Below are 57671 nucleotides of genomic sequence, written 5' to 3' on the forward strand. Positions count from 1 at the left end.
GCAATGTAATTTTGGTATTATATTGAGGTAGGAACTACCTTGTTAGCTTGGGTAAACTTGTACTGTTGGGTATATTGACCAAGAAGCTCCCACTTCTATAAGTGGCGAGTAGTTCACGAAAGATCTTTGTAAAGAATAACCTAGAAGGTATTCAAGAGATATTTGGAGTAGATAATATAGATCATAATATAAACACTATAGAATCTTTAGAAAAGGATATATCTTATGTATTTACTTCTGATATAGAGAATGCAAATTCAATGAAATTAAGTATAGCAATAGAAATGATACAGGATATTCAGTAATGAATGAAGGTATTAATAACTTATAAATAGTTTTAGTAAGGAATACTAAAAAGTTATATAAGATATAGATTAGGGGTTAAAAAAGCCCCTTTTTGTATATGAAAAATAGGCTTAAAGCATTGATATTACTAAGAAAGAAAGAAGGGGTATACTCCCTATGAGTACTAAAAAGAAGAAAATAAGTTTTAGATTAAGCAGTCCAAAGGATATAAGAAGGACTTTAGCAAAGGTTACTAATATGATTGCTAATGATGAAATAGATGTTAAAAAGGCTAATGCAATAATTTACTCATGTAATTCTATTTTAAACAGTATTAGAACTGATGAATTAGAAAAGCAAGTTCAAGAGTTGGAGGAATTGGTTAATGATAAGTAGGAATAGGTTAAATAAGATTAAAAAGGCTCTAATAAAGGATTTAGATAAGTTAGTAATTATAAAATTTTCAGATGGTAGCGAGTTAAAAGTTACTGGAGCTACTATCAATGAAGCATTTGCTAATTATGATAAAGGAACAGAATTTACAAGAGCAATAAAAGATAAAGAAATAGTTAGTTGTTCAGATCATGGAAAGTTAATTCATGTTATACAACAGTTAATAGAAGGTTAGTTAAAGAGGTCACAGAATGAGTAATGAGGAATTAGTACAACTATATCAAAATGGAGATAAAAAGGCATTAGAAAAGCTTATGCAAGCAAATACAGGTATAATACATAAAATAGCAAATAAATATAATGGCATAAATAGAGAGTTAGAATTTGACGATTTATTTCAAAGTGGAGTTTTAGGACTTATTGCAGCTGCTAAGAAATATAAATTTGATATAGAGAATAAAGCTAAATTTATTACTTATGCAGTTCACTATATAAATAGATATATTAATAGTTGTGTAAATGGAAAGACAAGTAAGGATATAGAAAATAATAAATTTTATCATCAATGTACTAGCTTAAATAAACCAACTGGAGAAGATGAAGAAATAGAGGTTGGTGATAGTGTAGCATATGTAGATTATGGATTTGAGAATATAGAAGAAAAGCTATTTTTAAATAAGTTAAGAGAAGATCTTGAGGAAGTAATGCAGCAGAAAAATACTTTAATGCAAAGAGAAATATTAAAGTTTAAATATGGTTGGAACACTACACCAATGAAATTAGATGATATAGCAGATATATTTGGCATTACTAGGGATAAGGTGAGAAATATAGAGAGTAATGCATTAAGGAAGTTAAGAAATAGCTCATGGGCTATGAGTCGTATAAAGGAGTTTGCAGAACTTGGATATATAGATAAGTTTCATTTGGGTATATTTAGAAATTGGGGGGATAGATGTATAGATATAATGCACTTGCAAAAATGTAAGCGTATTTTTTATATTGAAAAGGAAAAGTTGTGTGGATAGAGAATATTATGAATATAATTTATGCTTAGTTTGAATAATTTTAATCATAATTTATAATATTAAATAATAAAACATTTGCATAGTTAGTACAAGATAAGATATTATAAAATAGAGAACAAATTAATGGGATATTTTTCCTAGAAAGTATATAATATAATTAAAGATTAATTTATGAGAGATCTTTTTAGAAGGGAGAAAAAATGAAAAACTGGAACTTGAAAGTTAAAGAATTTGGTAAGATAAAAGAGGCTGATATTGAGATATCACCTTTTACATTGTTTGTTGGTGATAATAATAGCGGTAAAAGTTATCTTATGTCATTGATTTATGGAATAATGAAAATTAAATTAAATCCATTTGAATATAATATTAATAAGGAAAGTGAAGCATATAAAGGAATAATTAATTGGATTCAAAGTTTAGAAATGGAAAAAGACTTTGAAATAAAAGTTGAAGAAAATCAATTTAAATTATTTATCAATATTTTAAATGAAACATTAATGAATAATAAAAAAAGATTTATTAAATCAATTTTTAATACGGAAATAGAATTAGGAGAAATAGAATTAACATTTAAGTATAATGATAGATTATATATGAAAAAAACTGTTAGAGAAACTTTTATTGAAGCTGTTGGTGAAAATGATAATGAAGTTTTTAGTGATATATTAGAAAGAGAAAAAGAGATTGAAATATTATTCATTGAAAAGGATGAGCATGGAAGGTTAAAGGGTGGGCTTAGAATTCCAAGTGAGGTTTTTAATAAATATGATTTGGTGATATTTGGTATAATACAACAAATAATAAAACTTAATTGTTTTGATTGTTCAACTAAAGGGGTTTGTTATTTACCAACATCAAGAACTGGATTTCTTTTAACTTATAAAACATTAGTTGAAGGATCAATAAAGGATAAGTTTAATGCTGGAGAAACAGAAAAAAATTTATTAACTAGACCATGCAGTGAGTTTCTTACAGACCTTTCATCAATTTCAAAAGATGATCTTAGAGAGACATATAATCATATAGTAAAATTTATTGAGGAATATATAATTGATGGTAAAGTTGAAATTGATGAAACTCCAATTAGTGATTTAAAATATATACCTAATGGAAGCAATGAGCAGTTACCTATGTTTATTTCATCAGGTGTAATAACTGAAATGACACCATTATTATTAATGTTAAAATATAAAAAAGATTTATGTGCATTAATGATGGAAGAACCAGAAATGTGTTTACATCCTAAATTACAATGGTTAATATCAAGAGCTTTAATTCAAATAGCTAATACTGATACTCAAGTAATTATTACAACTCATAGTGATATTATATTACAAAATATAAATAATATCATAAAGCTTTCAGCAAATAGTAATAAAGAGAAATTGATGAATGAGTATAGATATACAGAAAAAGATTTAATTACGTCTGATAAAATAAAAATGTATCAATTGGATGTTATAGATCATAAAACAACTATAACAAAATTAGAATGTGGAGAGTTTGGATTTGAGGTTCCTACATTCAATAAAATGTTAGAAGATTTATTAGAACAATCTAGAGCTTTTGAGGAGTAATAGAAAATGTTTAATAAAGAAATAGATAAAATGATAAGCTACTTAAAAAAAGAAAAAGATTGTATTGAAATATCAGAAGAAAATATATATTTAGAAGAGAAATCTAAAGACGGAGAAGCTGAACTGAAGTTAATGGTCAATAATCCATGTATTGTTTTTAAACAAGTAGATAAGAATTTGAACTCCTATCTACACTATAAGAGATGTGCAGATAGTATAATTTTTGAAAAAGTTAATGATACATGGATTTTACATATATTGGAGTTTAAGAAAACTGTTAAAAGTAAAGAGTGGAATGGTATAAAAGAGCAATTCCTGGGAGGTTTTTTAAATGCAAGAAGTCTAGCAGGATATTTAGGAATTAATATAGATTATAATAATATAAAATTATATACTTGTTTTAGAAATGATAAGATAAGAGCCCAAAGAGCTGCAACACTAATAGAATTAAGAAGCCAAGTTGGAAAGTCTTTAAAAAATACTGAGGTAGATGATTGGGAAAGTGGACAAGTAGAATTATATGCTTTTAATAAATTAAAATGTGAACATAGTAGAATTATATTAGATAAAGATACAGGGGGGGGGAGCTATTCTCTTTTCTAATTTATGAAGAGTATAAATTATTAATGTATAAATAATCTTAATAATTGTACAAGCATTGTATACATATATGTTTATAAAGAATAAAATTTAATTAATAAAGTAAGTATATAATTGAAAAAGGGGTAAAATTTAATTTGCCCCCTTTATTGCCCCTTATAGAATAAAAGAGTATAATTTTTTATAATGAAAAATAATTTATAAATTAAGTATTTAAGCCATTTTATGATTATGATAATATATAATAAATTTACATTACCCCTCCCAGAAGGATGGGACGAGTAAAAATTATGAATTATGAGTGATGAATGATGAATTTATTGCTGATTCATAATGTTGTGCATTAATAGAAATGTAAAATTAAAAATGAAAATATAAGTTCATAGCAATATGAATTAATTTAAGTTTTTAATTAGTAATAACAAAGAGAGTTAAAGCAGTTTTATTTAGAGATAATTTAGATGAAACTGCTTTTTTATATTAAAAATTTATAACGCTTTTATACAAAGACAAATAAATTTTCTTAACGTATGTTCCACTTCAGGAATAAAGAGTTTCTAAGACTCATTCAGATATTTCCTCCAACATTATATTATTCTGATAGCTAAAGGAAACAATTCTTCATTTCATTGGGAATTGTGAAAATAGTTGATATAGGCACTTTCTATGAGGGTAAAACTTTATAGTAGGTGTTTTTTATTTTGCATTGAAACACTACGATTCCTTAAGAAGAATATGCTAAAAATTTATAACTGGCTGTCGCTCAGACAAATAAATTTTCTTAACGCATGTTCTTCTTCATTAACAATGAAATTCCAGCAACTTATTTAGATATTTCCTCCGAGTTTATAATATCCTTTATAGCTAAAGGAAACAACTCTTTGCTACACTCAGAGTTGTGAAATTATTGATATATACACTTTCTATGAGGTGAAAACTTTATGGAAAGTGTTTTTATTTTATCTAGAAACTTTAATGTTTCACTTCAGGAATAAAAAGTTTCTAAGACTTATTCAGATATTTCCTTCAACATTATATTATTCTGATAGCTAAGTGATTAGGAGTTAAAGAGGAAGAAGTATTATATAAAAAAATATAGTTCTAATGAGAAAGGTGAATCGTTAAAATGATAAAATATATATTTTAAAAATTAGAAAAGTACTAAAAATAATTTCTGATGGTTACCAAAATAGTAACAAATTATTAAAAAGCCTGTACTATAAGGTGTCTAAACAAAGTAATACAGCCATTATCTTAAATAAATGGTGCCGTTAGCGGGAATCGAAACAATAAATTATAATAACCCAATAATGTAATATAAATACTCTAATAAGAGGTAATATATTTTTGGGTAATGTAATAAATATTACTAAGATAAAAATATGTAACGGAGGATTACTGAATGGGGAATAATGAAGATTATTATACAAATAAAATTAACTGCAATCCTTATAATAAAGACTTTTATATTGAAAGAGCTGATTATTATAGATAAGTAGGAAATAAAAAAGGAGCATTAGATGATTATACTAAAGCAATAGAGTTGGATAAAAATAATTATGTTGCTTATTATAAACGAGGAGATGCATATTCAGACATAGGTAAACTTAAAGAAGCGTTAGAAGATTATGATACATCAATAAATTTAAATGAAAAGTATACAAAAAACAATGATGCTTATGTATATTCTCAAAAAGGTAATATATATAAAATGAGTAAAAAATATGAAAATGTGTTGGAGTGTTATAATATAGCAATAAGCAAAGATAATACTATGCCGTATGCTTATTGCCAAAGAGCTGATTATTATAAAGAAAGGGGAGAAAAGGAGTTAGCAATAAATGATTATAGTAAGGCTATAAAGTATGAAAATACTAATGAGTATGCATATTGTAATAGAGGTAATCTATATGAAGAATCCGGTAATAAAGAAAATGCACTAAAAGATTATACTAAAGCAATTGAAATAAATAACAACGTTTATGCATATTGCTAAAGAGGAAGATTACTCAAAGAATATGGACAATATGATGAAGCATTAAAAGATTTTAATGAAGCTATTAAAAGGGAGAATAATAATGTATATGCATATTGTCAAATAGGTCATTTAAAGATTCTAAGAAATGAAAAAGAAGAGGCATGGGAAGCATATAACAAAGCGATTGAAATAAAACCTCTTATGATTATATTAATGAAGGATAAGAGTTTTTGTAAATATGTACAAGAAAATGTGAAAAATAATGAAGAAAAAAATTAATAGCTAATCTTTTCATAGCAGTTATGAGTTTGAAAGAAAGTTTTTTATATAATAAAACAGATGAAAAATATTGTTTTAAACAAGTTGCACATTATACCAAATTGAATTCTTTAAAATATCTATTTAAACTTAATAGACATAGTAGTGAAGAATCAATAAATAATAAAAATAAAGATAAATCATATCTACGAATAAATAATGCAGCATATATGAATGATCCAACTGAATGTGTATTATTTATTAATTTATTAAAAGCGAGTAAGAAAGAACTAGTAAAAGAGTTAATCGATGATTTATACGAAGATACAAAATCAAATGAGAGGGTTAATGTATTGAAGGGTAAAAACCATGTTTTCTTGTTAAGCTTTTCAGAGGCTATAGATACATCACTACCAATGTGGGTACAATATTCGGATAATGGGAAAGGATGTTGTTTAGTATATGATATATCAAGATTTGATAAAGAAGAAAAAAATTCCATTGGATATCCTAAAAAAGAAAGTTATGAAGAAGAAAATATTACTGATGATGAAATCGATAAAGAAGTCAGCGAAAATAATGATACTTATTGTTTATATAAAGTAAAATATTTGGATGAATTATCAAGTGATAAAATTGATGATGATATTAGAGATTATATAGAGTTAATTGGTAGTAAACTTATAGATTTAATAAATTATATTAATAAAAATGAAGAAAGAAGTACTATAATTAAAAATATTATAATAAATATTTTAGATCAAGTTAGATTTTTATTTAAGGATAAAAATTATGAGCATGAAAAAGAAGTTCGAATAGTAAAAAGAGTTAATGCCTTTCATAGTAGCTTAAAAAGATGGATAAGGAAGTTTAATGGTGTTTCAACCAAGTTCCTAACTAACTACTTTTTTTGATATAAATGGACTCAATTATTTAAAAGAAAAATGGAAAGAAATAAGCTTAAGAAATTTTTTATTCATGCTAATTCAACACATTCTATATCTTTAATAAAGGATTTTAAGATTAAAGGGCTAATTTATGCATAAGAGGTAAAATTTGTTTTAACTTTGCTGTTTCTAGTGTACAATAAATATAATGATTTATGAACAATTGTAATTTTATACGAATTAGTTGATTATTAAAATTCTTATTGTATAAATCAATTATAGTATATTGGAGGAGGTAATGTGAAAAAAAGAAAGATAGGAATAGGTACAACTTCTTTAGTGTTATTTATTATAGGTTCTTTATTTGCCTTTACATTTAATAAGGTTTGTATAGGAGATAATATTTTAAATTATATTGGGTTAAAATCATGGTCTAATGGAAATCAAGGAACACATTATACAATATTCTACTCTCTATTATTTTATATTCCATCATTAATTATTGGTTATAAGTTTAATGATAATTTTGGTTCTAAAGTTGGTAATATACTATCAACTATTATGGTAACAATTATAATAGTAACTTCGTTACTTTTTACAGCCATTATCTAAATTTAAATTTTGATATTAGTAAAACAATCTGAATATATTGCGATTTAAAATAAAAGTAGACAAGATTACTATTTGTACACAAATTTAAGAAGAGTAATTATTGGAACATTAAGAATTCAAAATTGCTTTATATAATATATTGAACTAATAATCTTATAATTTATGAGGAGATTTAAATGAATAAAAGGATATTTTTTAAATTAGGATTAGTGTTATTATCTCTGTCACTTGTGTCATGTGGACAGAAGAATAATTCAGAAGATAATAACCATGAAGATATGCACCAAGATATTCAATCAAATATAGAACAATATACTCAAGAGGAATCAACTGAAGATGAATACTATACAATAATAAAAGATGCTTGGCAGAAACAAAAGGATTATATTAAATCTATTGAGGACTCTAAAGTAAAACAATCAGTACAAACCTCAAGGTCTGCTGCTATTATGGAAGCAAATAGATTGCTTATAGAACATCCAGAAGATTCAGATGCAATAAATTCAAGTTTAAAGAGGGTTCTTAATGATGAATAATTTTAACATATTACGAACTAGAGACCAGTGAGTTAGAAATCACTGGTTTTTTAAATTCTGTATATATTATCAACATTATTTTAAAACAGAGCCTTATATTAATAAGATTTGTTTTGATAAACTGTTGATATTTCATTAATTATACTAAGTGGTTATAATATACAATATAACTATTATTTAGATGGTAGGTAATTTGAGAGTTTATTAAAAATGTTACTGGATTTTTAAGAGTAATAATTTATGTTTGTGAGAGGTTAGAGGATGAATTTTAGAATTGCTAAGATGGATGATTTACCACAGCTTAAAGTGGTATATGAAAATATAATTGAAGAAATGAATTGCAACAATATTAAGATTTGGAATGAAATAATTGATGATAATCTTACATTACACGAATATGGCTTTGAAAGACAAGTATTAACTTGTAAGTATGATTTAGGGGTTGAGGAAAAGTGTTAGATGATTATAAGTGTCAGTATGTTAGTAGAATACATAAGGTTCAAGATTATATTGAAAATAACTATTGGAGGAATATGTCTACCAAAGAGTTGTCTGATGTAGCTGGTTTTTCAAAATATCATTTTAACCGTATTTTTAAAAGTGTATTACATGAGTCTTTATCTCATTATGTAAATAGAATTCGTATGGAGTATGCTTTGTTTATGCTGGCCCATAGAGAAGATAGAAATATTACTGATATTGCATATGATTTACTGATTCAGCTATTTTTTCAAGAGCTTTTAAAAATTATTATGGAATAAGTCCCTTTGAGTATAGAAAAAAATATAGCACGAAATGCAAAGAAAATATTTTTATATCCATGTACAATAAATCTGAGAAAAAGAAAGAATGGGTAACAAATCCGTTTTCTATAACTGGACAAATTCAACTTAAAAAAGTGGAAGAATTTCAGGTGGTATATATTAGACACACTGGTAACTACACTTCGTTAGCTAAGGAATATGCAAGATTAATGGAAAATCTTTTTAGAGCTGCAGCAAAACAGAAACTTTTGAAAGCTGATGAAAATCAAGTTCTTGCCATGTATCATGATAATCCTGAATTCGGAAAGGAAGAACAGTTTCGAACTAGTTTATGTATAACTGTTCCTAAGTCTTGTACAGCAAAGGAAGACGGAATGCTTGGCGTAATGACTATAGAAGGTGGATTATATGCAGTGGGACATTTTGAAATCACCCAGGAGAAATTTGAAGATGCATGGGATTATGTGTATCAACAATGGCTTATGACAAGTGGATATGTTCCAAGAAATGCTTGTCCTTTTGAGGTGTACTTAAATAATCCTCAGCAAGAAAAAGATCATATAATTAAGGTTGACATCTATTTGCCAATTGAACCCATTTGAAGAAATGGAGGAATTTTAAATGGATACAATAAAATTAGAACAAATCATTAGAGAAAAGTATGGGAATACTGGTGCTATTATAGTGCAAAAGAATGGAGTATCTGTGTATGAGTATTATGAAAATGAATGTACTTTAAATAAAGGAAAATGGAATGGACAGCAAATTGTATCATCAGAGTGGATTTATGAGAGTACAGAAGAAAAAAGCAATTGGAATGATTTAAAATATGGTTTGTTATGGTGGATTATTGATAAAGAAGAGCATTCATTTGCTGCTTTAGGGGATGGTGGCAATGTTATATACATTAATCCTAAGGAGAATATGGTAATTATTATTGCTTCATATTTTAAACCAAGGGTTAAGGACAGAATGAAATTGATAAAGGAATATATAGAGCCTATGTGGAAGGAATAGAAGGATTCATATTAATAATGGAAAATAGATAAGCTTATGCCATGTTCAGCATAAAAATGAGAGCACCTTTTCTTTGGTGCTCTTATTTTTATAAGTATATTTTTAATTAGATTCATAAAGGTTCTCAGAACATAGAGTTATTTATATTTTTTTACAAATTACAGAAATATGATATTATATTATTAATAGGAAATATTTTGTATTTATATGAATAGAATATTATAAATGGTAAAAAGGAAGGGAAGCTAAATGTATAAGTCGTGTGAAAATGATGAACAAACGGCTAAGTTATATATGATAAACATGGAAATTATAATATAGGACATAGTCTGCATTTTTATTTAAAATGGAGGTTATGTCTTTTTGCATTTATATTTTTTGAAAGGATTAATGAACAAATTTAAATAAATGGTATTCATATAGAAAATGAAGAGTTAAATTAAAGATAAGGGGAAATATGTATGGAAGATAGTATATCGAGTATCTTAATTTTAGTTTTATTAATTACAATGTCTGCTTATTTTTCAGCAACAGAGACTGCGTATTCTTCGTTAAATAAGATTAAGCTAAAAAGTATAGCTAATAAGGGAAATAAAAAAGCAAAGCTTGCTTTAGAGCTTTCTGAAAAGTATGACTCAGTGATATCAACAATTTTAATTGGTAATAATATTGTTAATATTGCCACTGCATCTTTAGCAGCAGTTTTATTTACAAAGTTACTAGGTAGTTCAGGTGTTACAGTATCAACTATTGTTATGACTATTCTAATACTTATTTTTGGTGAAATTTCACCAAAGAGTATAGCAAAAGATATTCCAGAAAGTTTTGCCATAGTTTCAGCACCATTGCTTAATGTTTTTTGCATTATTTTAAAGCCTGTAAATCATATATTTTGTCTTTGGAAAAAGCTCATAAGCAAGGTATTAAAAATACAAAAGCATTCAGGTATAACTGAAGATGAAATATTAACAATAGCTGAAGAAGCAGAAAATGAAGGTGGAATAAATCCACAGCAATTAGAAATAATTAAAAGTGCCATAGAGCTTAATGAACAAGAGGTTATAGAAGCTTTCACACCACGTGTTGATATGATTGCCGTAAAAGATAGTTGTAGCAAGGAAGAACTGCTGAACCTATTTATTGAAAGTGGATTTTCAAGGATTCCAGTTTATCATGATAATATAGATAATGTCATTGGTATAATCAATGAAAAGGATCTTATTAATATTGTAGTAAATAATAACAATGAAGAAATAAGTAGCATAATTAAACCGCTTAATGTTATACAACCTCATATGAAGTTATCGCACTTACTAAAAGTTTTACAAAATAATAAATCTCATATGGCTCTTATAGCAGATGAGTATGGTGGAACCATGGGGATTATAACTTTAGAGGATATTTTAGAGGAATTGGTAGGAGAAATTTGGGATGAACATGATAAGGTAGTAAATGATATTGAAAAGATAGGTGAAGATGAATATATTGTTAGAGGTAACGCTAATATAGAAAAGGTATTAGAAGAGGTTGATTTGGAAGATGAATTTGAAGTGAATTCAGTTAATGGCTGGGTTATTCAACAGTTTGGAAAGATACCAAAGGTAGGAGAAAGTTTTGAATATAAAAATCTTAAGATAGTAATCCAAAAGGCCACTAAGCGATGTGTTCTAGAAATAAGAATCACAGTAGATGAGCCAATGGAAATATCAAGTTAATTTAGAAGTAAAAAAGTAATAGGATGCAAAAATACATCCTATTACTTTTTAGATTATATATTTTTGATTAATAATTATAAATTTAATAAAAGTTGATGTTTATTTTACAATGGTAGATACTTCACTTAGGGGTTGACGTTTCTTAGGAGTGGCAGGCTTAGCACGGTAACCAAAAGCACAACCAAGGGTTACTTGGAACTTTTTAGTGTCTAGCAAACCTTCCTCCACAAGAATTTTAGTAACAGCTTTCTTATCCATTCCTCCAATAGGGCAAGAATCAATTTCTAGCATAGCAGCAGTAAGCATCATGCTTGATAAAGCAATATATGTTTGTTCAGTTGCATAGGCTTGGAAGGCTTTATCATTATCAAACATATTATCTACATTTTTTAAAAAGCCTTTCATCATATTATAATGTTCATCAGTAAGGTTTTGCACATCTTTTAGTAAATATTCGATGTAATGAGAATCAGATTTGATTTCATCAGCAGTTCTAGTTAATAATACAATAAAGTCACTGCAAGTTTGAATTTGTTTTGCTCCACCAAAGCATACTTCACTTAATTTATCTTTTAGATTTTTATTTTCTACAACAATAAAGTGCCAAGGTTCAATACCTACAGAGCTAGGAGCTAAGCGACCTCCTTCTAGGATAACATCTAAATCTTCTTTACTTATACTTTTTTGGTTATTAAATTCTTTACAGGCATGTCTAAAGTTTAATATATTAATTACTTCATTTTTATTCATAAAAAGCATACTCCTTTATTTATAATTTATATTAAATTAATTTTTATGTATATCAGCATATATTATTATTGTCTTATTTTAACATATATATAAGGAGAGTTTCAATACTGTGAACAGGAATAATCTTTTTAAATCAATGGAAAAATTTTATATAAAGTGGTAGTATAGATTCATATAAAAATATTAAAGTGGGAGCTATATATATGAGTGAAGTAGAAAAAAAATTAAAAGAATTTGCTGAATATTTAAAAAAAATAAATCACTATACTACAGCAGGAAACCTTATGTATTGGGATATGACTACAGGAATGCCAGAAGCTATGGCAGAATCAAGGGCAGAAACATTATCATTCTTTCAAACAGAAGTGCATAGCTTGAATGTATCACCAAAAATTGCAGAATTTATAGAATTTTTTGAAAGTCATATGGGTGAATTTGATTATATTCATAAGAGAATGACCGAACAGCTAAAGAAAAAGTATGAAAATCAAAAGAGATATCCAGAAGAATTTATCAAGGAATTTTCACTAGCAGCATCAAGAGGAGAAGTGGCATGGGAAAAAGCAAAAAATGCTAGTGATTTTGATGTGTTTAAACCAGCCTTAGAAAAAATAGTGGATCTTACTAAAAAGTCTATAGAATACAAAGGCTATGAAGATAATAAATATGATGCCCTTCTTGATGATTATGAAGCAGGCCTTACAGTAAATAAGCTTGATAAAGTTTTTGGAGAATTAAGGGATGGTATAGTAGAAATATTAAATAAAATAAAGGTCACAGGAAAGACAATAGATGATTCCTTCTTCCATAATCATTTTCCTAAATCAGAACAAGAAAGCTTATCTTTAAAGATTTTAGATCTTATGGGTTTTGATTTTAAGAGAGGAAGAATGGATGAAACAGAGCATCCTTATACACTTGATATGACTAATAAGGATGTTAGAATAACTAATCATTACTATGAAAATGATTTTACTTCAGCATTATTTTCAGCTATTCATGAAGGTGGTCACGCACTTTATGAGCAAGATATACCAGATTTATTGGAAGGTACTGGTTTAAATGTTGCTTCTTCTATGGCAGTTCATGAATCACAATCAAGATTTTATGAAAATATCATTGGAAAGAGTAGAGAATTTAGCAATTACTTATATAAGGAAGCAATTAAGCAATTTAATGAACAATTTGATGGAGTTTCAGAAGAAGAGTTTTATAAGGCATTAAATAAAGTTACACCATCGCTTATTAGAACAGAAGCAGATGAGCTAACTTATAGTCTTCACATAATAATAAGGTATGAAATAGAAAAACTTTTAATTAATGATATTATAGAGGTTAAAGACCTTCCAAAAGTATGGAATAAGAAATATAAGGAATATTTAGGGGTAGAGCCTACAAGTGATAAGGAAGGTGTATTACAAGATGTACATTGGTCAGATGGATCATTTGGTTACTTTCCAAGCTATGCTTTAGGAAATCTATATGGTGCACAAATGCTTCATAAGATGACTAAGGATGTACCAGGAATTTATGAGGAAATTGGTAAAGGAAATCTTCAGCCAGTGCATAAATGGTTAAAGGAAAATGTTCATGAATATGCAAATCTTTATGATCCAAGTAATTTAATAAAGAAAATTACTGGGGAAGAGCTTCAAGCAAAGTACTTCCTTCAATACTTAGATAATAAATATAAAGCTATTTATAACTATTAATATCAATTAAAGAGGTAGCCCATTAGGGCTGCCTCTATTTTGATAAAGAAAATATGGTTAATCTAAACTATAATTCTGCCATAAATCCTGAAAAATCATTTCAGCACCTTTTTTATAGTCATAAGTACTGGTATTGTCTTTAGACTTCAGTAATGACCAACAGGCATTCCAAAACTTAACAACATAAAGATAATAAGCAAGCTTCTTATAGTGATAATTGGTAGGTTTATGAAAATAGAACTTTAATAGATTTTTTTTACCCTCATCATTCATCATCCAAGATAAAGTGGCAAGGTCGTAGAATATATCACCTATGGCTGAAAACTCATAATCTATAAAGTATAAATCATTGCCTGTAATAAGTATATTTGATGGATTGAGATCATTATGACAAAGTCCTATATCCATATTCTCTAAGCAAAAATATTCAATAGTTTTTAGTTTATCAATTAGTATATTGATAAAGGTAGGTAATTGAAGTTGATTTTTTTCGCATAATAATAAGCTTTCCTTAATTTCATTAAAAGGATTAAAGTGCTTACAGTATTTCAAGCTATGAAGAGTTTTTAATTTTGTAGTTAAATCAGCAATGAAACCTATGGAAGAAAATTCTCTTTCATTTGGCATGTGTCCATTTATCCATTCAGTAACCATATTGCCAGAAGCGGCTGAATAATATAAAAGCCTTGGAGCTATGTTGTTTTGTGCGCATATTTTTATTATATTTTTTTCTTCCATGTCTTTAGATTTATTACATATTCTAATAAAATAAGGAGTATTTAAATATTCAATTTTATAGCATTCATTATTAAGTCCGGATAGTTTTGTCTTAATAGAAACATCATTAATATTGAAATTAAGCTCCTTTAAAATAAAGTCATTTAATTTTAAATTCATAATATCACCTTAAGATTTTAAATGAAAAATTTTAACTGAAAATTATTGTATCATATTTCAACTTACGGTAATACAGAAATAAATTAAGTAATTTAAGAAGTAAAATTAAATATGTAAGTTATATTGAGCTAAGGAAAAATCCTAGCTCTTTTGTTTTTGCTCATGGTTTGGCCACAACATTTAGGTACATCCTCTTCCATAACATTTACGAATACTTCTTTGCCACAGTTTTTACAGACATATGTGCCATTATGATTATAAGACATAAATAACGACTCCTTTTTCATTTAAACTTATATATACCAATATAAGTAAAATATGATATAATTATAAATATTGTAAATTAATTTAAGGAGGTAGGGAAATGGAGTTTGAACTAATGATACCTTTTGGTGTTGTGATAATTATATTTGCTACCATTATATGTAGAAAATATATTTTTAAGAAGAGTGATGAGGATATTATTACATGTGATGAAGGTGAAGATAATTTTAAAATAAATAAGAATTATTCTGAAGATATAGCAAGGATAAATATAGTTGATTATAAAGAAAATAATAGTGAAGATACTATGGAAGATTTAGTTAGAGAAAGAGATTATGATGATTATTCTAGGAGTATGGAAGAAAGTATAATAAAAACAAGTGCTAGATATTACGAGGAAAAGAAAGAAAAAGAAGAGGAAGAAAGAAAATTAAAAGAGAAAGAACATGAAAAAGAAGTTTTACAGCAAAGTGAAAAGGGAAATATGAGGCTAGTTGACGAAGTGCGTAGACGTAGTTTAAATGAGGTTATAGCAGAAGCAGAATTGAAAGCGAAGAGAAGAAAGAAGATGGATGAGATAAAAAAGACAAGAAAAATGACAGAACATCATATGGAAAGATAAAAGTTAAGCATAATATATGCTAAACGAACAGATATAAAAGATATAATAACTAAAGCAAGTATTATGAAAAATATACCTAAGCAAAATCACATAGAAATATTAAAAGATTATGATTAAGTAGCCGTTTTTGGCTGTTTTTTTATACAATCAAATAGAGATAAGTGTTTATGAATATGATATAATTTATCAAAAGGTTGCTGTTAATTATGGCTATAAATGTAAAAAATATCATTGCCAGTGCCTTACTTGAGCTGTGTGAGACAAAATCATTAGAAGCATTAACAGTAAAGCAGATTTTAGAAAAAAGTGGTGTCAGTAGACAAACATTTTATAATCATTTTATTGATAAGAATGATTTAATCCAATATGTCTATAAGGAAAAGATTATTCCAGATTTTCATGATAATAATATGAACATAAGCTTTTATGATTCGCTAGTAATAGCTTTTGAAAATATGAAAAAATATCATTATTTTATGAAGCAAGCATGCCTTATGGAAGGGCAAAATTGTTTAAAGGACTATATATTTAATCATTGTAAAGAATTTGATTTGAAGTGGCATCAAGAACTATATGGAGACGAGCCTATGCCTGAATCATTAAGATTTGCCACAGAATATCATGCAACTGCATCAAGTAGCATGACTCTTTCATGGATATTATCTGATATGCCTGTATCTTGTGAAGAAATTTCTAAGATGATTACTGAAATGCGTGGCATAGGCATGGAACAGCTTTTTAAGAATGGAAAGACCAAAGGTAATCCATATAAGAGAAATTGACAAATCACGTGAAATGTCAACTTTTAGACAACTGAATTTTTATGTAAATTGAATTCCCCTTTTCCGTATATTAAGATAAATGAAAAGAGGCAAGTGGTTGCTCCAAAATTAAACAAGCAGGAGGATATAAAAATGAAATATGTTCAATTAGGAAATTCAGATTTAAAGGTTTCAAGGGTATGCGTAGGTTGTATGGGATTTGGTGAAGCAGAAAAAGGAATGCACTCATGGACTTTACCAGAAGAAGAATCAAAAGAAATCATAAAATATGCTTTAGATAATGGTATTAATTTCTTTGATACAGCAATGGGATATCAAGGTGGAACAAGTGAGGAATTTCTAGGAAAGGCAATGAGAGAATATGCTAAAAGACAAGATGTGGTAATTGCCACTAAATTTATACCTCGTACTATGGAGCAAATAAAGGAAGGCATAACCGCAAGACAACACATTGAAACATGTCTAAATAGTAGTTTAAAGAGATTAGAGATGGATTATGTTGACTTATATATATTACATATGTGGGACTATAATACTCCTGTAGAATAAACTATGGAAATCCTTCATGAGATGATTCAAGCTGGCAAGGTAAAATATATAGGAATATCTAATTGTTATGTTTGGCAGATTGCTAAAGCCAATGAAATTGCAAAAGCTAATGGATGGGAAACATTTATATCAGTTCAAAATCATTATAATTTAATATTTAGAGAAGAAGAAAGAGAAATGGTATCATACTGTCAGGAAGAAAATATTGCAATGACACCGTATAGTTCACTGGCATCAGGTAGACTTGCTAAGCATCCAGGAGAACAATCAAAACGTTTAAGTGAAGATAAATATGCTAAAGGTAAATATGATGCTTCTTATAATGATGATTTAAGGATTATTGAAAGGGTAGAAGAGATAGCAGATAAAAAAAATATTTCCATGACAGAAATTTCCCTTGCTTGGTTGATGACAAAAGTTACTGCACCAGTGGTAGGTGCTACTAAGAAACATCATATTGATGCTGCAGTAAAGGCAGCTGATATCATTTTAAGTGATGAAGAAATTAAGTATTTAGAAGAATTATATAAACCACATCCATTAGTAGGGGTTATGAGTAGTAATAAATAAACTCTTTGTGCAATGATTTAATTTTTATAAAATTAATGAAGTAAAGAGGTAAGTTTTATAGAAATATGCTTTATCTCCATGTATAATAAACAACAGCATCATTTATATGATAAATAATAACCGTTAAAATTGGAGATGAGCATTTATGAAACAGTATAATAAAGAAGAGTTAATAGAGAGTTTAAATGTTATAGATTCAACAATCAGAAACTGTGAAAAAATACATCCAAAGTTTTCAGAAGGGACATCCCAGCATACACTTTTAAAAAATAGAATCAAAGCTTTGTATGTTTCAAAAGCCTTGATGAATAATGAAAATACTATAGAGCAGTATACAAAAGAGGATATGCTAGCAGCATTGCCACCAGTAGTTTCAATAATCAGTAAATCAGAAAAAGCACAGTTGAAATTTGCTCAGGGAACTGGAGCCTGTAAATAATTTTGTGTATTCTAAATTTCCTCTTGGAAATAATGAGTGATTTTGAAAATCTAAATTTTATTTAGTTTTGTCTAAATATAGGTTTTATTGACATTTTAAATATTACCCTATATGTATATTATCCCCACTTCTTGGGAATAATATACGTTAGGGAAAATATCAAAAGAACTTTATTTTAGGTTTATCCTAATTTGAGGTTCTTTTTTCATATAAAATATCACTAAAAATAATATTCAATTGATTAATAACTAAATCCCAATCTGAATAAGCTCTGGTCCATTTCCTTGCTACACGTTCAACGGCTAGATATAGCATTTTCATTAAACTATCATCATTAGGGAATATTAATTTTGTTTTAGTTATTTTTCTAAATTGACTATTTAAACTTTCTATAACATTAGTTGTATAGATTATTTTTCTTATATTACCAGGGAAAGCAAAGAATGTACTTAAGTTATCCCAGTTATCTTCCCAACTCTTTATTGCATTAGGGTATTTATTACCCCATCTATCTTTCATAGCAAGTAAATTATCCATAGCAATCTCTTCGTTAACGGCAGTGTAAACACCTTTTAAATCAGCTACAAAAGCTTTTCTATCTTTATAAGGTATATACTTCATACTAGAACGTATTTGATGTATTATGCACCTTTGTATTTTAGCAAATGGGAAAGTAGCTCCGATAGCTTCCTTGAAGCCATTAAGACCATCAACGCAGAATATAAGCACATTTTGAACACCTCTATTCTTTAAATCGTTTAATACAGATAGCCAGAATTTACTTGATTCATTAGCTCCAATCCATATTCCTAAAACTTCTTTTTCTCCATCTAAATTGACGCCAATAACAACATACGCAGCTTTAATCACTACTTGTTTATCTTCTCTAACTTTATAATGAATTGCATCCATAAATACAAATGAGTATGTTTTTTCTAGAGGTCTACTTTGCCATTCGGCTACCAGCGGTAAGATTCTATTTGTAATATTAGATACAGTTTCAGCACTAACATCTACTCCATAAAGTTCTTTTACTTGTTCAGAAATATCACGAGTTGTCATTCCAGTTGCATATAAACCTAATATTTTTTCCTCTATTCCATTAACTGATCTTTGATGTTTAGGAATAATTTTAGGTTCAAATTCACCATTTCTGTCTCTTGGTATATTTATTTCAACTGGTCCTAATTCTGTTTTTACTGTTTTCTTTGAATAACCATTTCTACTATTATCAACAGATTTACTACTAGAATCATACTTTCCGTAGCCTAATGCTTCATCCATTTCAGCTTCTAATGATTCTTGAAGCACATCTCTAAACATATCTTTTAGAGCATTTAAAATTTCATTTGGACTAGTAAAGTTTTGCTCCTTAATATATTCTCTTAATAATTCTTTCGACATATTTGACATATAAAAAACTCCTTCTTGTAATAATTTTTTATCTCAATTATTGCCAAAAAGGAGTTGATTTTATTCAGTTTACACAAAGTTTTTTACAGAACCAGATGAATAGGATGTTAAAGAATTTTAAGCGTATAAATCCAAGCACTTTTTTGTTTTTCTAAAAAAGAAAGGTATTAAATGGTTACTTCATTTAATACCTTTTATTGTAAATTTAATTTTATAGTTATATACAATATTTATGTTTAAAGTTATTTTCAATTTCTTTAAGTATTTCACTTATATCATCATTAAAATCTAGCAATTCCTTAGAATTATTATTTATCTTAGTAAGTACTATATCTACTTCATCTGGCGATATTTCTTTATAATGGCTTTTAATTACTAGCTTACTAAGCTTGTCTGAAAGGCGAGTAAAAAGTAACAAAAGTTTAATATCATCACTAAGATTACGTATTTCATTAATATATTCTAAATCCTTGCCTTTTTTATCAGCACTATGATAATTAACTATACAGAAAACAAGTTGCAAATCATAAAGTGATGAAGTTAATAATCCCTGGTTTTCTAAGAAGAATCTTGCTCCTGCTAAATTATGTTTCTTATTAAGCTTTCTTACATCGTGGATAAGGCAAGCAAAATATAATGAAGGGCTATAAGCTGGATCAGCAGTGCCCAAAAGCTTTAAAAAATACTTGTCAAACATATTGACAGCTAAGTCAGCTACTATTTTGCTATGTAATTGCCTATAGTCCATGATATCTTTAAAGGAATCTTCATTTTCATAAATTTCGCCATAAAGTTCTCTGGATTTATCCCATAATATATTACTTAATCTTAAAAGATTTTCTTTATTCAATGATAGTACCTCCTAGTTTGTTTTATTGTGAAATTTATAATGAAACAATTATAAAACTTGTTATAAATATTATACATAATAAAAATAACTAATTCAGTATTTTTGAGGACTTATTTAACAAAAATGCAATTATTTTAAATTACATGGAAATATATGATATAATAATTATTGTTAATAAGTATAAATGGTGGTGAGTAAAGGGTGAGGGCAAAAAATAAATATGGTTTTATTAATGAGAGAGGAAGCTATAATTTTGACTTTAATGATGAAAATGAATCAAAAACTTTTATGGTCAGTTGTATTGTGGTAAATGAAAATCAATTAGAGCAATTAAATACAGAATCATCATTTATAGTTAAGGATTTTCTTAAGGCAGATAATTTAATTGATGAGGACTTAAAGTGGACAATGAAGAAAGTAGCCCTTAAAGATTTAAGCCATTTAGATATAGAAATATTTATTTTTTTAGTGAAGAAAGAAAGACTTAAGGAAGAGTACGGAATAAAAGATAAAGAAAGCTTCTTGGAATTTTTAAATGGTATTTTATATACAGATATTATAGCAGCTTATCCTCATATAAAGCTTATAAGTAATGAATTAATAGAAAAAGAGTTCTTGAAGGAATTTGATAAATATTTGATTGAAAAGCATTCACCAGATCTTTTAGGAGAATATGATGTTGTTTTTGTAGATGAAGAGAAGGAATATTCATTTTTAGATATAGGTTCTTTTATTAGTGATATTTTATTTAATAAATATGAAGGAAAAAGTGATTTAGCAGAATATGAACAGTGCTATGAAATAATTAGGGAGAAAGTTTTACCATTAGCTTCTTGGCCAAGGACTCCAGAAGAGTATATGGAGAATTTGCAAAAGTATATTAGAGAAGAATTTGATGAAGATATAGCATATAATTCCATTAGAATAGCTTTTGATTTTATAAGTAATAATGGTGGCACTAAAAATGAAGCCAAATATGCTCAAGTTTTATGCCTTAAATACTTACTAAGTATATTATTAAATTATGGTGAAAATAGATATGTATTTTCAGAGGAAATACGCAAAAACTTAAGCTGTGTTACTGGTAGAGAATTTACACCACATTATTTTCAAACTAGGATAATTGCTCCTTTAAGAGATAGTGGAATATTAATTGCCACCAGTAAGAAGGGGTATAAGATACCTATAAGGGAAAGTGAAATATTATCATTTATAAATCAGTCAAGTTCGGTAATAAAGCCAATGGTTGAAAGAATAAAGATATGTAGGGATAGTGTTTTAAAGGTTACCCATAATAAAGTTGATGTATTAAATAATGATGAATATAAATATCTCAAAGAAATAATAAATATAGAAGGCCATAAAGTATTAAAGTAGACTAAATAAGGTTTAATAGATAATATATTGCACAATTTATAGTATAATATGGCAATATCTATACAGGGTGGTGAGATTTTGAAGGTACTTGTTTATGGGGCTGGTGTCATAGCGGCCTATCTAGCATATGAATTAAAAAAGAAAAATGAAGATGTTACAATATTGGCTAGAGGGGAAAGATATAAGGAACTAAAAGAAAATGGTCTTATAATAAAGCATTATCTCCAAAAAAGAAAAACAATTACTGATATAAAGGTGATAGATTCATTCAAATCAGATGATTATTATGATGTTGTATTTATAGTTATGCAAAGTTATCAAGTTAAAGAAATATTACAAATTATTTATGCAAATAAGATATGTAAAGCTTATGTATTTATAGGAAATAATTTTGAGGCTGGAAAAATTTATAAAGAAATTGAGGAAAAATCCTTTAGTAAGCCAAAAGTATTATTTGGTTTTTTAGGAGTTGGCGGAAGGCGGGAAAATGGAACTGTAATCAGCATCCATAAAGGAAAATCAACTTTAGCTATGGGCAGTGTAAATAATGAATATTCCATTGAAAAAGTAAATCGTATCTTTAAAGATAGTAATATTAAGCTTGAACATTATGATAATATAGACAGCTATTTAAAATACCATATAGCATATATTTTACCTATTGTATATTTATGTCATCATGTAAATGGAAATTTAAAAGAAGCAGCACATAATAAGCCTTTAATCAAAGATACCATAGAGGCCATAATTGAAGGATATAGAGTTTTGCAATCATTAAATATTACAAGTGAACCTATAGATTATTTAGAAGATATGGAGTCATCTAGAAAGAAGTATTATTATCTTTATAAACTTATGCTGATGACACCCATAGGAAAGCTAGCCTTTGGTAATCATGCTATGAATGCTATAAAGGAAATGAACTTTTTAGCAGAAGCTTTTGATGAGCTTAAAGCAAGCTCTCCAATAGATACGCCGTATTATAATAAGTTAAGAAAAGATTTAAAGAAATGCAACTATTAGTTGAGATTAAAGAAAGCACTGGGAAGAAATTAATTCTCAGTACTCTTATTAGGATACAATGAAGTATTCTCCTTTAAATTCTTATACATGTGGCTATTAAAAGTTTCTAAGGAAGAACAAATTTTATCGGATAAATTGACCAAAATACTTTCACGATGATGAGGTGGCACTAAGGTTAAAGGAAACATATGATTTTTGATTATATCTATTTCCCTTTTGTTTAAAGAATAATGTTTTAAAGCATTGTTAAGTGCTGTTTTGGGATGCTTGAATCCATGAAACCTATGGGATTTGTCATGAATATGCCAATCATATAAGAAGTAATCATGAAGCAACGCACCATATATAAGGCTTTTTTCATCACATTTAATATTAAAAAACTGTGAAAAACAATATGCATAGTATGCTACTGCAATGCTATGCCAAAGGCAAGTAGTATTTCCATGTTGTATGAAGTTATCAAGCATTAGAAGATTAGTTTCTTCACATATATTTTTTAAACAGTCATTAAAAAATGACATTTGCTTTTCATTTAGCTTAAATGTTTTTGATTTAATCTTTGAAATATTTAAGTAGAGAGTATTAACAAAAAACATTATTATCACTTCTTTTTTTGTATTATTTGAAATTAAGTTTCATAAGATTATTTTAACATAAATGTAAACAAATTATTAATTAAAATTAAAGATATTTTATGAAGATTTTATTAAAAGTGTATAGAAAATTAGTGAAAAATATTATTTATTTGAAAAAACACAAAAAATTTACAAAAGCATAATATATTTATAAAACAATCATTTAATAAGAGGATACAATGGCAAAAGAAATAACTGATATTATAGAAGAAATACATGAATATTTTGGTGGATATAATGAATTTGTAAGTGCTGAAATGGGAGTTATGGCTGAAGAGATTAAAGAAGCAGTTTATGCAATTAACAATAGAAACTTTAGAATTGGACTTGAAAAATGTGATTTTATAACTGAAAAAGCTGTAGAAGGTGGGCAGTGTTTAGCTAAAATCATCTTGCCAGAGATACAAGTTCCAGAATTAAAGCTAAGCTTATGTAAAAAGACTATGACATTAGAAAATAGCAAAATTAATGAAATTTGTGAAAAATTTAAATCTATGATAAAATTACGATATTTTATTGATGATGAAGAAATAAGATATTACAGTATGGAAGATGAAGGTTGGAATAGGATTGATTTAAGAGAATCTACTACTAAGAAAAAAATTGGAGAAGTTGGAGAAAAGATTAAGACTGCCACCAATACAGCAGTTGAAAAAGTAAGTAAGCAGAAGAAAATAGTTACTGATTTACAAGATAATATGACAGATGCATTAAAAAAAGTAGTGAGTACATTAGAATTACCAATGCCATGTATGCTTATTAGAAAGAATAAAATTAATATAGGAATAGAAGTAAAATATCCATGTAGCTATGATGTTGTTATTAGTAAGGGCCTGTTACTTGCTCAAAAAGTATCAATGTCAGAAGTACTTAAGGTTATTTTAGGAGAAATGCTTCAAGTAGTTACAGATGTTAAAACTAATATTGAAGATATATTAAAAGAAGCGGTTAAAGTTGGAGTTGCTACTTTTAAGGAAACTTTAATTTCAATCTTAAAGATTTTAAGTATATCAGATATTAATTGTGATTATATACTTTGCAAAGGAATAAATGAAACTAGTTTAGGAAAATGGGTTGAGTTAAAATCAGATTTATCTAAATCCATTGCAACTAATTAAAAATGCGCATCATTTTGATGCGTATTTTTAATGGAGGAGAATAAATTATTATTATAACTATATTTATCTATATTGACAATAAAAGTAAAAATAAATAAGATATAAATTATATAAGAGGTTGTAATTTAAAGAGGATTATGTGAGGTAAAAATGGATATAAAGCATATAATTAATAAGTTATATTATGAAAATAATGCAACAAAAGAGGAACTTATATATGTACTAGATAAGATAAATGAAGATGAAAAAGATTATTTGATAAAGAAAAGTGATAAGTTAAGAACAAGGTATTATGACAATAAGGTTTATATGAGAGGGCTTATTGAGTTCACTAATTATTGTGTAAGAAATTGTAAATATTGTGGAATAAGAAGCGATAATAGCAAAGCAGATAGATATAGATTATCTTTAGAGGAAATATTAGAATGTGCAGCCATAGGTAATAGATTTGGATACAAAACTTTTGTCCTTCAAGGAGGCGAAGATCCTTATTTTACTGATGAGAGAATGGTGAAAATTATACAAGCTATAAAGGAAAAATATCCAGAAAATGCAATAACATTATCTATAGGTGAAAGAAGTTATGAGTCTTATAAAAGAATGTTTGAAGCTGGAGCAGACAGATATCTTTTAAGACATGAAACTGCAACAAAGAAATTATATGAAAGCTTGCATCCTAATGCCAGTTATGAAAATAGGGTACAGTGCTTATATAATCTAAAGGAAATAGGTTATGAAGTAGGTGCAGGGTTTATGATTGGTTTACCTAATCAGAGTAATGAAGATTTGGTAAATGATCTTTTATTTATAAAGAAGCTAAATCCACATATGTGTGGTATAGGGCCTTTTATTCCACAAAAGGATACACCATTAAGAAATGAAGTAGGTGGTACTGTAGAAAAAACTATGATAATGTTGGCTTTACTACGACTTATGGTACCTAAAGCTATGTTACCAGCAACTACTGCCTTAGGAAGTATAGATCCATTAGGAAGAGAAAAGGGATTGAAAGCTGGAGCAAATGTAGTAATGCCAAACTTATCACCAAAGCAGGTGAGAGATAAATATGCTTTATATGATGGAAAGATATGCACTGGTGATGAAGCAGCCGAATGTAGAAATTGCATTGAAAGAAGAATAAATTTATCAGGTTATAAAGTGGAAATTGGTAGGGGAGATAGTGTGATAAAGAAAGAGCAAATGAAGGTAGGTGATAATGATGAATAGCACACCGAATTCAAATAGAAAACACATTTCAATATATGGTAAAACCAATGCAGGAAAATCATCACTTATAAATGGGATTTTAGGACAAGACTTATGTCTTGTATCAAAGGTACCAGGAACAACAACTGATCCTGTGTTAAAAGCCATGGAATTAATCCCTGTAGGACCGGTGCTATTTATTGATACAGCTGGTCTTGATGATCAGACGGAGCTTGGATCAATTAGAATGAAGAAATCCATTGAAATGCTAAAAAGAACTGATTTTGCATTGTATGTAATGGATGTAAATGATATTGATGAAGACAACTATTATCATATGAAAATAGAATTTAAAAAGTATAATATTTCAAGCATTTTAGTAATTAATAAAATTGATGTAATCTCAACAGAAAGTCTTCAGTACTTAAGAAAAAAATATACAGGAGCCTTTTTTGTTTCAGCAGAAACCGGTGAAGGTATTGAGGAATTAAAAAAAGGAATTGCTATAAGATTGGAAGAAGAAGAAGAGGAAATGCCTATAATAGGTGATCTTGTACCTTATGATGGAAAAGTAGTTCTTGTAATACCAGTAGATTCAGAAGCACCAAAGGGAAGGATAATACTGCCGCAGGTGCAATGTTTGAGAGATTGTTTAGATCATGGGATAAAGGCGTATGTAGTAAGGGATACTGAGTTATCATCAGCTCTTGAAGATATTCAGAATGTAGAGTTGGTAGTTACCGACTCACAGGCTTTCAAAAAAGTATCAAGAATTGTACCAGGAGATATTAATCTTACAGGTTTTTCTATATTATTTGCAAGACATAAAGGTGATTTAAAAAGTTTTGTAGATGGAACTGAGAAGATAAAAGAATTAAATGAAAACTCTAAAATACTTATTTGTGAAAGTTGTACACATAATGTTTCCCATGAAGATATAGGAAGAGTGAAGATTCCTAAATTATTAAATAAAGCAGTGGGAGTAGATTTAGAATATCATTATAAGATTGGCCATGACTTTCCAGAGGATTTATCAAAGTATGATTTAGTTATTCATTGTGGTGCATGTATGATAAATAGAAAGACTGTTACATTAAGAGTGAAGAGATGCAAGGAGCAAAATGTAGCTATAACCAATTATGGTGTTATACTTGCTTATTTAAATGGAATCTTAGATAGAAGTATAGAAATCTTTGATTTATAAAAAATACTCAAATCCAGGATAGGATTTGAGTATTTTTTTAGTTTTTGTTATAAGATATTGAAGAATCAAAATATGGAGCATACCAACCATTTTCATCAGCACTTGGAGCTGCTGTATATTGAAGATTATTAAAGTAAAGAGAAACTTTATTCACCTTATAATTATAGGCATAAGTATTAATTAAAGTATATATAAGTTCATAGGAAGAAGCAGGGTCAAGATTCATATATTTTTCAAATGAATCATTGAATTTAACTGTAAGTGCATTGTTAGCAGCATCTACTGTGGCACTGCTGACACCAATTTGATTAGATAATAATATAAAGTCAGAGCTGTATTTATTATCTTGTAATGCAGAAGTTAAAGCAGATACTAGGGCATTTTCTTCAACATGAATGTTTTCATCTACATAATATCTTCTTCCGTCAACGGAATTATAAAAGAATAATCTACATGTTTGTGATGAGTAACTAGAGTCTTCAGTAGAAGATAAGTTTTCAACAGTAGTATTTTTTTCAATAGCTGAGGAAGTGTTAGTATTTTCTTTCGGATTTTCAGAGATAGTTGATGTAGAAACATTAGTAGTGGATTCGCTATCTTGCAAAGTGGATTCATCAACAGATAATGCATCGTTTATTAAAGTTTCATCTTGGGAAGAGATACTAGTATTATCACTAGCTGAAGTGATAATACTAGTATCATTACCATCTAGAGAACTCTTTACTTGGCTACAGCATATAAGTGATAGAGAAAGGAAAAAGCAACAGCTTATACTTAAAAATTTTCTTTTCATAATCATACTCCTTACTTAAAAAATATCATACCTATATTATATTACCAAAATATGTAAAAAAGAATAGTTATTTTAATAAAAATTTATATTTAGTATTAGCTGGCTTAACTTTAATAAAGGATAAAGAAGAAATATCATAAGAGTTTAGAGAAAGTACTAGCTTTCTCTATAATTTTTTTGTAATAAATAGTATAGGAAAATACTATAAATAAAAAGGAAAGTAAAATTATAGGGGGATCTTATGAATTATTTAGAAGGTGAAAAGTCAGAAGTATTTGAAAGTCATAAGGCAAAGGTCATAGAAAATATAAATAAAAGTAAATCAATGGGAATGAATAAGATTACAGCAATTTTAGCTATAGATGATGAAGATGAAATAATACAAGGAGCATTAATTAACTGGCTGATAAAAGAAGGATATAGAATATCTTTAATAAAGGAAGATTATAATATTTTAGTTATTGAATGGTGAAGATATTAAATTTTATTTAAGGCTATAATTTTTTGATAAATGATAATGATTTTATTTAACCAAATTGGTATAAAGGAGTTATTAAATGGGCATTAAAATTGTACTGGCAGACGATGATAGTCTTATAAGGGAAAGTTTTAAAATTAATGTACAAAAGCATAGATTGGTCAGATAAAGATGTATTTATTGAGAAAATTTTTAAAAATAAAGAAGAGTTATTAAATTTTACACGAAAAGAGAAGGAAATAGTAAAAGAAATTGCAAGTGGACTTACCAATAAGGAAATTGCAAAGAAGCTGTTTATTTCTGAAGGGGCAGTAAAAAGATATATAAGTTCAATATTAAACAAAACAGGATTTGCAAGAAGAATACAAATTGCTATGTTTTATTTAAATGGTACTGTTGTATAAACTTATAAGGTAAGGATGTATCTTGATGAATATTATTTTAGATAGAAAATCTTTTGAAAATTAAAAAATGTTGAATAACAAAGAAAAAAATGGAAATAATTATTCATAAAAGGAGTGATTGATTATGAATAATAATTTCCAAGATTATAATGAAGAAGAATATAATAACGAAGATAAGAAGGAAAATAAAAAAAGAATAAGAAATAGAGTGAACTTATTTATAGTTTTACTTATAGTATGCTTTTTCTCAACTTATTTTATTGTAGATAGATTAACTAATAGTAAATATAAAGATGTCAGTGATAATCAATCTAAAACCTCAGTATATAATAATACCAACTTATTAAGTGATGATATGAAGATAATACTAAAGGTAGATGGAGTAGTAGAAAAATCAGAAACTTTAAAAGACTTTAAACTTGATAATGAAATTGACAGTGTAAATGAACAATTTTTAGTAGATTACTATGCTTCTAAAGGCTATAGTGTGGAAAGTTTAAGTGAAAAGAAAGTAGTGCTAAATAAGGATGAGAAAGAAGTAACAGTTGAACCTAATAAATACTATTTAGGTGAAAAAGATGGATATTTTGCAATATATAAGAGTGATGAAAATGGCAAGGTATTTATAGAAGATGAAAGTGATATATACAGAAGTAGTGGAATGGTGAATACAATTCCAGAAAATGATCAAGAAGATATTAAAAATTTTAAGCTTGGTTATGATACTAAGAATGAAGCAAAAGAAATACTAAGTGGATATATTAGTTAATGAAAGTAAGATCCCATTTTTATGCTATTCTCCCTTTATCATATGTCCTAGCGTTTGTATAACAAAAATGATAAAGGGGGACAATAAAAATGTAAAAGAAATAAAAAACAAAACTAATAAATATCAAAAGTATTTAGTAGCAAAGATGAAATGGAGGGAAGTATATGAATATAGTTCCAAGCAATGAGTATTTGCTAGTTATGCCTAGTGGTAATGTAAAAGGTTTTGATGATTATGCAATGGCAAAAGCATATATAAATAATTATTATTACTATAAAACTAGACGAGTTGAAGAAGTAGAAGCATATGATGATTTAACCAATAATTTTGATGATATAGTAGATACAGTTTGTTATAAAATTGGTATAGAAGAAGGAGAATGTCAACTATATTATACATCTAATATAATTGAAAAATTGCAAGATGAATTAGTATTTAATGAAGAAAAAGAAGAGGTTATTTCAAAACTAATGGCTCATAAAATAGAGTTTAATACATACGATTACGCTATTGATAATATTTTTCAAGATGTTCAATCAATTGATGTTATGGAACAATATGGTAGTTCTATTACAGGACAATAGTTTCATTGATTAAAATTATATAAAAGTAAATAAGCTGACAAACAATATTATTTGTTTTGTCAGCTTTTTTCATTGAAAAATAGATATTAAAATGTTAAAGTAGAATGTAGGCGAAATAGTGGGGCAGGAGGATAAATATAGTGTACGAATATATTAAAGGAAAATACATGGGAATAAATAAAGACTATATAATTATTGAAAATAATAATATAGGATATAAGATATTTACTTCCGGTGCAACAATGGCAGAAATGCCAGGAATAAATGATGAAGTTATGCTTTATTTAGAACAAATAGTGAGAGAAGATTTTATTGGGCTTTATGGCTTTAAAGATAGAGAAGAACTTGAAATGTTTAAACTTTTATTATCAATTAGTGGTGTAGGAGCTAAAGCAGCTTTATCTTTATTATCTATCAGCAGAATAAATAATCTAAAATATGCTATTATTATGGAAGATGATAAACATTTATGTAGAGCCCCGGGAATTGGTAAGAAAACTGCTGGAAGAATTATATTAGAGCTTAAGGACAAAATTAAGAAAGAAGATATAATGAGCGGTGTTGATATTCAAGAAGGATTTGAGGACTTACAGCCAACGGTAAATACAAATACAGTTGGAGAAGCTTTAGGTGCATTATTAGCTTTAGGATATTCAGAAAAAGAAGCAGAAACAGCACTTAAACAAGTAGATAAAACTGCATCATTGGAGGATATCATTAAAGATTGTTTAAAAGTTTTAATGGGATAGAGGTGAAATAGTGGAGAGAATTATTACACCAGTTGAATTGAAGGAAGATGGCAACAGTGAATTAAGTTTAAGACCACAGAAAATCAATGAATATATAGGTCAGGATAAAGTTAAAGAGAAACTTAATGTATTTATTAAGGCAGCACAATCTAGAGGTGAAGCTTTGGACCATGTCTTGCTTTATGGACCTCCAGGTTTAGGAAAGACCACATTAGCTAATATAATTGCTAAAGAGATGGGAGGAGATCTTAAGATTACATCAGGTCCAGCTATTGAAAGAGCAGGAGATTTGGCAGCTATACTTACAACATTAAAAGATAATGATGTTTTATTTATAGATGAAATACATAGGTTAAATAGAAATGTTGAAGAAATACTATATCCTGCTATGGAAGATTATGCCCTTGATATAGTTATAGGAAAAGGAGCAGCAGCAAAGTCTATTAGACTTGATTTACCACATTTTACACTAATAGGAGCAACTACTAGAGTGGGAATGCTTACAGCTCCGTTAAGAGATAGATTTGGTGTAATGTGTAATATGGTTTATTATACAGATGAGCAGCTTAAGGAGATAATAGTAAGGTCTGCTTTTGTTTTAAGTTGTGATATTACAGAAAAAGGTGCCATGGAAATAGCTAGGAGATCAAGAGGAACTCCAAGAATAGCTAATAGGTTATTAAAGAGAGTAAGAGATTATGCCCAAGTATATTCAGATTCCTTAATAAGCTATAAGGAGGCAAGGGCAGCACTGGAATTATTGGAAGTGGATAATAAAGGCTTTGATAATGTTGATAATAAGATATTAGAAGCTATTATAGATAACTTTAAAGGTGGTCCAGTAGGAATAGAAACCTTATCCTATTATATAGGTGAAGAATTGGGGACTATTGAAGATGTATATGAGCCGTATTTATTGCAAAAAGGCTTCATTGTAAGGACGCCTAGAGGAAGAATGGCTACAGATAAAGCTTATGAACATCTTGGACGCACAAGAGTAAATAAGAAGAATAAACAGCAAGCAAGTTTTTTTGAGGATTAAGGAGTAAAAGATGAAAACAAGTGATTTTAACTTTCATTTACCAGAAGAGCTAATAGCTCAGCACCCTTTAGAGAAGAGAGATAATTCAAGATTAATGGTGTTAGATAAGGCTACAGGTGAAATAGAGCATAAACATTTTTATGATGTTTTAAACTATTTAAATCCAGGAGATACTCTAGTATTAAATAATACTAGAGTGTTACCTGCTAGGTTAATAGGTGAAAAAGAGAATACTGGTGGGAAAATAGAATTTCTTCTTTTAAAAAGAATAGAAGGAGATAAATGGGAATGTCTAGCTAAGCCAGGTAAAAGAGCAAAGATAGGAACAATATTCACTTTTGGAGAAGGAAAACTTAAATGTAAAGTGGTTGATATAGTAGAGGAAGGAAATAGAGTAATTGAATTCATCTATGATGGAATATTTGAACAAGTTTTAGATGAACTTGGAGAAATGCCTCTTCCACCTTATATCACTGAAAGATTAGAAGATAGGGAAAGATATCAAACTGTATATTCTAAAGAAAAGGGATCAGCAGCAGCACCAACGGCAGGTTTACATTTTACAGAAGAACTTTTACAAAAGGTAAAAGAAAAAGGTGTCAATATTGCATATGTAACTTTACACGTAGGACTTGGAACTTTTAGACCTGTAAAGGTTGATGATGTAAATGAACACGTAATGCATTCAGAATTCTATCATTTAGAAGATGATGATGCTAAAATTATCAATGATACAAAGAAAAATGGTGGAAAGATTATTTCTGTTGGAACTACTTCTACAAGAACTTTAGAAACTATTGGTGATGAAAATGGAATGGTTAGAGCACAAAGTGGATGGACTAACATATTCATTTATCCAGGATATGAGTTTAAGGTAGTAGATAAGCTGATTACTAATTTCCACTTACCAGAATCAACACTAATAATGCTTGTATCTGCTTTAGCAGGAAAAGAAAAAGTTATGAATGCATATAATGAAGCTGTAAAAGAAAAATATAGATTCTTCTCATTTGGAGATTCGATGATTATAAAGTAACATAATTTAAAGGACGTGAAATTTTGAGTAAAAAATATACTTTATTAAAAAAAGAAGGTAAGGCAAGAAGAGGTAGATTTGAAACTCCTCATGGAACAATAGAAACACCAGTTTTTATGAATGTTGGTACTTTAGCAGCTATTAAAGGTGCAGTATCATCAATGGATTTAAAGGAAATAGGATGTCAAGTTGAGTTATCAAATACATATCACTTACATTTAAGACCATCTGATAAAGTTGTAGCTGAAATGGGTGGATTACATAAATTTATGAAGTGGGATAGACCAATACTTACAGATTCAGGTGGATTCCAAGTATTTTCATTATCTGGTATGAGAAAGATAAAAGAAGAAGGGGTGTACTTTAGTTCTCATATAGATGGTAAGAAGATATTCATGGGGCCTGAAGAATCAATGCAAATTCAAAGCAATTTAGCATCTACAATAGCAATGGCTTTTGATGAATGTATACCAAATCCTTCTACAAGGGAGTATGTTCTTCAATCAGTAGCAAGAACAAATAGATGGCTTGATAGATGTATAGCAGAAATGGATAGATTAAATTCACTACCTGATACAATCAATAAAGAGCAAATGCTATTTGGTATTAACCAAGGTGGATGTTATGAAGATATAAGAATTGAACATGCTAAGCATCTTGCTAGTTTAGATATGGATGGATACGCAATAGGTGGATTAGCTGTTGGTGAAACACATGAGGAAATGTATAGAGTAATTGATGCAGTAGTTCCTCATTTACCAGAAGATAAGCCAATTTACTTAATGGGCGTTGGTACACCTGAAAATATTCTAGAGGCTGTGGAAAGAGGAGTTGATTTCTTTGACTGTGTTCTTCCAGCAAGAAATGGTAGACATGGACATTTATTTACTGCCAATGGTAAGATAAATATCATGAATAAAAAGTTTGAAACAGATGAAAGACCAATAGATGAAGGATGTAAGTGTCCAGCTTGTAAACACTATACAAGAGCATATATAAGACACTTATTTAAGGCAAAAGAAATGCTAGCAATGAGACTTGCAGTATTACATAATCTTTATTTCTATAATAATATGATGCAAGAGATAAGAGATAATCTTGATAATGGTACTTTTGCAGAATACAAGGCAGCTAAGCTTGAATCATGGGGATGTAAAAAAGATAAATAAAAATACTTTGCCTATATCTAAATTAATGATATAGGCAATATTTTGATAAATATTAAAAAAATGTTAAGTTTATATTTTAAATTTGACAGTATATTTAAAATGAAGTATGATTTATAGTGATACAAAAGTTATGTAGATTAAATACGGAAGGGTGAACTTAATTATGGCACAAGCTTTAATTCAAATAGTAATACCTTTTGCAGCAATGTTTGCAATAATGTATTTCTTATTAATATTACCAGAAAAGAAAAGAAGTAAAAAATATAATAACATGTTAGCTGAATTACAAGTTAATGATGAGGTTTTAACAAGAGGTGGAATCGTTGGAAAAATCATCACAATAGATGAAGATCAATTAGTAATTCAAAGTGGTCCAGATAGAGTTAGAATAAGAGTAACAAAGAATTCTGTTGCTCAAAAAATAACTAAAGACGCATAAGATGTAAGGAATAATACCTTCTACTGCTTCATATTATGAAGCATAGGAGGTGTTTTTTTATGGACTGGAAGAATTATTTTTCTTGTGTCTTAAAGGGATTAATAGGTTCTATCGCAGTAACAGTAATTTTAACAGCAATATTATCTCTATTTATGACATTTGTTGAAATAAGTGAATCTATGTTTAGTGGCCTTTATGTTGTTATTACTTCGCTTGGTTTGGTATTTGGAACAATTTTAGCAGCAAAGCTTCATGGTAAAAACGGATGGTTAGTTGGACTAGCAGTGGGAGTATTCTTTTACATAGCACTATATATAACAGGAGTATTATTAGGTGCCAGCTCAAAGTTTGGACTTTATGAACTTATACGATTTGCATTATGTGTTATAGTAGGTTTTTTATCAGGAATGCTAGGAATAAATATAGGAGAAAGTTAGATATTTAATTATCTAGTATCCATTATCAATTTTAAAAAAATAAAATATCCTGAAAAATTTTATGGAAAAGATTAAATAAAAAGGCAGCTTGCATTAGCTGTCTTTTAGTATTAAAAGAAAAATTCAAATATACCCATGGCTATTATGATAATTGCAGAAAATAGCGGCGAGTATTCACCAAAAATTTTTGATAAGTACCTTGATCCAAGTTTTAATCCTATGCTCATTGTAATGATGCTAAAAACAAAGGTTAAAATTGTGGTGAGAAATATGCTTATACCTGAAATACTAGCACCAATTCCTAAAGCAAGATTATTGATGCTTAAGGATAATGCTAAAGTTATTGCTTCACTTATTTCAATGTTTCCAGAGCCATTTATGTCGGCAGTTTTATTAAGCTCAACTATCTCGTCATAATCTAAAGAGTTAATAAATTCTACCAAGTTTTCTTCCATATGCTTATGCTTTTTTTCATAATAATCCCAAAGAATATATAAGCCTACTATTATTAATAAACTTGAACCTATATAGTTGCAAATGCCAGTGGGAATATAATCACAAATAAGGTGTCCTAAACACATAGCAAGAAATGTTGTTAACGTTACAATTATGGAAATTACTAAATTAATGATGAGTTTTATTCTAATTTGTTTTACTCCATAGGCAATGCCTATTATCAGACTGTCAATGCTTGAGGAAAATGCAAGTAAAATAGAAGAAAAAATATGCATTTTTATACTCCTTTAATTGATATAATATCTAATATATTCGAAAAAACTAAAATTAGTTACTTTAATCTTTTAAATTAATATTGTTATGAGATATATAGGTGATGAAAGAAATAAAAGATTTATCAATATGAATTTAAGCCCAGCACAATTTGCTGGGCTTAAATAATATTAGTAGTTAATTCCAGCAGCTTTGATGTTGTTAACATCTCCTTGGCTACATGGTGTAACTCCATATGTCATATTACAATGAGGGCATCTATCAACTAATATTTCCATAGTAAAAGTTTGTCCACAAGAACAATTTATCTCATAAGCATTTCTTAATTTAAGATCAGCTTTTCCTTTACTTCTTACTAAATCTACTACAGCTTTTCCGTCATTTCCTAAGTTTGAACATCCACAACTCATTTTAGTACCTCCAAATTTAAATGTATATTTATTTTGCACATTTAGTATAACCTATGAAGGTATATTAAGGCAATATTAAAATTTATATATTATCCCTAAACTCTCTTGGAGTAAGATGATATTTTCTTTTAAATAACTTATTGAAATACGATAAATTGTTAAAGCCACATTCTAAAGAAATATCTGTAATAGAATAGGCAGTGGATTTTAATAATTCAGCAGCTTTTTCTAATCTATAGTTATTAATATATTTTAAACAAGAAGTACCAGAATATTTTTTAAAAAATCTCATAAAATAATATTCACTGAAATTACATAACTTAGAAATTTCTTTAATAGAAATATCTCTATTGTAATTTTCCTGTACATAATTAAGGATGGTTTTCATTTTATTTTGAATATCATTAGTAAGTTCACTATAGTTATTTTCTTTATGGACATAGTTATATTTATAGAAATTTGCAAAGAGGTTAAATAGCATGGATTTTAGTTCTAATTCATAAGCAATATCTTTTTTATCATATGTAGAAGGGATTTCCTTAATAATTGAATAAATTTTTTTATAACCAGAGCTTTCAGAATTGATTATTACAGGTAGCTTATAACTTTTATTCAGCAAAGGGGAAATATAATTTAGTGAGCATCCATCAGTAAGATGACTTTTAAGCAAATCAAGACTAAATATTATAGTTGTCCATTCCATATCATAACTGTTAATTTTATTGATGGCGTGAAGACTTTCAGGAGAAATAATAACAATATCTCCTTCATTCACTGTAAATGTAGCAAAATCTATTTTATATTCAGCTTTTCCCTTTAAGATTAAGGTCATTTCTATTTCCTTATGCCAATGCAATACCACATGAGGAAAGGCTTCTGTTATTTCACCTTTATAAGTGCTAAGCAAAATATTAAAATCTCCATGATTTTTATTTTCTTTTAAATTAAGTAAATCTGAATTCATAAATCCTCCTAGAGCAGTTTTGTTATATAAAAATGTAATTTTTAATGAAGTATTAAGGTGAAAGTTAATATATAATTACAGTATTATATTAATAATAACATAAATTGTTTATTAAAGAGGAGCTAATTATGAGAAGTGAGAAAGAAAAAATGACTAATGGGGAAATGTATTTATCTGGAGATGAAACTTTAGTAAATGAAAGAATAAATGCTAGAAGACTTACGAGAATTTATAATAATACAATTGAAACTGAAATGGAGAAGAGAAAAGAAATATTAGAAGAACTTTTAGGAGAAGTAGGAGAAAATATATTTATTGAACCAACATTTAAGTGTGATTATGGATATAACATCAAAGTAGGTGATAATTTCTATGCCAATTTTGATTGCGTAATATTAGATGTATGTCCAGTTACTATAGGAAAAAATGTATTTTTAGCACCAGGTGTTCATATTTATACAGCCACTCATCCGCTAGATGCAGTAAAAAGATGTAGTGGTGCTGAATATGGTAAGGCAGTTACCATTGGTAATAATGTGTGGTTAGGTGGAAGAAGTATAATTACACCAGGTGTGACCATTGGAAATAATGTAGTTGTAGCAGCTGGAGCTGTTGTTGTTAAAGATGTGCCAGACAATGTAGTGGTAGGTGGGAACCCTGCTAAAATAATAAAAGAAAATATATAAGAATAAGAGGGTATTATGGTGGAAAAATTTGGAGAATTATTAAGTTATACTATTGATGAAAATACAGTAAGCGTTAATTATGAGAAAAGTACTGCATATATAAAGATTATTACGAAAGATATAATAAATTTCTTTGTACCAAAGATTTCCAAGGAAAGAAAATCTAAAGCTATAGAATATTTAGATAATAATATATGTAATTTTACAGTGGAGAAAAGAACAGGTGTTATCGACATTATCACAGAAGCTCTTATAATAAAAGTTTATGATGAATTTATGATAGATATATATACCATAGAAAATGAGCTTATATGTTCAGATCATCGAGGAAAAAGAAGTCCCTTTATAAGACGTAGTGGTGATTACACTTTACTAGAGGATGAAGGACATGAATATGCTAAAGAAGAAGAATTTAAAGTATTTGTCAAAAAAACTATGAATGAGGATACTTTATTTTATGGGTTAGGAGAGAGAACAGGCTCCTTAAATAAGCGAGGATATCATTATAAGAATTGGAATACAGATAATCCAGCGCCACATGGAGAAACCTTTGAAGCCTTATATAAATCTATTCCATTTCTAATAGCATTAGAAAAAGGAAATGCCTATGGAATATTCTTTGATAATCATTTTGAAACTCATTTTGATATGGGTAAGGAAAATAGTAATTATTATTACTTTTCAGCAGTAGATGGTAATATTGATTATTATTTTATTAATGGACCACAAATTAATAAAGTGGTAGAGCGATATACTTATCTTACAGGAAGAACACCTCTTCCAGCACTTTGGACATTAGGTTATGCTCAAAGTAGATGGTCATATGGCAATGAAGAAAGATTGATAGAAATTGCCGATAGCTTTAGGGAAAAAGATATTCCTTGCGATATCTTATATTTAGATATTGATTACATGGATAGATATAAAGTCTTTACTTGGAATAATAACAGGTTTAGTAACCCAGAGGAAATAATGAAAAAATTAAGGGAAAAGGGATTTAAGGTAGTGACAATTGTTGATCCAGGAGTTAAGAAGGAAAAAGGCTATAGTATATATGATGAAGGACTTAAAAAGGGATATTTTGCCACTGATAAAGATGGAGTGGTTTATGTTAATAAAGTATGGCCAGGCGATGCAGTATATCCTGATTTTATGAACAGTGCTGTGAGAAATTGGTGGGGGAATAATCAAAAAATAATGTTAGATTCAGGTGTATCAGGTATCTGGAATGATATGAATGAACCAGCAAGCTTTAATGGACCATTGCCAGATGATGTAATGTTTAATGATGATGGAGTTCCTATGGCCCACAAAGAAGCTCATAATATTTATGGTCATATGATGGCGAAAGCCACTTATGAAGGTTTAAAGAAAGCTACAGGAAAAAGGCCATTTATCGTAACTCGTGCATGTTATTCTGGTACACAAAAGTATTCAACTATATGGACAGGAGATAACCAAAGTACTTGGGAACATCTTAGAATGTCACTACCAATGCTTATGAATTTAGGATTAAGTGGATTAGCATATTGCGGTACTGATGTAGGTGGATTTGGATTTGATTGTACTGGAGAGTTATTAAGTAGATGGGTGCAAGTTGGTACATTTACACCATTTTTTAGAAACCATTCTTCACTGGCAACTAGGGATCAGGAACCTTGGGCTTTTGATAGGGAAACAGAAGAAATAAATAGAAAATATATTAAATTAAGATATAAGTTTATTCCATATTTATATGATGCTTATAGAAAATGCGAGCTTGATGGTACACCAATATTTAAGCCATTATTATACAACTATCAATATGATAAAAACACTTATGAAATAAATGATGAGTTTTTATTTGGTGATAATATATTAGTAGCACCTGTAGTAGAGGCTGGTGCTAGGAAGAGGCTTGTATATTTACCTCAAGGTGATAATTGGATAGATTATTGGACTAAGGATGAATTTACTGGTGGTCAGTATATCATAAAAGATGCACCGCTAGATACATGTCCTATTTATATAAAGTCTGGATCTATAATTCCTATTATGGAGGAAATGAACTATATAGGTGAAAAGGAAAATAATGTGCTTCATTTAGAAATCTATGGATCAAATAATGGGGTAGAGCATATGGCATATACTCATTATTGCGATGATGGTGAAAGCTTTAATTATAGAAATGGAGAGTATAATGAATATAGGATAGAAGTTTCAATGGAAGAGGAAATGAAGGTAAAACTAAATCTTATTCATGATGGATACAATAGAAAATATGAAAGCTATGACTATATGATTTTTTAATACTCTAAAAGGGAGCCTAGAGAGTAAGGCTCCCTTTTAATATTGAAAATTATTATGTTTTTGATAAAGCTTCTAAAGCATAAGCTAAGTATAATTGTGTGCCAATAATCACTGATTTTTCATCTATATTAAACTTTTCACTATGGTTAGGGTGATCACAGCCAATTTCATCATTGCCACTACCTACAAAGGCAAAAGCACCAGGAATCTTTTTCTGATATATGGAAAAATCTTCTCCTAGCATTATAGGAGGCGTTTTAATGAAAGTATTGTCAGTAAAGATTTTTTTTGCACCATTAAGAGCGGTATTTACCACATTTATATCATTAATTACTGCTGGATGGGCAGAAGATTCATAGTCAATATTTACAGTAGCTCCGTAACTTAGGGCAGTAGCATAGCTAATACGCTCAATGGATGCTTTTATATGTTTAGCAGTGGAAACGGAAAAAGTACGTACTGTACCCTCAATAACGGCTTTGCTGGAAATAATATTATGAGTTGAGCCAGATTCAATATGGCCAACGGTTACTACGGCATTATCAAGAGGATCTATCTCACGGCTGATAATTGATTGGAGGTTCATGAGTATGGCAGCGCAAACTAAGGAAGCGTCAATGCATTGATGAGGAGTGCCAGCATGTCCAGCTTTACCGTTTATATGAATGATGAATTTATCTGAGGCAGCCATTCTAGCACCAGATTCTATAGAGAGTTTTCCACAGTCTATGTCAGTAAATACATGTAGGCCAAATATTTCATCCACATTATCTAAATAACCATGTTCACATATTAGTTTTGCGCCTTTGGCATTTTCTTCAGAAGGTTGGAATATAAGAAGTACTTTTCCTGGAAGAAGATCTTCATATTTTTTTAATACGATAGCAGCACCTATAAGTGAAGCCATATGGGCATCATGACCACAAGCGTGCATAATTCCTTTATTAATTGAAGCATAAGGTACACCAGTATTTTCAGTTATTTTTAAACCATCCATATCACAGCGTAAGGCAATGGTTCTACCTTGATTATTACCGATGGAAGCAATTACTTCCGTTTTTACTTCATTTAAATATGGAACATTTATCTTCTTAAGTTCTTCTTGAATTTTTTTACTTGTTTTAAATTCTTGCATACTTAGTTCAGGATACATATGAAAATATTTCCTTAAGTTTTTAATATAGTTAGCAATAAGTTTTGTTTCAACTACAATATCAATCATTTTAAATTCCTCAAAAAATAATATACCTAATATATATATGCAATACCCATAAAAAAATCTTTTATAAGAAATAAGATAGGGTATATTGATAAAATATAATGGAAGAAAATGTATTTATTATGGAATCCAATAAAGAATAAGATAGATTATTAGTAGATGCAGTTATTTTTATTGTGCTATAATTGTGTATAAAATATAGAGGAATCGGGGTGAAATTTATGGATTTGAATGAAATGCTTGACCTTATATTACTATCAGGATCAAAGATAAGTAGAATTGAAGGAAAAAGGCTTTATCAAAATAAATTGGTAAGTGATATTAAAGGTAAGAAGATAGAAAGTATATATCATATATATGGAAAAGTTAAAGATGAAAAAATTGAGAAGTATTATAATGTTCACATAAAAGTTGACTTACCAAATAAAAAAATTTCAGGTGAAAATTGTAGTTGTGAGGATTTCTTAGATAATAAATATGTACATAGAGATTTTAAATGTAAGCATATGATGGCTGTGGCCTATAAATTTTATATGATAGCAAAAAAGAATGAAAAGAAAAAAGGTAGTAAGGAGCCTATAAAGATTGAAAAAGTTTCCCTTAAAATAGAGCCAAGGCTTAAAGCTATTAAGGAAAATGGTCATGAAAAGTATATTGCTCAGTTGTGGATTGGTGATAGTTCATTAGCACTTATGAAATCTATTAATGAGTTTATTTACTGCATGGAAAATAAGAGATTTTTAAGTCTTAATGATAATTTTGTGTATAATCCTCATAAACATATACTTAATGAAGAGGCAGAAAGAATCATCAGTTATATCAATAAAAATATAATCAGCAAAGATTCCAAGGGAAAAAGGATAATAGGAAGATACTTTGAAATTAAAGCAGAGGAGTTGAAAGAATTTTTAATGCTTTTAGAGGATAATAAAAGTATCATCTTTAATTATGATTATGTTAATTATAAGGCAGAAGTTATTAAGAAAGTGCTGCCAATACATTTTAATATAAAGATTAAAGAAGGAAAAATATCAGTAACAACTACCAATAAGATGCCAATTCCTTTAAATGATTCTTTAGATGTATTTTTATATGACAGAAAAATATATGTTCCTACTAAAGAGCAAATCAAATTTTTAAAAGTAATCTATAAGCCGTTGATGGATAAAGGACAGGTTATGATTGCTAATAATGAGGAAAGTTTAGTGAAAATTTTAACAATTCTTTCTAATATAACAGAGGACATATCCTTAGGAGAAGGAGTTAAAAGATTAGTTAAAGGTTTAATAAAACCAGAATTTTATTTCATTAAGGCTAATGATGAAATTTATTGCAAGGTAGATATAAATTATCCCGTAGGAAAAATAACATTGCTTGAAGACGTAAGTAAATTGAGTTTTATCCGTGACAAGATATATGAAGAAAAAATTGTTATGGAAATGGAAAAACTTAAATTTATTAAAGAGGCTAACAAATTTAAATTTATTGGGCAAGATGAAGATATATATGATTTGCTTTCAGTTAGATTTAAAGAACTTTTAAAAGAAGGTAAGGTATACCTGAACAATGCCTTTAAAGATATAAGACTTATTAAAGGAAAAGACTTAGAATATTCATTTATTGAAGAGGAGGATGGATATTATTTTAAGGTAAAGGACTTCACCATTAAAGAGTTAAATTTTGTTTTAAACCAGATGAAAAACAAAAAGGGATTTTATAAGACAAAAAATAATAACTATCTTGATTTGAAAGATAAGACAGTAATTAGAATATTAAATATCTTAGATAGTTTAGATATATCTGATGATAATATAACGATAGATAAAAATAAGATGCTTTATATAAATGAAAGTTTAAAAAATCAAGGAACAGCTTTTGATAAAGGTGAAGAAACCATAAAGGAACTTGATAAAGGCTTAAGTAATAGGCAACAGAGGGAAGTACCTGATGATTTAAATGCCAAACTTAGAAACTATCAAGTAGAAGGATTTAATTGGCTTAATGAAATTGCCAACTTGAAGGTTGGAGGAATATTAGCTGATGAAATGGGATTAGGAAAGACAATTCAAATAATAGCTTTTCTATTAAGTCAAAAAGGTAAAAAATCAATTGTTATTACACCTACATCTCTTATATATAACTGGCGAGATGAGTTTAATAAATTTGCACCAAGTCTTAAGGTGGGAATAATTCATGGAGATAAAAAAAGCAGGTCTGTAATGATGGAAAAAGAGTTTGATGTAATTGTAACTACCTATGGTCTTATAAAAAATGACTATGAATATTATAAGGAAAAGGAATTTGATTTCTGTATTATAGATGAGGCTCAAAATATTAAAAATTCAAAGGCACAAAACACCAAGTATGTTAAAGCAATAAAAGCTAGTTGCCGTATAGCATTAAGTGGAACACCTATGGAAAATAATTTAATGGAATTATGGTCAATTTTTGATTATATCATGCCAGGATATTTGTTAAGTGAGGCAAAATTTAAAGAAAAATATCTTAAAGAAGATATGTATGATGAGCTTAAAGAGCTTATTAAGCCATTTATATTAAGAAGGCTAAAAAAGGATGTAATTGATGAATTGCCAAATAAGATTGAAAAGAAATTCATGGTAGAGATGAAGGAAAATCAAAAGGCCGTTTATCAGTCTTATATAAAAGAAGTGAGGCAAAAGTTATATAGCGGAGAAGATAATAAGATTACCGTATTTTCTTATCTAACTAAGCTAAGGCAATTATGCTTAGATCCATCACTTATTTTAGATGATTATGTAGGGAGAAGTGCTAAAATAGAAGCAGCTCTAAATATTGTAAATATGGCAATTGTAGAAAATAGAAAGGTACTTATTTTTTCACAATTTACATCTGTGCTACAGAAATTAGGTAGTGAATTATCAGAAAAAAATATAGGATATTTATATTTAGATGGTAGTACAAAAGCTAATAAAAGAGTGGAGATGGTGAAGGAGTTTAATGAAAGTGAAGATTTAAAGATATTCTTAATTTCTTTAAAAGCAGGAGGTACTGGCCTTAACCTTACATCTTCAGATTTAGTGCTACATTTTGATCCTTGGTGGAATCCAGCCATTGAAGATCAAGCTACCGATAGAGCTCATAGAATTGGCCAGCAGAATATTGTTGAAGTAATCAAGCTTATAGCTAAAGATTCTGTGGAAGAAAATATCATAAGACTGCAAGAGGATAAGAGAGAACTAATTAATAAAGTCATAAGTGGTGAGGAAATAGGAAGTAATGTCATAGGAAAGCTTTCCAGAGATGAAATAATAGATTTATTTAGTTAATTCTAAATAATATATAGATGTAATTTATATTTATTGACCAAAGAAGGAAAATAGTTTTAAATAGATTATGTAAAGAAGAGTTGGGAGGAAATGGTTATGAAATATAATGTGAATAGAGAGTTTCTATTAAATACGTCAAAGGAAATATTAAGTTTTAATAGTCCAACAGGATTTTGTTTTGAAATAATAGATAAAATTGAAGAAATGTTAAAGCCTTATGGATATAATTTTCAAAGAACTAATAAAGGTTGTGCAGTTATAACAATACCAGGAGAAAGTAATGAGAGAGTTGTAGGGCTTTCTGCTCATGTGGATACTTTAGGAGCTATGGTTCGTTCAATAACAGGTAGCGGAACATTAAGATTCACTCTTTTAGGTGGACCTATAGTACCTACTTTAGATGGAGAATATTGTACTATAAGAACAAGAGAAGGTAAGCTTTATACTGGTACTTTCTTAAGTACAAGTCCTGCTGCCCATGTTTTTAAAGATGCCAGCACTAAAAAAAGAGATGATGAAAACATGGAAGTTAGAATTGATGAAGTGGTAAAGTCAAAAGAAGATGTAGAAAAGCTAGGTATAGCACCAGGCGATTTTATTTTTATAGATCCAAAGACTACCATAACAGAATCAGGCTTTATTAAATCAAGATTCATTGATGATAAGGGAAGCGTATCAGCACTTATAGCTATGATTGAAATGTTTAAAAGAGAAGATATAACTCCAAAGTATACTACCAAGATACTTATTTCTACTTATGAAGAAGTAGGACATGGAGCAGCATATATACCAGCAGATATAACTGAAATGATTTCAGTGGATATGGGATGCATAGGAGAAGATTTAAGCTGTAGTGAATATGATGTTTCAATTTGTGCTAAAGATTCAAGTGGCCCATATGACTATAATATGGTAACGGAGCTAGTAAACTTAGCTAAGAAAAATGAATTAAGCTATGCAGTGGATATATATCCAATGTATGGTTCTGATGTTAGTGCTGCTTTAAGAGGTGGAAATGATATTAGAGGGGCATTGATAGGGCCAGGAGTACATGCTTCCCATGGTATGGAAAGGACCCATGTTTCAGCTCTTGAGAATACAATTAAGTTATTAACAGCATATTTAGTTTAACAACAGAAAATTTAAAGCCATAGTATTAACTATGTCTTTTAGTTTAAGTAATAGATAAGTGGTTAAAAGAGGAAATGAGGGGTATTTATGAATGAAACAATTTGTACCATAATGAAAAGAGGCTCTTTAAGGAGATATAAGGAAGAAAATATATCAGATGAGCATTTAGATATTATCTTAAATGCTGCCATGAGGGCACCAACAGCTGGTAATATGATGACATATTCAATAATTACTGTAAGAAAAGAGGAAACAAAGAAAAAATTAGCTATAAGCTGTGATAATCAGCCTTTTATAGCAAAGGCACCTTTAATATTGATTTTCTTAGCTGATTATAGCAAATGGTATAAATATTATGAAGTAAATGGTGTAAGAGAATTTCAAAAGGATAGAGGAGAAACCTTTGCTGGGCCTTCTGCTGGAAGCTTTGTTCTGGCAGTACAAGATGCAGTAATAGCAGCAGAAAATGCAGTAATAGCAGCAGAAAGTCTTGGGATTGGTTCTTGCTATATTGGAGACATAATGGAACAAAAGGAATATCATAAGACATTGTTTAATTTGCCAGAATATGTGTTTCCAGTGGCAATGCTTACTTTAGGATATTATCCAGAAGATTACATGGTGCCATTAAAAGAGAGGTTTGCGGAAAAATATGTAGTCTTTGAAGAAAGATATAATGAGCTTTCCAAGGAAGATATTGATGATATGTTTAGAAAAAGGGATCAATTATTTACTGCAAAGAATAAATATAATGCTAAAAACTATGCGCAAATGCATTATAATTTTAAGGTAAAAGCACCATTTTCTAAAGAAATGCAAAGGTCTGTAGAAGAAGCATTAAAGGAATGGGATAAAAAGGAATAAGGAAAAAATTTTAATACCATAAGATAAAATTAAGCAGCGGAAGTAATCTCAAACCGCTGCTTTAGTGTTTTAGGGAATTAATCATAGGAAAAATTGACAATGAGGGCAAATATGATTATGATGGATGTAAAAAGTATATGGAAATTCAATACATGTATTGAAAAATGTGTATAGAATTTTATTAGGAAAAAGTTGACAAAGTGTTATTTATAATGTAATATGAGTTATACAATACTACATAAAAGGGAGGAGAAAACTTTGAGTGCGTTAAAATTAGAGGTAAAAGGTTTAAAGAAGGTTTTTGGCGAAACTGAAGTTCTACATGGAATATCTTTTACAGTAGAAAGTGGAAAAGCCTTAGGGTTATTAGGAAGAAATGGTGCAGGTAAAACAACAACAATTCGTATATTGATGGATGTTTTCAGAGCAAATAGTGGGGAAATATTAATAAATGGGAAAAAATTCAAACCGTTGGATTATAAGATAGGATATCTGCCAGAAGAAAGAGGTTTATATCCTAAAAGAAAGGTTGCAGAACAAATAATTTATCTTGCTACTTTAAGAGGATTATCTAAAAAGGAAGCAAAAGAAAATACTTATAAGTGGCTTAAAAAATTAGGTGTAGAAGAGTATGCAGATAGAAAATTAGATACATTATCAAAAGGTAATCAACAAAAAGTGCAATTGGCTCAGACACTGGTAGCTAATCCAGAAATAGTAATACTTGATGAACCTTTCAGTGGACTAGATCCTGTTAATTCACAAATATTGAAAGATTGTATCAATGAACTTATTGCAGATAATAAGTTAGTAATTTTCTCAAGCCATCAAATGAGCTATGTAGAAGAGTTTTGTGAAGACATTGCCATAGTTAATAAGGGAGAAATTATTCTAAGTGGTAACCTAAAGGACATAAAAAAGAAATTTGGTGAAAATAGGCTTGTATTAAGTGCTTGCAACTATTCATTAGAGAAATTAAAGGAAGTTTGTGAAAATAACTTTTCAGAGCTTGTTGACGTAAATGAAGTTAAAAAGGAATTCATTGTATTGGAATTGAAGAAAGATATAAGTAAGAAACAGCTACTTTTAGCACTTATAAATAGTGGAGTAGATATAGAAAAGTTTGGTGAATATGAGCCTACCCTTACTGATATATTTGTTTTGAAAGCAGGTGATAATAATGAATAATTTTTTTAAGGTAGTAGGATTTGAATTAAACAATTATTTTAAAAGTAAGGCATATATACTGACAACAGTTTTAATTACAGCTTTTTTGATAGTAGGAATATGTCTACCATCAATGGTAGATTTATCAGGTATTATTCCACAGCTAGCTACAGAAGAAAAAGCTGAAGAAGATGAAAAAGCAAAGTCAGAGGAAGATAAAAGTAAATATGCCATTTATGATGAAAATAATATAATAGATATGGAGTATTTAAAGAGTTTTTATCCAAATTCAGAATGGCAAACAGCAAGTAGTAATGATGAATTGGAAAAATTAGTGAAAGATGGACAAGTTGAAGGTGGATTTGAAGTTGAAAGCCTTACAAAGTATACATACTTTGTAAAAAATAAAGGATTACATGATTCAGAACAAGCTGTTTTTGATCAAGCTTTAGGGTATATGTATAAGCAACAAGCTATAAGTGAAAAAGGTCTTGATTTTAATGAAATAGATGCAATATATAATATGCCAATAGAATCAAATGTTAATGTTCTTGGAAAAGATAGTTCAGAAAACTATTTTTACGCTTATATATTAGTGTTTATTTTATACTTTATGATAATCATGTATGGACAGCTTATAGCAACATCAGTTGCTTCAGAAAAAAGCAGTCGTGCTATGGAAGTACTAGTAACAAGTACATCAACAAATAGTTTAATTTTTGGCAAGGTAATTGCAGGTACTATAGCAAGTGTTATTCAAGTAGGGGTAATGCTTGGTGGTGGAGTTATTACTTATAAAATTACTGGAGCAGCTTGGAATGGAATGTTGGATAATTTCTTAGCTATACCAGCTAATATATTATTAACTTTTTCAGTATTTGGATTTGTAGGATATATATTCTATTCGTTTATCTATGCAGCATTAGGTGCTCTTGTATCAAAAACAGAGGATATAGGTAAGAGTATTGGAAGTATCAACTTTATATTTATGATTGGATTCTTTATTGCTATCTTTGGTTTAATGAATCCAGATAATACAATTGTTAAGGTTGCATCTTATGTTCCATTTACTTCATGTATGACTATAGTTACTCGTGTAGCTTTAGGATCTATTTCAATAGTAGAAATGGTAATTTCAGCAATAATTTTAATAGTATCAACTTTATTAGTTGGAGTATTAGCATCAAAAATATATAGAATGGGTACTTTAAGATATGGTAATCCTATAAAATTAACTCATGCAATAAAATCTTTAAGAAAAAAAGAGGATTAATATAATATATAGGATAGCCTTTTAGGCTATCTTGTATTTTGTAAATAAAATTAGATAAATATATTTACAAAATGTAAAATATGTATTATTATGGAATGGTAATAAGTTATGTTTTTTTATTAGGTATATAGGGGCATCGTTCAACGGTAGGACAACGGATTCTGACTCCGTCAATGTTGGTTCGATTCCGACTGCCCCCGCCAAGAGCTTATATAAAAAAGATGGGAAAGCTTTTTATTAAAGTTTTTCCATCTTTTTTATTTATATATTAAGTAAAAGGGAGGTTATCAAGTTATTATAAATCTGACAATCTACCTTTAGATTTAAGGTGCGCTATTAATTTTTCAGGATCATTCATTACTAGTTCCTCTGGCATTTGTATTTCCTTTAAAAGCTCAATTCCTTTATTAAATACCCCTATGCATGTGTTAATATGAGCATCAGAAGTTAAAATTACCTTTGTGCCTATTTCTTTGCAAAGAAGGGCAACTTTTTTGCAGTTTACATCACTACCAATTCTTGATGAACCAAGTAATGAACTATTATTTATTTCAATCATAATGTCTTTTTCTTTAGCTTTTTTTATTATGGCTTCATAATTCAGCTGATAGTTAGGATTTCCTAGATGTCCTAGGATTTCTACTTTATCATATTTATCCATAACATTTAATATGGCTAATGTATTTTCTTCCCTTGATCTAGGTTTGAATACAGGTTCATGGAATGAAGCAATCATATAATCAAGATTTTTTGATGCTTCATCTGACATATCTAATGAACCTTCAATGTCTAATATATTGGCTTCACAACCTTTTAAGATGGTAACTCCGTTTATAACTCTAGGAACAACCTTTAAGTTACCAAAGTACCAATAGTGTGGAGCACCAGGCATAGAAGGTGCATGTTCAGAAGTACCTAAAACTTTTATACCTTTTTCTGCACAATAATTTATATTTTCTAATAATGTTGTATATGCATGCCCACTAACTATACTATGGGTATGTAAATCAGATAAATATTTCATATAATTCTCCTTAAAATATTAAATATATTAATATACTTATATAACTTAGTATAGTTGGAAAAAGAAGTTTAATCAACTATTGTTAAGAATATCTTAAAATATTTAGAGAAAGTTTAACAAAAAATATAAATTATACACTCAAAGCTGGTAGAAATATAGTTTCTCCTAAAGGAAGCACATTATTTGGAAGCTCATTTAAATCAATGATAAAGTTCATAAAATTATCTATATCATAATTTTTATAATAAGTATCTCTTATCTTATACCAGGAATCCCCTTCCTTAATTTTATATAAAGTACCACTTACAAAAGTACTTTCAGGTATTTTTAATGTATTTCCAATGGTTAGCTCTTCAGGGTTGGTAATATTATTAATAAGAGTAACCAAATTTATGCTGGTGTTTAAATTGCAGTAAGTATTATATTTGCTACATATAGAAGTTAGTGTATCGCCTTCTTTAATTGTATAGTTTACACAACTAAGTGATGAGGCAAAATCATTTAGTGAAAGGTAAGTCATATTAGCTGTTACTGTTGAAGCTGAAGAACCAGTGGTACTTGCTTCAGAATCAGTGGTAGTGGGTTCAGTATTCTTATTGCTGCTATTATTTTTAGAACCATTAGAATTTGAACTATTATTGGAAACATTAGTATCAGTATCATTACTTCCACTAGTACTGGTAGATGAAGTGTTTTTTATAAGCGATTTATCACTATAATTAAAGTAAAGAAAAGCTGGTATACTTATTATTAAGACTATGACAATTCCAATAATTATTTTAGTATGTTTCATTTTTCTCCCTCCTTCAATAAATTTATCTACAAGTATATCCAAAAGTATTTTAAAATATTCAAGTAAAATATTTACTCTTGACATAAAATATATTTAGTTAAAGAGAAGAAAATAAAGAATTTATTGTAAAAAATATACAAAAATGATAATATAATATTATAAAATAATTATAAAAATTAATTTTTTGAGAATAATAAATAAAAGAGTAAGTTAATAGTAAATTGCGATGAAAAGGAAGAGTATTATAAAAATACAGTTTACAGAGAGGAAATGACTTGGCTGAAATCATTTCTAAATATGATTTATAAGAAGACTATCCTTGAGCTATGGTTTAGTATCATATGAGAAATGCCATCGGCAACGCCGTTATAAAAATAAGATGAATTAAATTTTAATTTAATTTGGGTGGAACCACGGATATAAGCATTCGTCCCATTTGTTTGGGATGGATGTTTTTTATATTTATTAAACAAAAGAAAGTAATAAAAGTTATAACAATATAAAAGAAAATAAAGGTAAAGAGAATTTTGTAAAAAGAAAGGAAGTGAAAAATAATAGTTATCATTATTTTCGGTAGCTATTATATAGATTATGATAAAAGTAAAATTAATTGATGGATGTATGAAAGAAATAGAGGAAGGTAGCAATGGTTATTCTCTAGCAGCATCAATAAGTAAAAAACTTGCTAAGGAAGCAATAGCTGCAAAAATTAACGGTAAGTTAGTAGATTTAAATCATGGCCTTAAAAATGATGATAAAGTGGAAATAATTACAGCAGATAGTGAAGATGGTATAGAAATAATTAGGCACTCTACTGCTCATGTAATGGCTCAGGCGGTAAAAAGAATTTATGGTAATGTAAAACTTGCTATAGGACCTACTATTAAAAATGGGTTTTATTATGATTTTGATTTAGATATATCACTTACTCAGGATGATCTTAAAAAGATAGAAGATGAAATGAATAAAATAATAAATGAGGATTTAAAGTTTAAGAGAGATGATGTTTCAAAGGAAGAAGCTTTAAAGATTATGAGTGAAAAAGGCGAGTATTATAAAGTTGAGCTTATTAATGCTCTTGATGAAAGTGAAAAGATTTCTTTATATGAGCAGGGAGATTTTACAGATCTTTGTAGAGGACCACATATTCCATCTACAAAGTTTATTAAAGCCTTTAAGCTTACTTCTGTTGCAGGAGCATATTGGAGAGGCAGTGAAAAAAATAAGATGCTGCAAAGAATTTATGGAGTGGCATTTTCATCTAAAAAGGAATTAGAGAAATATTTAAATATGATAGAAGAGGCTAAGAAAAGGGATCATAGAAAGCTTGGCAGAGAGTTAAAGCTTTTTGAAATAATGGATGAAGGGCCTGGATTCCCATTTTTCTTACCAAAGGGAGTTATATTAAAGAACATCTTAATTGATTATTGGAGAAAACTTCATAATGAAGCAGGATACGTTGAAATAGAAACTCCTATAATGCTTAACAAAGAGCTTTGGATTAGATCAGGACATTGGGATCATTATAAAGAAAACATGTATACTTCCATGATTGATAACAAAGAATTTGCTTTAAAACCAATGAATTGTCCAGGAGGAATGCTTGTTTATAAGAGTGAAGGGCATTCATATAGAGATTTACCACTTAGAGTAGGAGAACTTGGAAGGGTTCATAGACATGAGATTTCAGGAGCATTGCATGGGCTTATGAGAGTAAGAGCTTTTACTCAGGATGATGCACATATATTTATGTTACCTGAACAAATAAAATCTGAAATTCTCGGAGTAATAAAGCTTATTGATGAAGTGTATGACACATTAGGATTTAAATACAATGTAGAGCTTTCAACTAGGCCGGAAGACTCCATGGGAAGTGATGAAGAATGGAATATGGCAGAACGATCATTAAAAGAAGCACTAGATGAAGGTGGACTAGATTATAAGATTAATGAAGGAGATGGAGCTTTTTATGGACCTAAGATAGACTTTCATATTGAAGATAGCTTAGGCAGAAGCTGGCAATGTGGAACTATCCAGCTTGATTTTCAATTACCACAAAGATTTGAACTGGAATATATAGGCAGCGATGGAGAAAAGCATAGACCAATAGTTATTCATAGAGTAATCTTTGGAAGTATTGAAAGATTTATTGGTATCCTAATTGAACATTTTGCAGGAAAATTTCCAGTATGGATTTCACCTATACAGGTAAAGGTTCTACCAATTTCCGATAGTTTTATGGAATATGGCCATGAAGTTATTGATAAATTAAGAAAATATGGTATAAGATGTGAAATAGATAATAGAAGTGAAAAGATAGGTTATAAGATTAGGGAAGCAAGAAATGAAAGAGTACCTTATATGATTATTGTAGGTGAAAAAGAGAAAAATCATGGAAATATTTCTTTAAGAAGTAGGGATATGGGAGAGGAGGGAAGCACATCACTAGAAGAATTTATTACAAGAGTGTTAAAAGAAGACCAGGAAAAGAAATAATATTAAATTAATTTAAGATAATGAAAAATAGGGGGATTTTATGAAGGTTGTTGATATGCACTGTGATACTATAGGTGCAATATTTGAAAAAAGGAGTAAGGGAATAGTCTGTAATTTAAGGAAGAATGATTTACACCTTGATATAAATAAGATGGAACAAGGAAATTATCTTATGCAGAATTTTGCCATGTTTATCGATTTTAGAAGATATAAAAATACTTATAAGACATTATTGGAGATGATAGAGTGCTATGATAAGGAAATATCAGATAATGGAGATAAGATTGCTAAAGTTTTAAAATATGAAGATATTGTAGTAAATGAAGCAAATGGAAAAATATCAAGCCTTTTGACATTAGAAGAAGGTGGAGCAATAGAAGGAAGTCTAGAAAATTTGCAGCATATATATAAAAGAGGTATTAGAATGATTACTCTTAATTGGAATTATCCCAATGGAATAGGATATCCCAACGTGAAAATTAATGTTGATAAAAAGGGAGAGATAATTGGTAAGCCAGACTTCACTAAGCCAGATAAGAATAATGGCCTTACATCATGGGGATTTGAATTATTAGAAGCTATGGAGTATTTAGGAATAATACCAGATGTATCACATTTATCAGATGCAGGTTTTTATGATGTTTTAAAGCATAGCAAAAAGCCTTTCGTAGCAAGTCATAGTAATGCAAGAAGCATTTGTAACCATGTGAGGAATATGGATGATGAGATGATTAAGCAATTGGCTCATAAAGGTGGAGTTATGGGAATAAATTTTTGTGCTGACTTTATATCCTCAGAAAAGAATGGTTATACTTTTGGAACTATAAGTGATACCATCGAGCATATAAAATACATAAGAAATATTGCTGGAATTGACTGTATTGGTTTAGGTTCTGATTATGATGGAATACCAGGAAACATTGAAATGAAAGACTGTTCATATATACCAATGTTGGCAGATGAACTATTAAAGCATAAATTTACTTATGATGAAGTGGAAAAGATATTTTTTAAAAATGTCTTAAGACTTTATAAAGAATTATTATAATTAGCATGACTTTATGAAATATTATATGAAAAATTATTTAAAATCAAAGAGGATTTTCTTGTAGATAAGAAAATATAATGAGACATGGGAGGCTTTCATCACTTTAAAATAGAAAGGGGAGTACGAAAGCAGCACATGTCTCATATTTTTCATTTGCTTAGTGTTATTTATTTTGTTTTCTCCAATGACGAGGAGAGATACCTAAAATCGTTTTAAAGGCACGAGAAAAATGTAGTTGATTTTCATAACTAACGGCTTTTCCTATATCTGCTATAGATAAGTCTGTTAACTTTAATAATTCAGTGGCCTTTACCATTCTATAATTCATTAAAAATTCTTGGGGGCTTTTACCTACGTTCTTTTTAAAAATTTTTCCTAAATAACTACGGTTAATTCCACATACTTCAGCAATTTCTTCAATTGAAATATCATTTTGAAAGTTTTGTTCTATAAAATTAATCGCTTCTTTAATATAGTAGTCACTCATCTTGCTTGTTTCAAAGAGACGTTTAGATTTTGAAGAACGAGTAAAATAGTCCCAAAATAGAAATAAGTGTCCAATGAGATGAAAAGGAGTTTCCTTTGGATGTTGTACAATATATAGCATTTCATTGAACATTGATTCTCTTAAATATGTTGATTTATCATTATAAATAGGATTATCTAAGGACAAGTCAGTTAAATTAAGAGCCTCTTTAACTCTTAAACCATCAAACTCAAGCCATGTATACTCCCAAGGATCTTCATTATCAGCAATATAAGTTGTAATTTGTTTAGGAAAAATTAAAAAGCCTTGTCCGCTTTTAATTTGATAAGTTTGAGTAACTCCTTTGGAATCATTTGCCATAAGTGTTCCACTGCCTGAAATTACATAATGAAATAAATAATGATTTCGTGAACTTGGACCGAAAGAGTGAGCAGGAGAACAATGTTCCCAGCCGTATTGATATAATCCTAAGTCAATAAAATTTTTATTTGGAAATATGGAAAATAAAATATCCTCCATGTTATTGCCTCCTTAAATGGGTAATAATTAAATATATACCAAAATGATACATTAATTTAAAGTATAACATAAAATAACTCATTTTGGTATAAATTATCTAAAATGTAGATATTCATAAGTCACATAGTGGTATGTTAAAATAAAATCATAAAGAAAAAATGTATAAAAGAGGTAAAAATATAATGGAAGGAGAGTAAATATGGCAAGAAAGAAAATAGCAATTTTAGGAATGTTATTGGGAACTACTGCATTTATAGGATGTGGACAAGAAATTAGCAATAATGTAATTGAAGTAGAAATGGTATCATATAAACCAGAAGCTGTAGCTGCTTTTGAAGAAATTCAAAACAAATTTAATGAATCACATGATAATATTCATTTAACAATTAATTCACCTAATGAGGCTATGACAATTTTAAAGACAAGATTTATCAAAGAAGATTATCCAGATATTGTTGCAATTGGAGGTGATGTAAACTATTCCAATTTTTTAGATGCTGATTTATTTATGGATGTATCAGATTTTGAAGGAGTTAAGAATATAAAACAGTCTTATCTTGATATGGAAAAAGAACTAGAATTTACCCCGCATGAAGGTATATATGGCTTACCTTATGCAGCTAATGCAGCAGGAATTTTATATAATGAGGATATGTTTGTAGAACATGGATGGGAAATACCAGAAACATGGGATGAATTTATAGCTTTATGTGACACAATAGAAGAGGAAGGTATAGTACCAATCTATTTAGGTTTTAAAGATACATGGACATGCCTTGCACCATGGAATGCTTTGGCAGTTGGATTAACAGATTCAGATGTATATAATCAGGTAAATAAGGGAAACACCACTTTTGAAAAAGAATATAAAGAAGTTGCTGAAAAAATGAAGATGCTGCTAAATTATGCTGAACCAAATCCATATGCTTATAGTTATAATGATGCATGTACAGCATTTGCAAGAGGTGAGGCAGCAATGTATACCATTGGAAGTTATGCAGTACCACAAATTAAATCAGTAAATCCGGATATGAATATTAATTCATTTACATTTCCAGCCAATGAATCAAAGGAAGACAATGTACTTAATTCAGGTATTGATCTTAACTTTGCTGTTATGAAAGAAAGCAGTGAGAAAAAAGAGGCAATTTATGAAGTATTAAGTTTTTTATATGAAGATGAAACTATTCAGATTTATTTAGATGATCAAGGAGGAATCACTTGTAAGGAAGGAAATTTCAAGGTTCCTAATGAGATTGGGGGCATGAGAGAGTATATAGAAGCTGGAAAAGTAGCAGATTTTCATGATCATCATTATCCAAGTGAGATGAGTGTAGATGCATTAATTCAGACTTTCTTAATGGATGAAAGCGATGAAGCAGTGGAAACTTTCTTAAAACGTTTTGATTCTGAATGGGAAAGATATAATAGAGATTTAATAAGAAAAGTAAAAGAGTATTATAAGGAGGAGCATAATGAAGAATAAAATGACAAATAAAGAAAAAACATTCTTAGCAATTATTATACCTGTTGTAATCCTTTTCTTTATATTTAATACATTACCGATGATTAAGGGATTTATATATAGTTTGACAAATTATAAGGGATATGGTTCTTACCAGTTTGTAGGATTTAGAAATTATATAGATTTATTTTCAGATGTCAGAGTAGGAAAAAGTTATTTATTTACTTTTAAGTATGCCTTAGTAGGAACAGTTCTTGTAAATGTTTTAAGTATTATTATGGCCTTAGCATTAAATGCACAAATTCGTTTTAAAAGTGCGTTAAGAGGAATATATTTTGTACCTAATATTTTAGGAGGACTTGTAGTTGGATATATATTTAGTTTCTTTTTTACTTATATATTGCCTGCAGTAGGAGATACATTTAATATTTCATGGCTACAGAATAGTATTTTAGCAAGTGAAAAATATGCATGGATTGCAGTAATAGTTGTAGGAGTATGGCAGGCTGTAGCAATGAATACAATAATTTATATTTCAGGTTTACAAACAGTACCTGAGGAGGTATATGAAGCATCTATGTTAGATGGAGTAAACAAATGGCAACAATTTTGGAAGGTTACTTTTCCTTTAATAATGCCTTTTGTAACAATAAATTTAGTGCTTAGCACAAAAAATATGCTGATGGTCTTTGATCAAATTATGTCTTTAACAAAAGGTGGACCAGCACAGAGCACCGAATCTATATCTTATTTGATTTATCAAAATGGTATGTCAGGTGGGCAATTTGGATTCCAAAGTGCCAATGCTGTGATATTCTTTTTAATTATTGTGGGT

Annotated in this window: 59 protein-coding genes, 3 pseudogenes and 1 other annotated feature (1 of these 63 running past the window's edge); of the genes and pseudogenes, 48 read left to right on the forward strand and 14 right to left on the reverse strand. The window is 28.7% G+C overall.

Annotated features, from left to right (window positions below):
* Window positions 1-101: 101 nt before the first annotated feature.
* From H8R92_RS03315 to H8R92_RS03390, 17 genes and pseudogenes are all read left to right on the forward strand, one after another.
* Window positions 102-305 (forward strand): hypothetical protein, encoded by a 204-nt coding sequence (locus H8R92_RS03315; RefSeq protein ID WP_186834740.1) that lies wholly within the window; start codon window positions 102-104, stop codon window positions 303-305.
* A 157-nt stretch (window positions 306-462) separates the two neighbouring features.
* Complete coding sequence (locus H8R92_RS03320; protein WP_186834741.1) at window positions 463-681, forward strand: hypothetical protein; 219 nt, start codon at window positions 463-465, stop codon at window positions 679-681.
* On the forward strand, window positions 671-913 hold the full coding sequence (locus H8R92_RS03325; RefSeq protein WP_186834742.1) for a hypothetical protein: 243 nt from the start codon (window positions 671-673) through the stop codon (window positions 911-913). Before H8R92_RS03320 ends, H8R92_RS03325 begins: the two co-directional genes overlap by 11 nt.
* 16 nt (window positions 914-929) lie before the next feature.
* Window positions 930-1706, forward strand: a complete 777-nt coding sequence (locus tag H8R92_RS03330; RefSeq protein ID WP_186834743.1) for a sigma-70 family RNA polymerase sigma factor — start codon at window positions 930-932, stop codon at window positions 1704-1706.
* A gap of 200 nt (window positions 1707-1906) precedes the next feature.
* Window positions 1907-3286, forward strand: coding sequence for an AAA family ATPase (locus H8R92_RS03335; RefSeq protein ID WP_186834744.1), 1380 nt, complete (start codon window positions 1907-1909; stop codon window positions 3284-3286).
* Window positions 3287-3292: 6 nt separating this feature from the next.
* A complete protein-coding gene (locus H8R92_RS03340) occupies window positions 3293-3889 on the forward strand; it encodes a hypothetical protein (protein ID WP_186834745.1) in 597 nt (198 codons plus the stop codon).
* Window positions 3890-5423: 1534 nt separating this feature from the next.
* A complete protein-coding gene (locus H8R92_RS13425; protein WP_302631280.1) occupies window positions 5424-5882 on the forward strand; it encodes a tetratricopeptide repeat protein in 459 nt (152 codons plus the stop codon).
* Window positions 5883-5897: 15 nt separating this feature from the next.
* Window positions 5898-5984, forward strand: a pseudogene (locus H8R92_RS13430) (hypothetical protein); the annotation flags it as partial.
* Window positions 5985-6143 carry a hypothetical protein gene (locus tag H8R92_RS13435; RefSeq protein WP_366461204.1) on the forward strand — a complete coding sequence of 53 codons (159 nt, stop codon included), beginning with the start codon at window positions 5985-5987 and terminating at the stop codon, window positions 6141-6143. It abuts the pseudogene before it with no gap.
* A gap of 23 nt (window positions 6144-6166) precedes the next feature.
* Window positions 6167-7036 carry a DUF2971 domain-containing protein gene (locus H8R92_RS13570; RefSeq protein WP_436231585.1) on the forward strand — a complete coding sequence of 290 codons (870 nt, stop codon included), beginning with the start codon at window positions 6167-6169 and terminating at the stop codon, window positions 7034-7036.
* Between the two features lie 273 nt (window positions 7037-7309).
* Window positions 7310-7621, forward strand: a complete 312-nt coding sequence (locus tag H8R92_RS03365) for a hypothetical protein (protein ID WP_022168340.1) — start codon at window positions 7310-7312, stop codon at window positions 7619-7621.
* Window positions 7622-7797: 176 nt separating this feature from the next.
* Window positions 7798-8157, forward strand: coding sequence for a hypothetical protein (locus tag H8R92_RS03370; protein ID WP_186834747.1), 360 nt, complete (start codon window positions 7798-7800; stop codon window positions 8155-8157).
* A gap of 261 nt (window positions 8158-8418) precedes the next feature.
* Window positions 8419-8616 (forward strand): hypothetical protein, encoded by a 198-nt coding sequence (locus H8R92_RS03375; RefSeq protein ID WP_186834748.1) that lies wholly within the window; start codon window positions 8419-8421, stop codon window positions 8614-8616.
* The gene (locus tag H8R92_RS13135; RefSeq protein ID WP_302631279.1) at window positions 8610-8918 is read left to right on the forward strand and encodes a helix-turn-helix domain-containing protein; all 309 of its coding nucleotides are present in this window, start codon (window positions 8610-8612) and stop codon (window positions 8916-8918) included. The genes H8R92_RS03375 and H8R92_RS13135 overlap by 7 nt, the downstream gene beginning before the upstream one ends.
* A gap of 59 nt (window positions 8919-8977) precedes the next feature.
* Window positions 8978-9523, forward strand: a complete 546-nt coding sequence (locus tag H8R92_RS03380; protein WP_243166574.1) for an AraC family transcriptional regulator — start codon at window positions 8978-8980, stop codon at window positions 9521-9523.
* A 19-nt stretch (window positions 9524-9542) separates the two neighbouring features.
* Window positions 9543-9938, forward strand: coding sequence for a hypothetical protein (locus H8R92_RS03385; RefSeq protein WP_186834749.1), 396 nt, complete (start codon window positions 9543-9545; stop codon window positions 9936-9938).
* Between the two features lie 461 nt (window positions 9939-10399).
* On the forward strand, window positions 10400-11653 hold the full coding sequence (locus H8R92_RS03390; protein ID WP_186834750.1) for an HlyC/CorC family transporter: 1254 nt from the start codon (window positions 10400-10402) through the stop codon (window positions 11651-11653).
* Window positions 11654-11752: 99 nt separating this feature from the next.
* Here H8R92_RS03390 and H8R92_RS03395 read toward each other — a convergent pair whose 3' ends face one another.
* Window positions 11753-12403 (reverse strand): NAD(P)H-dependent oxidoreductase, encoded by a 651-nt coding sequence (locus H8R92_RS03395; protein WP_022211696.1) that lies wholly within the window; start codon window positions 12401-12403, stop codon window positions 11753-11755.
* Between the two features lie 203 nt (window positions 12404-12606).
* On the opposite strand from H8R92_RS03395, the gene H8R92_RS03400 reads away from it, so the two are divergent.
* A complete protein-coding gene (locus H8R92_RS03400; protein ID WP_186834751.1) occupies window positions 12607-14115 on the forward strand; it encodes a carboxypeptidase M32 in 1509 nt (502 codons plus the stop codon).
* Between the two features lie 57 nt (window positions 14116-14172).
* Here H8R92_RS03400 and H8R92_RS03405 read toward each other — a convergent pair whose 3' ends face one another.
* Together H8R92_RS03405 and H8R92_RS03410 are read right to left on the reverse strand one after the other, a co-directional pair.
* The gene (locus H8R92_RS03405) at window positions 14173-15012 is read right to left on the reverse strand and encodes a choline kinase family protein (protein WP_186834752.1); all 840 of its coding nucleotides are present in this window, start codon (window positions 15010-15012) and stop codon (window positions 14173-14175) included.
* Between the two features lie 128 nt (window positions 15013-15140).
* Entirely contained in the window at window positions 15141-15278 is a 138-nt protein-coding gene (locus H8R92_RS03410) for a hypothetical protein (protein WP_022168089.1), read from the reverse strand.
* 98 nt (window positions 15279-15376) lie between these two features.
* Between H8R92_RS03410 and H8R92_RS03415 the strand changes: the two genes are divergently transcribed.
* The 4 genes and pseudogenes from H8R92_RS03415 to H8R92_RS03430 all read left to right on the forward strand — a co-directional run.
* Window positions 15377-15898 carry a hypothetical protein gene (locus H8R92_RS03415; RefSeq protein ID WP_186834753.1) on the forward strand — a complete coding sequence of 174 codons (522 nt, stop codon included), beginning with the start codon at window positions 15377-15379 and terminating at the stop codon, window positions 15896-15898.
* 206 nt (window positions 15899-16104) lie between these two features.
* Window positions 16105-16680 carry a TetR/AcrR family transcriptional regulator C-terminal domain-containing protein gene (locus H8R92_RS03420; RefSeq protein WP_186834754.1) on the forward strand — a complete coding sequence of 192 codons (576 nt, stop codon included), beginning with the start codon at window positions 16105-16107 and terminating at the stop codon, window positions 16678-16680.
* A 132-nt stretch (window positions 16681-16812) separates the two neighbouring features.
* Window positions 16813-17799, forward strand: a pseudogene (locus tag H8R92_RS03425) (aldo/keto reductase).
* 145 nt (window positions 17800-17944) lie between these two features.
* A pseudogene (locus H8R92_RS03430) lies at window positions 17945-18223 on the forward strand (hypothetical protein); the annotation flags it as partial.
* Window positions 18224-18424: 201 nt separating this feature from the next.
* Here the strand turns inward: H8R92_RS03430 and H8R92_RS03435 are convergent.
* Together H8R92_RS03435 and H8R92_RS03440 are read right to left on the reverse strand one after the other, a co-directional pair.
* Window positions 18425-19651, reverse strand: coding sequence for an IS256 family transposase (locus tag H8R92_RS03435; RefSeq protein WP_186834756.1), 1227 nt, complete (start codon window positions 19649-19651; stop codon window positions 18425-18427).
* Window positions 19652-19868: 217 nt separating this feature from the next.
* The gene (locus H8R92_RS03440; protein WP_186834757.1) at window positions 19869-20501 is read right to left on the reverse strand and encodes a hypothetical protein; all 633 of its coding nucleotides are present in this window, start codon (window positions 20499-20501) and stop codon (window positions 19869-19871) included.
* Between the two features lie 201 nt (window positions 20502-20702).
* On the opposite strand from H8R92_RS03440, the gene H8R92_RS03445 reads away from it, so the two are divergent.
* Both H8R92_RS03445 and H8R92_RS03450 read left to right on the forward strand, forming a co-directional pair.
* Window positions 20703-21878 carry a hypothetical protein gene (locus H8R92_RS03445; protein WP_186834758.1) on the forward strand — a complete coding sequence of 392 codons (1176 nt, stop codon included), beginning with the start codon at window positions 20703-20705 and terminating at the stop codon, window positions 21876-21878.
* 78 nt (window positions 21879-21956) lie between these two features.
* Complete coding sequence (locus tag H8R92_RS03450) at window positions 21957-22901, forward strand: ketopantoate reductase family protein (RefSeq protein ID WP_186834759.1); 945 nt, start codon at window positions 21957-21959, stop codon at window positions 22899-22901.
* A gap of 29 nt (window positions 22902-22930) precedes the next feature.
* On the opposite strand, the gene H8R92_RS03455 is transcribed toward H8R92_RS03450, so the two are convergent.
* Window positions 22931-23497: an HD domain-containing protein gene (locus H8R92_RS03455; RefSeq protein ID WP_186834760.1), complete on the reverse strand. Its 567-nt coding sequence runs from the start codon at window positions 23495-23497 to the stop codon at window positions 22931-22933.
* 218 nt (window positions 23498-23715) lie between these two features.
* On the opposite strand from H8R92_RS03455, the gene H8R92_RS03460 reads away from it, so the two are divergent.
* The 3 genes from H8R92_RS03460 to hydF all read left to right on the forward strand — a co-directional run bounded on the left by H8R92_RS03460 (window position 23716) and on the right by hydF (window position 27064).
* Window positions 23716-24654 carry a hypothetical protein gene (locus H8R92_RS03460; protein WP_022211699.1) on the forward strand — a complete coding sequence of 313 codons (939 nt, stop codon included), beginning with the start codon at window positions 23716-23718 and terminating at the stop codon, window positions 24652-24654.
* A gap of 150 nt (window positions 24655-24804) precedes the next feature.
* A complete protein-coding gene (hydE, locus tag H8R92_RS03465; RefSeq protein WP_022211700.1) occupies window positions 24805-25881 on the forward strand; it encodes a [FeFe] hydrogenase H-cluster radical SAM maturase HydE in 1077 nt (358 codons plus the stop codon).
* Window positions 25874-27064, forward strand: a complete 1191-nt coding sequence (gene hydF, locus H8R92_RS03470; RefSeq protein WP_186834802.1) for a [FeFe] hydrogenase H-cluster maturation GTPase HydF — start codon at window positions 25874-25876, stop codon at window positions 27062-27064. The genes hydE and hydF overlap by 8 nt, the downstream gene beginning before the upstream one ends.
* 37 nt (window positions 27065-27101) lie before the next feature.
* Here hydF and H8R92_RS03475 read toward each other — a convergent pair whose 3' ends face one another.
* On the reverse strand, window positions 27102-27857 hold the full coding sequence (locus tag H8R92_RS03475) for a GerMN domain-containing protein (protein WP_186834761.1): 756 nt from the start codon (window positions 27855-27857) through the stop codon (window positions 27102-27104).
* A 241-nt stretch (window positions 27858-28098) separates the two neighbouring features.
* Between H8R92_RS03475 and H8R92_RS03480 the strand changes: the two genes are divergently transcribed.
* The 10 genes from H8R92_RS03480 (at window position 28099) to H8R92_RS03525 (ending at window position 34964) form a co-directional block, all read left to right on the forward strand.
* Window positions 28099-28329, forward strand: a complete 231-nt coding sequence (locus H8R92_RS03480; RefSeq protein ID WP_022211703.1) for a hypothetical protein — start codon at window positions 28099-28101, stop codon at window positions 28327-28329.
* Window positions 28330-28475: 146 nt separating this feature from the next.
* Window positions 28476-28739, forward strand: a complete 264-nt coding sequence (locus tag H8R92_RS03485) for a response regulator transcription factor (RefSeq protein WP_186834762.1) — start codon at window positions 28476-28478, stop codon at window positions 28737-28739.
* Window positions 28740-28863: 124 nt separating this feature from the next.
* Window positions 28864-29508 carry a hypothetical protein gene (locus tag H8R92_RS03490; protein WP_186834763.1) on the forward strand — a complete coding sequence of 215 codons (645 nt, stop codon included), beginning with the start codon at window positions 28864-28866 and terminating at the stop codon, window positions 29506-29508.
* A 164-nt stretch (window positions 29509-29672) separates the two neighbouring features.
* Window positions 29673-30092: a hypothetical protein gene (locus H8R92_RS03495; protein ID WP_186834764.1), complete on the forward strand. Its 420-nt coding sequence runs from the start codon at window positions 29673-29675 to the stop codon at window positions 30090-30092.
* Window positions 30093-30232: 140 nt separating this feature from the next.
* Window positions 30233-30841, forward strand: a complete 609-nt coding sequence (gene ruvA / locus H8R92_RS03500; RefSeq protein ID WP_022211707.1) for a Holliday junction branch migration protein RuvA — start codon at window positions 30233-30235, stop codon at window positions 30839-30841.
* 10 nt (window positions 30842-30851) lie between these two features.
* Complete coding sequence (gene ruvB / locus H8R92_RS03505; RefSeq protein ID WP_022211708.1) at window positions 30852-31883, forward strand: Holliday junction branch migration DNA helicase RuvB; 1032 nt, start codon at window positions 30852-30854, stop codon at window positions 31881-31883.
* A gap of 10 nt (window positions 31884-31893) precedes the next feature.
* On the forward strand, window positions 31894-32919 hold the full coding sequence (gene queA / locus H8R92_RS03510) for a tRNA preQ1(34) S-adenosylmethionine ribosyltransferase-isomerase QueA (RefSeq protein ID WP_022211709.1): 1026 nt from the start codon (window positions 31894-31896) through the stop codon (window positions 32917-32919).
* Window positions 32920-32939: 20 nt separating this feature from the next.
* Window positions 32940-34088, forward strand: coding sequence for a tRNA guanosine(34) transglycosylase Tgt (gene tgt / locus H8R92_RS03515; RefSeq protein ID WP_302623478.1), 1149 nt, complete (start codon window positions 32940-32942; stop codon window positions 34086-34088).
* A gap of 163 nt (window positions 34089-34251) precedes the next feature.
* Window positions 34252-34527, forward strand: coding sequence for a preprotein translocase subunit YajC (gene yajC, locus H8R92_RS03520; protein ID WP_022211711.1), 276 nt, complete (start codon window positions 34252-34254; stop codon window positions 34525-34527).
* A gap of 59 nt (window positions 34528-34586) precedes the next feature.
* On the forward strand, window positions 34587-34964 hold the full coding sequence (locus tag H8R92_RS03525; RefSeq protein WP_022211712.1) for a TIGR04086 family membrane protein: 378 nt from the start codon (window positions 34587-34589) through the stop codon (window positions 34962-34964).
* A 110-nt stretch (window positions 34965-35074) separates the two neighbouring features.
* Here H8R92_RS03525 and ytaF read toward each other — a convergent pair whose 3' ends face one another.
* The 3 genes from ytaF to H8R92_RS03540 form a co-directional block, all read right to left on the reverse strand.
* Window positions 35075-35695, reverse strand: a complete 621-nt coding sequence (ytaF, locus tag H8R92_RS03530) for a sporulation membrane protein YtaF (protein ID WP_186834765.1) — start codon at window positions 35693-35695, stop codon at window positions 35075-35077.
* A 168-nt stretch (window positions 35696-35863) separates the two neighbouring features.
* Entirely contained in the window at window positions 35864-36103 is a 240-nt protein-coding gene (locus H8R92_RS03535) for a hypothetical protein (protein WP_022168123.1), read from the reverse strand.
* An 82-nt stretch (window positions 36104-36185) separates the two neighbouring features.
* Window positions 36186-37067, reverse strand: coding sequence for an AraC family transcriptional regulator (locus H8R92_RS03540; RefSeq protein ID WP_186834766.1), 882 nt, complete (start codon window positions 37065-37067; stop codon window positions 36186-36188).
* Between the two features lie 128 nt (window positions 37068-37195).
* Between H8R92_RS03540 and H8R92_RS03545 the strand changes: the two genes are divergently transcribed.
* Both H8R92_RS03545 and H8R92_RS03550 read left to right on the forward strand, forming a co-directional pair.
* Window positions 37196-37753 (forward strand): maltose acetyltransferase domain-containing protein, encoded by a 558-nt coding sequence (locus tag H8R92_RS03545; RefSeq protein WP_186834767.1) that lies wholly within the window; start codon window positions 37196-37198, stop codon window positions 37751-37753.
* Between the two features lie 15 nt (window positions 37754-37768).
* Window positions 37769-40042: a glycoside hydrolase family 31 protein gene (locus tag H8R92_RS03550; RefSeq protein ID WP_186834768.1), complete on the forward strand. Its 2274-nt coding sequence runs from the start codon at window positions 37769-37771 to the stop codon at window positions 40040-40042.
* Window positions 40043-40094: 52 nt separating this feature from the next.
* On the opposite strand, the gene H8R92_RS03555 is transcribed toward H8R92_RS03550, so the two are convergent.
* Window positions 40095-41264 (reverse strand): M20 metallopeptidase family protein, encoded by a 1170-nt coding sequence (locus tag H8R92_RS03555; RefSeq protein ID WP_186834769.1) that lies wholly within the window; start codon window positions 41262-41264, stop codon window positions 40095-40097.
* 218 nt (window positions 41265-41482) lie between these two features.
* Between H8R92_RS03555 and H8R92_RS03560 the strand changes: the two genes are divergently transcribed.
* The 5 genes from H8R92_RS03560 to H8R92_RS03580 all read left to right on the forward strand — a co-directional run bounded on the left by H8R92_RS03560 (window position 41483) and on the right by H8R92_RS03580 (window position 49004).
* Window positions 41483-44569: an SNF2-related protein gene (locus H8R92_RS03560; protein ID WP_186834770.1), complete on the forward strand. Its 3087-nt coding sequence runs from the start codon at window positions 41483-41485 to the stop codon at window positions 44567-44569.
* A 96-nt stretch (window positions 44570-44665) separates the two neighbouring features.
* On the forward strand, window positions 44666-45700 hold the full coding sequence (locus tag H8R92_RS03565; protein WP_022211719.1) for a M42 family metallopeptidase: 1035 nt from the start codon (window positions 44666-44668) through the stop codon (window positions 45698-45700).
* A gap of 87 nt (window positions 45701-45787) precedes the next feature.
* Entirely contained in the window at window positions 45788-46564 is a 777-nt protein-coding gene (locus H8R92_RS03570; RefSeq protein WP_022211720.1) for a nitroreductase family protein, read from the forward strand.
* 258 nt (window positions 46565-46822) lie between these two features.
* Window positions 46823-47752, forward strand: coding sequence for an ABC transporter ATP-binding protein (locus H8R92_RS03575; RefSeq protein WP_022168132.1), 930 nt, complete (start codon window positions 46823-46825; stop codon window positions 47750-47752).
* Complete coding sequence (locus H8R92_RS03580; protein WP_186834772.1) at window positions 47745-49004, forward strand: ABC transporter permease; 1260 nt, start codon at window positions 47745-47747, stop codon at window positions 49002-49004. Before H8R92_RS03575 ends, H8R92_RS03580 begins: the two co-directional genes overlap by 8 nt.
* A gap of 295 nt (window positions 49005-49299) precedes the next feature.
* Here the strand turns inward: H8R92_RS03580 and H8R92_RS03585 are convergent, their stop codons facing one another.
* On the reverse strand, window positions 49300-50028 hold the full coding sequence (locus H8R92_RS03585; RefSeq protein WP_022211723.1) for a phosphatase: 729 nt from the start codon (window positions 50026-50028) through the stop codon (window positions 49300-49302).
* Between the two features lie 130 nt (window positions 50029-50158).
* A complete protein-coding gene (locus H8R92_RS03590) occupies window positions 50159-50821 on the reverse strand; it encodes a lytic transglycosylase (RefSeq protein ID WP_022211724.1) in 663 nt (220 codons plus the stop codon).
* A 217-nt stretch (window positions 50822-51038) separates the two neighbouring features.
* Window positions 51039-51259: a binding site (T-box leader), on the forward strand.
* 153 nt (window positions 51260-51412) lie between these two features.
* On the opposite strand from H8R92_RS03590, the gene thrS reads away from it, so the two are divergent.
* Both thrS and H8R92_RS03600 read left to right on the forward strand, forming a co-directional pair.
* A complete protein-coding gene (gene thrS, locus H8R92_RS03595; RefSeq protein WP_186834773.1) occupies window positions 51413-53317 on the forward strand; it encodes a threonine--tRNA ligase in 1905 nt (634 codons plus the stop codon).
* Between the two features lie 40 nt (window positions 53318-53357).
* The gene (locus tag H8R92_RS03600; protein ID WP_022211726.1) at window positions 53358-54365 is read left to right on the forward strand and encodes a dipeptidase; all 1008 of its coding nucleotides are present in this window, start codon (window positions 53358-53360) and stop codon (window positions 54363-54365) included.
* A gap of 163 nt (window positions 54366-54528) precedes the next feature.
* Here the strand turns inward: H8R92_RS03600 and H8R92_RS03605 are convergent, their stop codons facing one another.
* On the reverse strand, window positions 54529-55371 hold the full coding sequence (locus H8R92_RS03605; protein WP_022211727.1) for an AraC family transcriptional regulator: 843 nt from the start codon (window positions 55369-55371) through the stop codon (window positions 54529-54531).
* A gap of 199 nt (window positions 55372-55570) precedes the next feature.
* Between H8R92_RS03605 and H8R92_RS03610 the strand changes: the two genes are divergently transcribed.
* Window positions 55571-56857, forward strand: coding sequence for an ABC transporter substrate-binding protein (locus H8R92_RS03610; protein WP_022211728.1), 1287 nt, complete (start codon window positions 55571-55573; stop codon window positions 56855-56857).
* A gap of 1 nt (window position 56858) precedes the next feature.
* Window positions 56859-57671, forward strand: the 5' portion of a protein-coding gene (locus H8R92_RS03615; protein ID WP_366461205.1) for a carbohydrate ABC transporter permease. 51 nt of this gene lie beyond the right edge of the window; 813 of the gene's 864 nt are visible here — the first part of the coding sequence; its start codon is at window positions 56859-56861; its stop codon lies off the right edge, out of view.

Origin of the sequence: Clostridium lentum (genome assembly GCF_014287815.1) — a bacterium.
Lineage (GTDB): Bacteria > Bacillota > Clostridia > Clostridiales > Clostridiaceae > Clostridium > Clostridium lentum.

Bases quoted from the DNA above. Each gene is read 5' to 3' on its own strand.
- H8R92_RS03525 (WP_022211712.1), top strand. From the start codon at position 34,587: ATGGACTGGAAGAATTATTTTTCTTGTGTCTTAAAGGGATTAATAGGT.
- H8R92_RS03545 (WP_186834767.1), top strand. From the start codon at position 37,196: ATGAGAAGTGAGAAAGAAAAAATGACTAATGGGGAAATGTATTTATCT.
- H8R92_RS03480 (WP_022211703.1), top strand. From the start codon at position 28,099: ATGAATTATTTAGAAGGTGAAAAGTCAGAAGTATTTGAAAGTCATAAG.
- H8R92_RS03390 (WP_186834750.1), top strand. From the start codon at position 10,400: ATGGAAGATAGTATATCGAGTATCTTAATTTTAGTTTTATTAATTACA.
- H8R92_RS03555 (WP_186834769.1), bottom strand. From the start codon at position 41,264: ATGATTGATATTGTAGTTGAAACAAAACTTATTGCTAACTATATTAAA.
- H8R92_RS03570 (WP_022211720.1), top strand. From the start codon at position 45,788: ATGAATGAAACAATTTGTACCATAATGAAAAGAGGCTCTTTAAGGAGA.
- H8R92_RS03600 (WP_022211726.1), top strand. From the start codon at position 53,358: ATGAAGGTTGTTGATATGCACTGTGATACTATAGGTGCAATATTTGAA.
- H8R92_RS03605 (WP_022211727.1), bottom strand. From the start codon at position 55,371: ATGGAGGATATTTTATTTTCCATATTTCCAAATAAAAATTTTATTGAC.
- H8R92_RS03330 (WP_186834743.1), top strand. From the start codon at position 930: ATGAGTAATGAGGAATTAGTACAACTATATCAAAATGGAGATAAAAAG.
- H8R92_RS03535 (WP_022168123.1), bottom strand. From the start codon at position 36,103: ATGAGTTGTGGATGTTCAAACTTAGGAAATGACGGAAAAGCTGTAGTA.
- H8R92_RS03385 (WP_186834749.1), top strand. From the start codon at position 9,543: ATGGATACAATAAAATTAGAACAAATCATTAGAGAAAAGTATGGGAAT.
- thrS (WP_186834773.1), top strand. From the start codon at position 51,413: ATGATAAAAGTAAAATTAATTGATGGATGTATGAAAGAAATAGAGGAA.
- H8R92_RS03395 (WP_022211696.1), bottom strand. From the start codon at position 12,403: ATGAATAAAAATGAAGTAATTAATATATTAAACTTTAGACATGCCTGT.
- H8R92_RS03400 (WP_186834751.1), top strand. From the start codon at position 12,607: ATGAGTGAAGTAGAAAAAAAATTAAAAGAATTTGCTGAATATTTAAAA.
- queA (WP_022211709.1), top strand. From the start codon at position 31,894: ATGAAAACAAGTGATTTTAACTTTCATTTACCAGAAGAGCTAATAGCT.
- H8R92_RS03460 (WP_022211699.1), top strand. From the start codon at position 23,716: ATGGCAAAAGAAATAACTGATATTATAGAAGAAATACATGAATATTTT.
- H8R92_RS03380 (WP_243166574.1), top strand. From the start codon at position 8,978: ATGTACAATAAATCTGAGAAAAAGAAAGAATGGGTAACAAATCCGTTT.
- H8R92_RS03340 (WP_186834745.1), top strand. From the start codon at position 3,293: ATGTTTAATAAAGAAATAGATAAAATGATAAGCTACTTAAAAAAAGAA.
- H8R92_RS03565 (WP_022211719.1), top strand. From the start codon at position 44,666: ATGAAATATAATGTGAATAGAGAGTTTCTATTAAATACGTCAAAGGAA.
- H8R92_RS03560 (WP_186834770.1), top strand. From the start codon at position 41,483: ATGGATTTGAATGAAATGCTTGACCTTATATTACTATCAGGATCAAAG.
- H8R92_RS03490 (WP_186834763.1), top strand. From the start codon at position 28,864: ATGAATAATAATTTCCAAGATTATAATGAAGAAGAATATAATAACGAA.
- yajC (WP_022211711.1), top strand. From the start codon at position 34,252: ATGGCACAAGCTTTAATTCAAATAGTAATACCTTTTGCAGCAATGTTT.
- H8R92_RS03410 (WP_022168089.1), bottom strand. From the start codon at position 15,278: ATGTCTTATAATCATAATGGCACATATGTCTGTAAAAACTGTGGCAAA.
- H8R92_RS03590 (WP_022211724.1), bottom strand. From the start codon at position 50,821: ATGAAACATACTAAAATAATTATTGGAATTGTCATAGTCTTAATAATA.
- H8R92_RS03485 (WP_186834762.1), top strand. From the start codon at position 28,476: ATGTACAAAAGCATAGATTGGTCAGATAAAGATGTATTTATTGAGAAA.
- H8R92_RS03405 (WP_186834752.1), bottom strand. From the start codon at position 15,012: ATGAATTTAAAATTAAATGACTTTATTTTAAAGGAGCTTAATTTCAAT.
- H8R92_RS13570 (WP_436231585.1), top strand. From the start codon at position 6,167: ATGAGTTTGAAAGAAAGTTTTTTATATAATAAAACAGATGAAAAATAT.
- H8R92_RS03455 (WP_186834760.1), bottom strand. From the start codon at position 23,497: ATGTTTTTTGTTAATACTCTCTACTTAAATATTTCAAAGATTAAATCA.
- hydE (WP_022211700.1), top strand. From the start codon at position 24,805: ATGGATATAAAGCATATAATTAATAAGTTATATTATGAAAATAATGCA.
- H8R92_RS03495 (WP_186834764.1), top strand. From the start codon at position 29,673: ATGAATATAGTTCCAAGCAATGAGTATTTGCTAGTTATGCCTAGTGGT.
- H8R92_RS03335 (WP_186834744.1), top strand. From the start codon at position 1,907: ATGAAAAACTGGAACTTGAAAGTTAAAGAATTTGGTAAGATAAAAGAG.
- H8R92_RS03610 (WP_022211728.1), top strand. From the start codon at position 55,571: ATGGCAAGAAAGAAAATAGCAATTTTAGGAATGTTATTGGGAACTACT.
- hydF (WP_186834802.1), top strand. From the start codon at position 25,874: ATGAATAGCACACCGAATTCAAATAGAAAACACATTTCAATATATGGT.
- H8R92_RS03375 (WP_186834748.1), top strand. From the start codon at position 8,419: ATGAATTTTAGAATTGCTAAGATGGATGATTTACCACAGCTTAAAGTG.
- H8R92_RS03325 (WP_186834742.1), top strand. From the start codon at position 671: ATGATAAGTAGGAATAGGTTAAATAAGATTAAAAAGGCTCTAATAAAG.
- H8R92_RS03585 (WP_022211723.1), bottom strand. From the start codon at position 50,028: ATGAAATATTTATCTGATTTACATACCCATAGTATAGTTAGTGGGCAT.
- H8R92_RS03435 (WP_186834756.1), bottom strand. From the start codon at position 19,651: ATGTCAAATATGTCGAAAGAATTATTAAGAGAATATATTAAGGAGCAA.
- H8R92_RS03580 (WP_186834772.1), top strand. From the start codon at position 47,745: ATGAATAATTTTTTTAAGGTAGTAGGATTTGAATTAAACAATTATTTT.
- ytaF (WP_186834765.1), bottom strand. From the start codon at position 35,695: ATGCATATTTTTTCTTCTATTTTACTTGCATTTTCCTCAAGCATTGAC.
- H8R92_RS03540 (WP_186834766.1), bottom strand. From the start codon at position 37,067: ATGAATTCAGATTTACTTAATTTAAAAGAAAATAAAAATCATGGAGAT.
- H8R92_RS03475 (WP_186834761.1), bottom strand. From the start codon at position 27,857: ATGAAAAGAAAATTTTTAAGTATAAGCTGTTGCTTTTTCCTTTCTCTA.
- H8R92_RS03415 (WP_186834753.1), top strand. From the start codon at position 15,377: ATGGAGTTTGAACTAATGATACCTTTTGGTGTTGTGATAATTATATTT.
- H8R92_RS03420 (WP_186834754.1), top strand. From the start codon at position 16,105: ATGGCTATAAATGTAAAAAATATCATTGCCAGTGCCTTACTTGAGCTG.
- H8R92_RS03370 (WP_186834747.1), top strand. From the start codon at position 7,798: ATGAATAAAAGGATATTTTTTAAATTAGGATTAGTGTTATTATCTCTG.
- H8R92_RS03550 (WP_186834768.1), top strand. From the start codon at position 37,769: ATGGTGGAAAAATTTGGAGAATTATTAAGTTATACTATTGATGAAAAT.
- H8R92_RS03320 (WP_186834741.1), top strand. From the start codon at position 463: ATGAGTACTAAAAAGAAGAAAATAAGTTTTAGATTAAGCAGTCCAAAG.